General features: G+C 37.7%; 57 protein-coding genes and 3 tRNA genes (1 of these 60 running past the window's edge). 55 read left to right on the top strand and 5 right to left on the bottom strand.

All coding sequences use genetic code 11. The features are described from left to right. The 6 genes from secA2 to IEU65_RS09510 form a co-directional block, all read left to right on the top strand. On the top strand, positions 1-1415 hold the 3' portion of the coding sequence (secA2, locus tag IEU65_RS09535; protein ID WP_168441461.1) for an accessory Sec system translocase SecA2. 949 nt of this gene lie to the left of the window's left edge; the window shows 1415 of its 2364 coding nt (coding positions 950-2364); the start codon falls outside the window, past its left edge; its stop codon occupies positions 1413-1415. 33 nt (positions 1416-1448) lie between these two features. Continuing rightward, entirely contained in the window at positions 1449-2462 is a 1014-nt protein-coding gene (locus tag IEU65_RS09530) for a sugar transferase (RefSeq protein ID WP_010292183.1), read from the top strand. A gap of 17 nt (positions 2463-2479) precedes the next feature. After that, positions 2480-3988, top strand: a complete 1509-nt coding sequence (gene gtfA / locus IEU65_RS09525; RefSeq protein ID WP_010292180.1) for an accessory Sec system glycosyltransferase GtfA — start codon at positions 2480-2482, stop codon at positions 3986-3988. Beyond that, positions 3981-5315, top strand: a complete 1335-nt coding sequence (gene gtfB, locus IEU65_RS09520) for an accessory Sec system glycosylation chaperone GtfB (RefSeq protein ID WP_010292178.1) — start codon at positions 3981-3983, stop codon at positions 5313-5315. Before gtfA ends, gtfB begins: the two co-directional genes overlap by 8 nt. Before the next feature lie 16 nt (positions 5316-5331). Beyond that, entirely contained in the window at positions 5332-5514 is a 183-nt protein-coding gene (locus tag IEU65_RS09515) for a hypothetical protein (protein WP_031941291.1), read from the top strand. A gap of 115 nt (positions 5515-5629) precedes the next feature. Then, positions 5630-6451, top strand: a complete 822-nt coding sequence (locus IEU65_RS09510) for a helix-turn-helix transcriptional regulator (RefSeq protein ID WP_010292175.1) — start codon at positions 5630-5632, stop codon at positions 6449-6451. 49 nt (positions 6452-6500) lie between these two features. Here the strand turns inward: IEU65_RS09510 and IEU65_RS09505 are convergent, their stop codons facing one another. After that, positions 6501-7070, bottom strand: coding sequence for a recombinase family protein (locus IEU65_RS09505; RefSeq protein WP_010292173.1), 570 nt, complete (start codon positions 7068-7070; stop codon positions 6501-6503). Positions 7071-7367: 297 nt separating this feature from the next. Here IEU65_RS09505 and IEU65_RS09500 point away from each other — a divergent pair, with 297 nt between their 5' ends. From IEU65_RS09500 to IEU65_RS09405, 20 genes are all read left to right on the top strand, one after another. Continuing rightward, positions 7368-8138, top strand: a complete 771-nt coding sequence (locus IEU65_RS09500; RefSeq protein WP_010292170.1) for a tyrosine-protein phosphatase — start codon at positions 7368-7370, stop codon at positions 8136-8138. Between the two features lie 22 nt (positions 8139-8160). Beyond that, positions 8161-9060, top strand: a complete 900-nt coding sequence (locus IEU65_RS09495; protein ID WP_010292168.1) for a YveK family protein — start codon at positions 8161-8163, stop codon at positions 9058-9060. Between the two features lie 16 nt (positions 9061-9076). Then, a complete protein-coding gene (locus IEU65_RS09490; protein ID WP_010292166.1) occupies positions 9077-9847 on the top strand; it encodes a CpsD/CapB family tyrosine-protein kinase in 771 nt (256 codons plus the stop codon). 38 nt (positions 9848-9885) lie between these two features. Next, positions 9886-10491, top strand: coding sequence for a sugar transferase (locus tag IEU65_RS09485; RefSeq protein ID WP_031941289.1), 606 nt, complete (start codon positions 9886-9888; stop codon positions 10489-10491). Position 10492: 1 nt separating this feature from the next. Continuing rightward, the gene (gene cps2T / locus IEU65_RS09480) at positions 10493-11662 is read left to right on the top strand and encodes a beta 1-4 rhamnosyltransferase Cps2T (protein ID WP_010292161.1); all 1170 of its coding nucleotides are present in this window, start codon (positions 10493-10495) and stop codon (positions 11660-11662) included. A gap of 4 nt (positions 11663-11666) precedes the next feature. Next, complete coding sequence (locus IEU65_RS09475) at positions 11667-12950, top strand: glycosyltransferase (protein WP_031941288.1); 1284 nt, start codon at positions 11667-11669, stop codon at positions 12948-12950. Between the two features lie 110 nt (positions 12951-13060). Then, entirely contained in the window at positions 13061-14185 is a 1125-nt protein-coding gene (locus IEU65_RS09470; protein ID WP_010292157.1) for a glycosyltransferase, read from the top strand. Then, the gene (locus IEU65_RS09465; RefSeq protein WP_010292155.1) at positions 14172-15059 is read left to right on the top strand and encodes a glycosyltransferase; all 888 of its coding nucleotides are present in this window, start codon (positions 14172-14174) and stop codon (positions 15057-15059) included. The genes IEU65_RS09470 and IEU65_RS09465 overlap by 14 nt, the downstream gene beginning before the upstream one ends. Before the next feature lie 238 nt (positions 15060-15297). Continuing rightward, positions 15298-16248: a glycosyltransferase gene (locus tag IEU65_RS09460; protein ID WP_010292154.1), complete on the top strand. Its 951-nt coding sequence runs from the start codon at positions 15298-15300 to the stop codon at positions 16246-16248. Between the two features lie 31 nt (positions 16249-16279). After that, a complete protein-coding gene (locus IEU65_RS09455; RefSeq protein WP_168441462.1) occupies positions 16280-17068 on the top strand; it encodes a LicD family protein in 789 nt (262 codons plus the stop codon). Between the two features lie 2 nt (positions 17069-17070). Then, on the top strand, positions 17071-17793 hold the full coding sequence (locus tag IEU65_RS09450; RefSeq protein WP_031941286.1) for an IspD/TarI family cytidylyltransferase: 723 nt from the start codon (positions 17071-17073) through the stop codon (positions 17791-17793). Positions 17794-17818: 25 nt separating this feature from the next. Continuing rightward, complete coding sequence (locus IEU65_RS09445) at positions 17819-18871, top strand: NAD-dependent epimerase/dehydratase family protein (RefSeq protein ID WP_010292147.1); 1053 nt, start codon at positions 17819-17821, stop codon at positions 18869-18871. A 14-nt stretch (positions 18872-18885) separates the two neighbouring features. Continuing rightward, on the top strand, positions 18886-19971 hold the full coding sequence (locus IEU65_RS09440) for a glycosyltransferase family 4 protein (RefSeq protein ID WP_010292145.1): 1086 nt from the start codon (positions 18886-18888) through the stop codon (positions 19969-19971). Positions 19972-19978: 7 nt separating this feature from the next. After that, the gene (locus IEU65_RS09435) at positions 19979-21238 is read left to right on the top strand and encodes a hypothetical protein (RefSeq protein ID WP_168441463.1); all 1260 of its coding nucleotides are present in this window, start codon (positions 19979-19981) and stop codon (positions 21236-21238) included. Next, positions 21235-22782, top strand: coding sequence for a lipopolysaccharide biosynthesis protein (locus IEU65_RS09430; protein ID WP_010292142.1), 1548 nt, complete (start codon positions 21235-21237; stop codon positions 22780-22782). Before IEU65_RS09435 ends, IEU65_RS09430 begins: the two co-directional genes overlap by 4 nt. A 49-nt stretch (positions 22783-22831) precedes the next feature. After that, entirely contained in the window at positions 22832-23704 is an 873-nt protein-coding gene (gene rfbA / locus IEU65_RS09425) for a glucose-1-phosphate thymidylyltransferase RfbA (RefSeq protein ID WP_010292140.1), read from the top strand. A 5-nt stretch (positions 23705-23709) separates the two neighbouring features. Continuing rightward, positions 23710-24303 carry a dTDP-4-dehydrorhamnose 3,5-epimerase family protein gene (locus IEU65_RS09420; protein WP_142511634.1) on the top strand — a complete coding sequence of 198 codons (594 nt, stop codon included), beginning with the start codon at positions 23710-23712 and terminating at the stop codon, positions 24301-24303. A gap of 14 nt (positions 24304-24317) precedes the next feature. After that, entirely contained in the window at positions 24318-25355 is a 1038-nt protein-coding gene (gene rfbB, locus IEU65_RS09415; RefSeq protein ID WP_010291266.1) for a dTDP-glucose 4,6-dehydratase, read from the top strand. A gap of 39 nt (positions 25356-25394) precedes the next feature. After that, positions 25395-26228: a dTDP-4-dehydrorhamnose reductase gene (rfbD, locus tag IEU65_RS09410; RefSeq protein WP_010291268.1), complete on the top strand. Its 834-nt coding sequence runs from the start codon at positions 25395-25397 to the stop codon at positions 26226-26228. Between the two features lie 339 nt (positions 26229-26567). Next, positions 26568-27386, top strand: a complete 819-nt coding sequence (locus IEU65_RS09405) for an HAD-IIB family hydrolase (protein ID WP_010291270.1) — start codon at positions 26568-26570, stop codon at positions 27384-27386. Here IEU65_RS09405 and IEU65_RS09400 read toward each other — a convergent pair. Beyond that, positions 27383-27865: an FUSC family protein gene (locus tag IEU65_RS09400; RefSeq protein ID WP_010291273.1), complete on the bottom strand. Its 483-nt coding sequence runs from the start codon at positions 27863-27865 to the stop codon at positions 27383-27385. The genes IEU65_RS09405 and IEU65_RS09400 overlap by 4 nt on opposite strands. 102 nt (positions 27866-27967) lie before the next feature. On the opposite strand from IEU65_RS09400, the gene IEU65_RS09395 reads away from it, so the two are divergent. The 13 genes from IEU65_RS09395 to IEU65_RS09335 all read left to right on the top strand — a co-directional run bounded on the left by IEU65_RS09395 (position 27968) and on the right by IEU65_RS09335 (position 39781). Beyond that, positions 27968-28708 carry a nitroreductase family protein gene (locus tag IEU65_RS09395; RefSeq protein WP_010291275.1) on the top strand — a complete coding sequence of 247 codons (741 nt, stop codon included), beginning with the start codon at positions 27968-27970 and terminating at the stop codon, positions 28706-28708. A 35-nt stretch (positions 28709-28743) separates the two neighbouring features. Then, entirely contained in the window at positions 28744-29700 is a 957-nt protein-coding gene (locus tag IEU65_RS09390) for a type I phosphomannose isomerase catalytic subunit (protein WP_010291279.1), read from the top strand. Between the two features lie 200 nt (positions 29701-29900). Then, positions 29901-30848, top strand: coding sequence for a mannose/fructose/sorbose PTS transporter subunit IIA (locus tag IEU65_RS09385; RefSeq protein WP_010291280.1), 948 nt, complete (start codon positions 29901-29903; stop codon positions 30846-30848). A 34-nt stretch (positions 30849-30882) separates the two neighbouring features. After that, on the top strand, positions 30883-31695 hold the full coding sequence (locus IEU65_RS09380; protein ID WP_010291281.1) for a PTS mannose/fructose/sorbose transporter subunit IIC: 813 nt from the start codon (positions 30883-30885) through the stop codon (positions 31693-31695). 14 nt (positions 31696-31709) lie between these two features. Further along, on the top strand, positions 31710-32624 hold the full coding sequence (locus IEU65_RS09375; protein ID WP_010291284.1) for a PTS system mannose/fructose/sorbose family transporter subunit IID: 915 nt from the start codon (positions 31710-31712) through the stop codon (positions 32622-32624). Positions 32625-32695: 71 nt separating this feature from the next. Beyond that, complete coding sequence (locus tag IEU65_RS09370; protein ID WP_010291286.1) at positions 32696-33064, top strand: DUF956 family protein; 369 nt, start codon at positions 32696-32698, stop codon at positions 33062-33064. A 19-nt stretch (positions 33065-33083) separates the two neighbouring features. Further along, positions 33084-33917: a YitT family protein gene (locus IEU65_RS09365; RefSeq protein WP_010291288.1), complete on the top strand. Its 834-nt coding sequence runs from the start codon at positions 33084-33086 to the stop codon at positions 33915-33917. 75 nt (positions 33918-33992) lie between these two features. Continuing rightward, positions 33993-34448: a GNAT family N-acetyltransferase gene (locus tag IEU65_RS09360; protein WP_010291291.1), complete on the top strand. Its 456-nt coding sequence runs from the start codon at positions 33993-33995 to the stop codon at positions 34446-34448. A 110-nt stretch (positions 34449-34558) separates the two neighbouring features. After that, positions 34559-35476 (top strand): EamA family transporter, encoded by a 918-nt coding sequence (locus tag IEU65_RS09355; protein ID WP_010291293.1) that lies wholly within the window; start codon positions 34559-34561, stop codon positions 35474-35476. 162 nt (positions 35477-35638) lie between these two features. Beyond that, entirely contained in the window at positions 35639-35923 is a 285-nt protein-coding gene (gene groES, locus IEU65_RS09350) for a co-chaperone GroES (RefSeq protein ID WP_004914841.1), read from the top strand. Between the two features lie 28 nt (positions 35924-35951). Next, entirely contained in the window at positions 35952-37568 is a 1617-nt protein-coding gene (gene groL / locus IEU65_RS09345) for a chaperonin GroEL (protein WP_010291294.1), read from the top strand. Between the two features lie 123 nt (positions 37569-37691). Continuing rightward, on the top strand, positions 37692-38213 hold the full coding sequence (locus IEU65_RS09340) for a PadR family transcriptional regulator (protein ID WP_010291295.1): 522 nt from the start codon (positions 37692-37694) through the stop codon (positions 38211-38213). Beyond that, positions 38213-39781: an MFS transporter gene (locus tag IEU65_RS09335; RefSeq protein ID WP_010291296.1), complete on the top strand. Its 1569-nt coding sequence runs from the start codon at positions 38213-38215 to the stop codon at positions 39779-39781. Before IEU65_RS09340 ends, IEU65_RS09335 begins: the two co-directional genes overlap by 1 nt. 145 nt (positions 39782-39926) lie before the next feature. Here IEU65_RS09335 and IEU65_RS09330 read toward each other — a convergent pair whose 3' ends face one another. Further along, positions 39927-40730 (bottom strand): DUF2785 domain-containing protein, encoded by an 804-nt coding sequence (locus tag IEU65_RS09330; RefSeq protein WP_010291297.1) that lies wholly within the window; start codon positions 40728-40730, stop codon positions 39927-39929. Between the two features lie 28 nt (positions 40731-40758). Then, entirely contained in the window at positions 40759-42096 is a 1338-nt protein-coding gene (locus IEU65_RS09325; protein WP_010291300.1) for a C1 family peptidase, read from the bottom strand. A gap of 110 nt (positions 42097-42206) precedes the next feature. Between IEU65_RS09325 and IEU65_RS09320 the strand changes: the two genes are divergently transcribed. The 4 genes from IEU65_RS09320 to IEU65_RS09305 all read left to right on the top strand — a co-directional run bounded on the left by IEU65_RS09320 (position 42207) and on the right by IEU65_RS09305 (position 44677). Next, positions 42207-42650 carry a DUF3290 domain-containing protein gene (locus IEU65_RS09320; protein WP_010291302.1) on the top strand — a complete coding sequence of 148 codons (444 nt, stop codon included), beginning with the start codon at positions 42207-42209 and terminating at the stop codon, positions 42648-42650. Continuing rightward, positions 42647-43285, top strand: coding sequence for a DUF421 domain-containing protein (locus tag IEU65_RS09315; RefSeq protein WP_010291304.1), 639 nt, complete (start codon positions 42647-42649; stop codon positions 43283-43285). Before IEU65_RS09320 ends, IEU65_RS09315 begins: the two co-directional genes overlap by 4 nt. A 63-nt stretch (positions 43286-43348) precedes the next feature. Beyond that, entirely contained in the window at positions 43349-43735 is a 387-nt protein-coding gene (locus IEU65_RS09310; RefSeq protein WP_010291306.1) for a hypothetical protein, read from the top strand. Between the two features lie 54 nt (positions 43736-43789). Next, positions 43790-44677, top strand: a complete 888-nt coding sequence (locus IEU65_RS09305; protein ID WP_147652026.1) for a prenyltransferase — start codon at positions 43790-43792, stop codon at positions 44675-44677. Positions 44678-44753: 76 nt separating this feature from the next. On the opposite strand, the gene cbpA is transcribed toward IEU65_RS09305, so the two are convergent. Further along, a complete protein-coding gene (gene cbpA / locus IEU65_RS09300) occupies positions 44754-45398 on the bottom strand; it encodes a cyclic di-AMP binding protein CbpA (protein ID WP_010291311.1) in 645 nt (214 codons plus the stop codon). Between the two features lie 117 nt (positions 45399-45515). Here cbpA and pth point away from each other — a divergent pair, with 117 nt between their 5' ends. The 12 genes from pth to IEU65_RS09240 all read left to right on the top strand — a co-directional run bounded on the left by pth (position 45516) and on the right by IEU65_RS09240 (position 57296). Then, the gene (gene pth, locus IEU65_RS09295; protein ID WP_004915057.1) at positions 45516-46082 is read left to right on the top strand and encodes an aminoacyl-tRNA hydrolase; all 567 of its coding nucleotides are present in this window, start codon (positions 45516-45518) and stop codon (positions 46080-46082) included. Next, positions 46083-49610 (top strand): transcription-repair coupling factor, encoded by a 3528-nt coding sequence (gene mfd / locus IEU65_RS09290; RefSeq protein WP_010291314.1) that lies wholly within the window; start codon positions 46083-46085, stop codon positions 49608-49610. A 3-nt stretch (positions 49611-49613) separates the two neighbouring features. Further along, on the top strand, positions 49614-49898 hold the full coding sequence (locus IEU65_RS09285; protein WP_010291317.1) for an RNA-binding S4 domain-containing protein: 285 nt from the start codon (positions 49614-49616) through the stop codon (positions 49896-49898). 77 nt (positions 49899-49975) lie between these two features. Continuing rightward, positions 49976-50374: an FtsB family cell division protein gene (locus IEU65_RS09280; protein WP_031941245.1), complete on the top strand. Its 399-nt coding sequence runs from the start codon at positions 49976-49978 to the stop codon at positions 50372-50374. A 34-nt stretch (positions 50375-50408) separates the two neighbouring features. After that, positions 50409-51698, top strand: coding sequence for a tRNA lysidine(34) synthetase TilS (gene tilS / locus IEU65_RS09275; RefSeq protein WP_010291320.1), 1290 nt, complete (start codon positions 50409-50411; stop codon positions 51696-51698). Next, complete coding sequence (gene hpt, locus IEU65_RS09270) at positions 51699-52238, top strand: hypoxanthine phosphoribosyltransferase (protein WP_010291323.1); 540 nt, start codon at positions 51699-51701, stop codon at positions 52236-52238. A gap of 16 nt (positions 52239-52254) precedes the next feature. Then, positions 52255-54351, top strand: a complete 2097-nt coding sequence (gene ftsH, locus IEU65_RS09265; protein ID WP_010291325.1) for an ATP-dependent zinc metalloprotease FtsH — start codon at positions 52255-52257, stop codon at positions 54349-54351. 59 nt (positions 54352-54410) lie between these two features. Continuing rightward, positions 54411-55304: an Hsp33 family molecular chaperone HslO gene (hslO, locus tag IEU65_RS09260; RefSeq protein ID WP_010291327.1), complete on the top strand. Its 894-nt coding sequence runs from the start codon at positions 54411-54413 to the stop codon at positions 55302-55304. Between the two features lie 87 nt (positions 55305-55391). Continuing rightward, entirely contained in the window at positions 55392-56879 is a 1488-nt protein-coding gene (gene lysS, locus IEU65_RS09255) for a lysine--tRNA ligase (protein WP_010291328.1), read from the top strand. A gap of 83 nt (positions 56880-56962) precedes the next feature. Further along, positions 56963-57035: transfer RNA gene (locus IEU65_RS09250), tRNA-Asn, on the top strand. A gap of 111 nt (positions 57036-57146) precedes the next feature. Continuing rightward, positions 57147-57219 (top strand) — tRNA-Asn (locus tag IEU65_RS09245). A gap of 4 nt (positions 57220-57223) precedes the next feature. Then, positions 57224-57296, top strand: a tRNA-Thr gene (locus tag IEU65_RS09240). Positions 57297-57671 lie beyond the last annotated feature (375 nt).

The raw sequence follows: 57671 nt of genomic DNA, 5'->3' as shown, positions 1-57671 counted from the left end.
GTATTATGGTTGGAACAAAGTTACAATCAGGTCTGCATCAAGCGATAGAGGCCAAAGAGGGTTTGGAAATAACACAACAAATGAGGGCTGTGGCCTCTATAACCTATCAAAATCTATTTAGAATGTTTAAAAAATTATCTGGTATGACCGGAACTGGTCGATATGATGAAGAAGAGTTTATTCAGACCTACAATATGGCGGTTGTTGTTATTCCAACACACAAACCACTATTAAGAAAAGATTATCCAGATAAGGTATATACGACACTGCCAGAAAAATTATATGCTTCGATGGAATTAGTGATCAGATGCCATGAGCAAGGACAGCCTGTGTTGTTAACCACAGGTTCGGTGGAATTATCTGAAATATATTCTCAAATGCTATTAAAACAGGGGATAGCACATAATGTTTTGAACGCTAGAAATGTTGCCAAAGAAGCAGAGATTATTTCCGAAGCTGGCCAATTGGGAGCGGTCACTGTAGCAACTGTTATGGCTGGAAGAGGAACCGATATAAAGCTTGGCCGTGGTGTAGCTGAAAAGGGTGGATTAGCCGTTATTGGAACGGAGAGAATGACTAGCAAGCGTATTGATATGCAACTTAGAGGTCGAGCTGGACGACAGGGGGATCCTGGATTTAGTCAGTTTTTTGTGAGTTTAGAAGATGATATCGTTATTAATCGTGGATCTGAGAGGATGCACAAATATTATCAAGAACATATGAACGACTTCGACGTGCGAAACCCCAAGGAGCTCAAGAAAAGACGGTTCACTAGCGTTGTAAATAAAGCTCAAGCACGAGAAGAAAGTCAAGCACGTAGTGCTAGACAAAATGCATTAGAATTTGACGAAATATCGAGAATACAAAGAAACCTGATTTATGCTACTCGAAAACAATTATTGGAGGCGACCTCAGTATTTGACGACGAAATTATGAAAATTGCTGTACGAGTTGTTGATAATTTTTTAGACAGATCACATTTTATGACGCAGCAACATATAACACGGTTTATATTAGATAATCTTAACTACAATTTAAAGAAAAGTGAATTCATTGCGGGTTCTCGGAATAAAGAACAGATCAGAGATAAATTGATTGGTATGATAGTAAAATTACTGACAATTAAGTATCGAAATTTGAAATCCTATGAGGGAAGAAAAGTATTTCAACGAATTGCAATTTTGAAAGCTGTTGATACTTGTTGGATTGATCAGGTAGATCAATTGCAACAGCTAAAAAATATTGTTATTAATCGTCAATTTTCACAAAAGAATCCTATTTTTGAATATCAGAAAGAAGCAAGGAATTCATTTAAAGAAATGAAAAAGCAAGTAGACAAGGCTATTTTGAAAAACATCATGCTTAGTGATATTGACGTTTCGGATAATGGGAAAATGACTATTTCATTTCCATAATATGATAAGACACAAAGTATAAAGGGAGACATAATGAAAATACATATTACCAATCTTTATGGACAATCTAGCCGTAGCACAGCATTGATTGCTCAAAATATGGTAACAGATGTGGCAACTACTATGGGATTTAAAGAAATTGGCATTTATTCGTATCCGGTTCATACGGATAGTCCTAATGAATTAAACAAAAGAATCGATGGTATGTTTGCAGCTGTTGGATCTGATGACATTGTAATCGCTCAATTTCCAACATGGAATTCAATTGAATTTGATACAATGCTCATTGATAAACTATTATCATATAGGGATATTAAAGTTGCAATTTTTATTCACGATGTTGTACCGTTAATGTTTGAAAACAATTACTACTTAATGCCAAAATTTATTGAACTTTGTAATAAAGCTCAGGGACTAATTTTGCCAACGAGATCGATGTTTACACGTTTAGAAAAAGAGGGTCTTAAAACTAAAAAAATTGTTTTTCAGGGCCTTTGGGATCACTTATCAAAAGTTGACTACCATGAGCCAAACTATCAGAAAACCGTTAACTTTATTGGATCAGCGAGCCGATTTCCATTTGTGAAAGATTGGCATTTTGACACACGCTTGCAGTTTTTTGGTGATTTAGAAGAGTCTGATTCAATTAATAAAAGCAACATTGATTTGAAAGGCTGGATGTCAGATGACGAATTGATGTTGAATTTATCATCAGGATTTGGTCTGGTTTGGAGTGAAGAAATAGACAATCAGAAAGAAAGAACTTATTCTATGTATAATCTTTCTTATAAATTGAGTTCGTATCTTGCGGCTGGGTTGCCTATAATTGTGAACGAGGGGATTTCAACGCAAATGTTCTTGGAGAAAAATGGCATTGGGTTAGTTGCTAATTCTTTATCAGATGTGGATAGGATTGTTAAACAAACGTCAATTGAGGAGTATCAACAAATGGTTCGGAATGTGAAAAAAGTGAGTTATCTAATCAAAAATGGATATTTTACGAAAAAATTGTTAATCGATACTGTTTATAGGCTCTTAACTGAATAGAGGATGGGAGGCATATAATGACAATCTATAATTTCAATTTAGGAATCGGTTGGGCAAGTAGTGGCGTTGAATACGCACAGCTGTACCGTTCTCAGATATTTAGAAAAATTAATCAATCCGCCAAATTTATTTTTTTAGATTTTATTGGGGCGGATAATATCCAGCATTTGACAGAAAACATTGGATTTTATGATGAAGATGTTATTTGGATATATCAATATTTTACAGATATGCCCATTGAGCCAACAACATATGCTGCCCAACAGTTGGAGAGCACTTTTGATATGCCATATTCTCGTATAGAGGATCAAGATACATATCGTAGATACTTTTTTGATGACAATGATAGGATTGTTACTGCTTACAAAGCAAAAAAAAATCATAATGCCATCGAACGAGTAGAATTTGTTGCTGGTGGTAAATTAATTCGAAAAGATTTTTTTACTTCAAAACGTTTATTTTCTGAATATTATGCGCCACACGATAATCGTGCGTACTTATATGAACGGCACTTTTTTAATCGGGATGGATCACTAGCCTATGAAGAGATTGTTGATGGAGATCAAGATCTTTTCCGCATTAATGATCAGTTGATTTATGGGAAGTCAGAACTAGTAGCATATTTTATAAAGTGCTTAAAGTTACAAGAAGATGATATGGTGATTGTTGATAGGGCAACCGGTGTTGGGCAAGCTATTTTTGAAAATGTTGTTCCAGCAAAATTAGCTGTGGCTATTCATGCGGAACACTTTAACCCAGTTCATACAAATGATCATCATATATTGTGGAACAATTTTTACGAGTATCAGTTTGATGAAGCCCAGCATGTTGACCTATTTATCACAGCGACTCAAAAGCAAAAGAATGTTTTAGAGGGACACTTTCGTAAGTATACCAGTTTCCAACCTAAAATAGAGTCCATTCCGGTAGGTAACCTTGAACACTTGATTTATCCAGAAAAGCCGAGAGGGAATCACACACTCATTACAGCCTCTAGACTAGCAGCCGAGAAACATGTTGACTGGTTGGTAAAAGCTGTTGTGGTAGCTCGTCAAGAAATTCCAGATATAAAATTTGATATTTATGGAAGTGGAGGTGAAAAAAATAAAATCGAAAAAATAATTCAGGACAATTCAGCTGAAAAGTATATTGTATTAAGGGGCCATGCTAAGTTGGATAATATTTATAAGCAGTATTCGGCCTACGTGTCTGCCTCAACGAGTGAAGGATTTGGTTTAACACTTATGGAAGCAGTTGGTTCAGGATTATCTCTAGTAGGTTTTGATGTTCCTTATGGTAATCAAACCTTTATAAGTGAAGGAGAAAATGGTTATTTGGTACCATATCATAGTGAAGAGCCCGAACAAAAAATTATTAATGAATTATCGGAAAGAATAGTAAAACTTTTTATGAATGATGAAAACACAAAGTTTCATGCAGAATCCTACCTCAGGGCATCGAAATATCTTGTCAGTGAGGTAAGTTTATTGTGGGATCGAGTTATTAAGGAGGTTATCAATGATTAATTTGTTTGATAATTATGGACAGAAGACGAGAGACTTACATCATTCTTTAATGGCGTCAGGTTATAACAATAAGACCATTATCGTAAACGAGGATGGTTTTTTGCCTAAACGTGTTACTTCTCCTTACGCTTTTTATATTCATTTATACGAAGATGATTTTAACCCAACTTATTTTAACCAAATTGTCAAACCAGACTATTGGGAAATTCGTGGGACTAATTTAGAATCTGGAGTATATGACAAAAATATGAGGCGGGCCAATGTAATTTACACCTCGAACTTAAATAGTCAGCGTATAGTATCACGAGTTGAATGGTTAGATGGTAATAATGGCATTCGTAGTGTTGATCATTATGGAATTTCAGGCTGGCGTTTTGCTCAAACTAGTTATAATATCAAACATCAGAAAATCATGACTACGTACTACACCAAAGATAAAAAAGAAGTTATAGTTGAAAATTACCAAACCAAAAATATTATTCTTAATCAGGATGGGAAGGTGATTGTTTTTAAGTCCAAAAGTGATTTTGTAGCATTTTTTATTAAGAGTGTTGGCTATAACGATGACCATGTTTTATACAATTCGCTGTCTGTCCCTTTTCTAGTAACTTATGCTGGAGATATTTCGAAAAAGGATTGGTTATTTTGGCAAGAAGACATCGATAGTAATGGAGAATTACCTGGTAATATGGTTGCTTTGCTCACTGATATCAGAAAAGATAGTTTGGTAATATTCCAAGATAAGCGTCAGTACGATCAAGCCGTTAATCAGCATCCAGAATATAAGGAAAAAATTTTGCATATTGGTAACGTGTATCCAATTACCAAACATCATAGGGACAAAACATCTCGAGCTCTAATATTAACGAATTCTGATCATATAGAAAAATTAGATCAACTTGTAAGTGCGTTACCAGAAGTTGAATTTCATATCGCTGCACTAACAGAAATGTCCGATAAGTTAATGGATTTTGGAAAAATAAAAAATGTTGTACTTCACCCAAATGTTTCAAATGATTTAGTAGATAGGCTTAGAAAAATTTGCGCTATATATTTAGATATTAACCACGGGTCGGAGATAATGGCTGCCACTAGACAAGCATTTCTTAACAATCAATTAATTTTGTCGTTCACAGAAACCAGTCATGGCTTGTTCACGGTCGATAATAATAAGTTTAATAGTGAGGATGTGAGAAACATGATTAGTTTGATGAACGATGTATCAGAAAATATTACATCATATGAACAAAAAATTATTGAACAACACCAATATAATAATCAGACGGATATCAGTAGTTTTAGAAATGCAATCAATAGTAACTTGTGAAGGGGTTAAAGCGTATATGAATGAAAAAAAAGATAGTATGCAAGAAATTATAGATGGAAGGCTCAGTAATATTAGAAATGATGGGCGTCGGAACGATGAGAAAAGCAATAATTGGCTGCAATTTATTGTAGCGGTGATGATGAGTGTGGGAGTGATTGCTGGATTAATCGTAATATTGATACAACAATTTGATAAATAGTAAATGTCAAATGTCAAAAAATAATAAACAGACGTAATGATTAGTGGGAATAATGTACTAAGAAGTCAATAAAAATAGTCCAATTTATTGACTTATTAGCAACTAGGAGAAAATAATGCAAGATAAAAGTATATTTTTGGATGGGAAGAAAATAAAAGATAGACGGATACTGTTGAAAATGTCACAATCTGATCTTGCCAAAAATATAACAACGCAGGCAACAATTTCTTTAATGGAGAATCAAAATAGAGTTCCCAACATCGTTATCCTTTTGGAAATATTAAGTCGATTAAACTTGGAATTTACTGATATTGGTTCTAACAATTCAGATGAACAAGAAATCGAAACTTTATTTACAAGACATCTAATTCATGAGGAGATTAAAAATCCTGTTTCATTTCAATTTGAACAACAAAAAATAAAAAGTGGAAACAAAACTGATTTTTATGAACATATAATCCGTGCTCTTGATCACTTTTATAATAAAAATCCGGATTATTATAAGGCATTAGAAAACTTAAAATTAGCTGCACAAGAATCCCAATTTAAAAGTATAAGTAAATTAAATCAATATGTCATCTATCAATACTTGGCATTGTGCCAAAACGGTCTGGGATGCGTTAAGGCAGCTAGAAATTATTTCGACGAAATGCTTGCTAATGAACCTAACACAAGTGTCATTTCAGATGAACAGTGTAGATGTATTTTGAAAGTTAGAAGTAATTATATTGACTTTTTGGTTGAAAATGGTGAATATCAACTGAGTGAATACTATATTAAAGAATCTCTTGTTTTATGCAAACATAGATATACGATTTACTTAGTTTCTAATTTCTATCGTCAGTGGGCTAACATACAAAAGAATACTGGAAAAAATGATTTATTTCTAAAATATATGTTTCGTGCAGATAATGTGGATACATTTTTAGCACTGTAATTGTACTAGTTAATGCATGCAATTGGCCATATACATGATAAGTAATAGACTATGATTCTTTTTTCATGAACATACTTTTAATATAATTAACGGTTCTGGGAGATATATCAAAGGCGATTGCAGTATCTTTAATTGTGTGACGATTAGCATATTCAAAGATAGCCATATTACGGCTGTCTTTTTTTCGCTTTGGTCTACCTTCCCTATAATTAGGATTATGTTGTTTTGCAAAAACTTTACCGGCCTGAGTTCTTTCGATAATCATGTCACGCTCCATCTCAGCAACCGATAATAAGGTTCTGACAATCATACGACCCATTGGGGTATTATCAATGGTACCTAAGTTTAATACCTTAATTATAATTCTTTCTTTCAGGAGATCATCAATTAAATTTAATGCTTCACGTGTATTACGAGCAAAGCGATCTAACTTGGTGACGATCAATGTGTCATTGGGTTCAATTAGGTTGACGAGTTTTTCAAATTGTGGTCGTGATGTAGTGGTGCCCGAATATTTTTCACTGAAAATTATGTCAGCTCCTGATGTTTTTAGAGTCTCCTTTTGTTCATTCAGAGATTGTCCAGCAGTAGATACTCTAGCATATCCATATATCGTCATATTTCACCTCATAAAATTGCATAACTAAATTGCAGCGTGTAAATACAAGTATATCATGTCATAAAAAAAGCGCAAATTACTTAACATTTAATTGCATAAGAATTGAATAAAAATTTTTGTATCATACTAGAAGCAGTTTGTTAATTGAGTATCGTTGACAAATTATCTTTATATCATTAGTTACAATTTATTTTCATTAAGTAACAAAGATTACTATCTGTTTACATTACTCGAAAAAAAAAGCATTGTAAAAAAAAAGTGGTAATCTTATACAGACAAGTAAATGAGGATTTTTTCATGATTGTAGATTTGCACAGCCATCTATTGCCAAATATTGACGATGGATCGAAATCATATAGAGCTTCTATTCGTATGGCTAAAGAGGCGGTTGATGACGGTATTAGAGCTGCATTGATGACGCCTCATCATATGAATGGGCATTATGTGAATCATAAACCAGACGTTATTCGGTTAACTGAAGAATTTCAAAGTCACTTGGATAATAATCATATTCCATTGCAAGTTTTCCCCTCACAAGAAGTTAGGATAAACGGTGATTTACTTCACGCTTTAGATAATGATGACATTTTGTTCGCCGATGAGTCTAATCGTTACTTATTGTTAGAGTTTCCTGATGATGATGTGCCTACTTACAGCACAGATATGATTTTTCAAATCATGCAGCGTGGTATTACGGTCGAAATTGCTCATCCAGAAAGAAATACCAAAATTATGTCAACACCAAGGATTCTATTTGATTTAATCGAAGCGGGGGCGTTGGCTCAGGTAACTGCTAGTTCTTATGTAGGAACATTCGGTAAAAAAGTTGAGAAATTTGCTGAGCAAATTCTTAGTCATAATCTAGCGCATGTTTTTGTGTCTGACGCCCATGATTTGCCTAACCGTAGTTATGAATTAGCTGAAGCAATGGTTAAAGTTGAAAAGCAGTTAGGTAAAGAGTATCAGCAATTGTTGGAGAGCAATGCTGAAGCTATTTTAGATGGTAATGATGTCACAACACTTTTACCAGAGCCCATTGTGAAAAGAAAGTTTTTTAGTAAATTTTAGAGAAGAGAGAGATTGAAGAACCATGAATAACGTTCTTGAACTGCGCCAATTATGGCATATCATTCAAAAGCATTTTTTTGCGCTTATTTTTATGGCTATTATTGGCGCTTGTGCTGGCTATGGTGTGGCTAAATTTGTTATTGCGCCAACATATAGTGCATCAACTAGTATGCTAGTTAACCGATCAACTGATGATATGAGTACTGCCACAGCTAACTTGTCTGATCAACAGGCGGATGTCCAGCTGATCAATACATATAAGAATTTAATTATTTCAAGCAATGTATTAGGCGCTGTTTCTGATAAATTAGAAAATCCAGCACCAATTGTTGTCCAAAAGGCTAAAGATGCTGTCTATGACACACTTGCTGATGGCACACGACGCTTAGTCACACCGGCCCAAAAAGAAATCACCAAGCCTTCTAACAAAACAAAGTACCAGCTTTCAGTTGATGAATTGAAAAGTATGGTCACGATTTCTAGTCAACAAAATTCACAAGTATTTTCAATTAATGTTAAGTCAAAAGACCCCAAATTAGCCGCAGACGTAGCTAATGAAGTGGCTGATGTCTTTAAAGACAAAATCGGTGGCTTTATGAAAATTAATAACGTGTCAATTATAGATTCAGCCAAAGCCAACAAGAAGCCAGTCTCACCAAATACTAAGTTGTTCACATTGGCTGGATTAGTAGTTATTGGCGGATTAACTTTCCTTTATATGCTGATTAAAGAATTGGCAGACACGACGATTAAGTCTCCAGATGAAGTCTCACAATTATTTGGTATGACTAACTTAGGTGTTATCGGTCATGTTAAGCCAGTCAAAAACTTCAGTATGGCACCTTCAAGTAGTGCTGCAGTTAAGGTAAACCAGAGTAATGGGACACAACGATCACGTTTGAGTCGTTTAGATCGGGAATAAAGGGGAGGAGATAATTATGAGTTTTTTTAAGAAACAATCAAGTGTCGGTAAAGATGGTTTGTCTGTTGAAACAATGACTAAGGGCGCTAGATTGATTACAGCGGCTGAACCAAAGAACCCTGTATCAGAACAGTTTCGTACTTTGCGCACTAATATTGAGTTTGCTGCAGTATCTAGAGGCGAAATTAAAACATTATTAATCTCCTCGGCATTGCCATCTGAAGGCAAGTCCACAGTAACTTCAAACTTAGCGATTGTCTATGCACAGCAAGGAAAGAAAGTATTATTAGTTGACGCTGATTTGCGACGCCCTACTGTGGCAGTTTCCTTTGGCTTAAATCGTAATTCAGCTGGTTTAACGAATTACTTAGGCGATAATCATAAAGAAATCAGCGATGTTGTTCATCGTACGGCGATGGATAATTTGGATGTGGTAACATCAGGACCAATTCCACCTAACCCGGCTGAATTATTGGGTTCGGGTAGAATGACTGAATTGGTGACGCAGCTCAAGTCACAATATGATCTGATTATCTTTGATGTACCGCCATTTTTGATGGTAACAGATGCACAGGTTCTCATGTCTAAAGTTGATGGTGTAGCTATCGTGATTAATGGTGGTAAAACTAATAAAGGCGCCCTTCAACGAACGAACGAAATGTTGAAAATTGCTGAGGCGCCAGTATTAGGATTTATTTATAATGATCAAAGTCGTAGAAAGAAAGGGAGTTCAGGATACGGCTATGGTTATGGATACGGTTACGGTTATGGGGGAAACAAAAACTAAGTAGCATAAAGTAGTAAGAGATTTGAGGAGAGAATAAATTGAGAGTGCAAAATATATTCATTCGAATATTGGATTTGATTGGATCATTACTTGGCTTACTTGTTTCAGTAATTCCTGTTATTTTGATTGCCATTCAAGTTAAAAAGGATGGTGGCCCTATTTTCTTTAAGCAAGAGAGAATTGGTAAAGGTGGTGAGCCATTCATGATGTGGAAAATACGCTCAATGGTCACTAATGCGGAGGAAATTCGTCAAGATTTGTTAGAACAAAGTGACGTTGACGGTATGTTTAAAATGAAAGAAGACCCTCGGGTGACAAAAATAGGCAAATTTATCCGTAGACACTCGTTGGATGAATTACCTCAATTTTGGAATGTATTAAAAGGTGATATGTCTTTAGTCGGTACACGTCCAGCGCTTCGGGAAGAAGTCGAAAAATACCCAAAACGCGCAATGCTTAGGCTTAATGTTAAGCCTGGTATTACTGGGCTATGGCAGGTCAGTGGGAGAAGTAATGTTGATTTTGATACAATGATTGACTTGGATTTAAAGTATATTGCTAATCAAAGCCTTTGGGGAGATATTGTGATTCTGTGCAAAACAGTTCTATTGATGTTCCCAAGTGAAAAGACTGGAGCTTATTAAAATGAAGCATATTTATATTATTGGATCTAAAGGTATACCGGCCAGATATGGTGGCTATGAAACGTTTGTTGAGAAATTAACTGCGGGTCAAGAATCACCCGACATTACGTATCATGTAGCTTCTCGCCGAGATAATACCGAACTAAGCCAAGAAAATGATGTCTTTGAATACAATGGTGCGGAGATTTTTTCAATTGATGTTCCTAGTATTGGTCCAGCACAAGCGATAGCATACGATATAAAAGCACTCCAGTGGGCAATTCAAAATGCTAAAGACATTGAAGCAAAGGCGCCAATATTTTACATTTTAGCGGCACGCATCGGGCCTTTCATTGGAAGGTATGTCAAGCAAATTCATGCGCTTGGTGGTACATATTTAATTAATCCAGACGGACATGAGTGGAAACGCGCCAAATGGCCATTACCAGTTAGAAAGTACTGGAAAGTGTCTGAAAAAGGTATGATTAAACATGCTGATTTGGTGGTGTGTGATAACCGTAAAATAGAAGAATATATTCAAGAGGAGTATGGGGCATTTAAACCTGATACAACTTTTATAGCTTATGGCACAGATACTACGCCTTCGTCGTTGAATAAAAATGATGCCATTGTTGAAAACTGGTTTCATGAAAAAAACATACAACAAAATAATTATTATTTAATTGTTGGTCGTTTTGTACCTGAGAATAATTATGAAACAATGATTCGTGAATTTATGAAGTCTGATTCTCAAAAAGATTTGGTGATTGTCACTAACGTTGAAAAAAATAAGTTCTATCAGAAGTTACTACAAATAACTTCCTTTAATCAAGATAAGCGTATCAAGTTTGTTGGCACGGTGTATGACCAACCGTTACTTCGCTACATTCGAGAAAATGCATTTGCTTATATTCATGGACACGAAGTCGGCGGAACAAACCCTAGCCTTTTGGAATCATTGTCCAGTACACAGCTGAACTTGCTTGTTGATGTTGGTTTTAATCGAGATGTTGCCCATGATGCAGCTATTTATTGGACAAAGGAAGACGGTCATTTGGCACGTGCGATTGATGCAGCTGATCATTATACTGAAGAGCAATTATTTAATAATGGAAAGACGGCTAAGCAAATCATTGCTAGAGAATATACTTGGCAAAAAATAATTGCTAAATATGAAATGGTGTTCGAATAAATCAATGAAAATATTACATTATGCTTTAGGATTTCCGCCCGAAAGAACAGGTGGACTGGTAAAGTACTCGTTAGACTTAATGAATGAACAAATAAATCAGGGACATGAAGTAGTCATGGTTTTTCCTGGTCGAGTAAATTTTTTAAAACGAGAACCTTATTTTAAATTTGGTAAACGTCAAAATATTCCCTATGCGGAATTAGTTAATTCTTTGCCACTTCCGTTAATTGGTAATATAAAAAATCCGCAAGATTTTATGAAACATACAGATTCTAAAGTATTTATTAATCTTTTAGAGTCAGAGAAACCAGATGTTATACATATTCATACATTGATGGGTTTATATGGCGAGTTTTTAGAAGAGGCTAAGAAACATAATATCAAGATAGTTTTTACAACGCACGATTATTTTGGCATTTCGCCCCATCCCAAAATGTATTTAGATGGTCATGATTTTGTTGAAGACAAGAAGTATGATATATGGAATAATATACGTTCATATGGAAGTAGAACTATTAAACTAAGAATTAATCAGTTAAGCATATATCCAGCTCTACGTACCTTGATAAAAAAGTTGAAGAAATCATCTGCATTAGTGGATGATTTACCTGTACAAACTTGCTGGTCAACTGAAGTCGATTCAGGCTTTCAAGAGCTGAAAAAATATTATCTAAGTATGTTGAAATGTGTTAATATTGTTCATTTTAACAGTAGCGTTTCAAAAAAAGTTTATGAGCAGTTTCTACCAAATATGACGTGGAAAACTGTAACGCTTTCAATATCCAGTAATAATATTGAAAGATCAGGTGAGGTTTTACTATTAAACAAAAAAATTAATTCAATTGCATATATTGGTCCTTATACTGAAGAAAAAGGTTTTTTTAAATTTTTAGAATTTGTAAAAGTATTTGAATTAGAAAATCCTAATATGTCTTTTTTTGTGATGGGTGATAACTCTAGTGTAGATATTGGAAAAGTAACTGACTTAGGAAGATATGACCAGGTTTCTTTTAAAAAATATATGAATAAAATTGATTTAGTAATTTTACCTAGTCAATGGCATGAAACTTTTGGCTTGATAGCTATTGAGGCATTATCAACGGGAACTAAGGTGGCTGTTGCTAGTAAAATGGGAGCGTCGGATATTGTTCCTAATTGGTTGCAGTTTGATGATATGCGTAATATTAATTCTGAATGTATTGAAAACAAAGAAACATTAATAAATATATTATCACCAGAAGAACATTTCGAAAAAGTTAGTAAGTTATATGTTAGTTTATCTAGTTAATTACAGCTAAATATATTTATAGATTATTCAGATTGAAAAGCAATTTGGGTTTATAAATAATGGACTTAAATTAAAAATTAATAAAAACTTAGGAGAAATATGTATTGGCCATGAAAAAAATACTACTATTCGGCGCCACACCTTTTCAAGGTGGAATTGAAACATTTATAATGAATATTTGCAAGGTTATGAACTATGATAATGAAATTTATATCTATAATTTCAGTAATCAGAAAATTGCCTATCAAGATATATTGACTAAAAAATTTGGTGTGAAGGTTCTTCAGGTTGCAAATGTAGGAGGCAAATTGGGACATTTTTCACGGAAAATTCAATACAAGCAATTTTTCAAAAAATTTAAATTTGACATAGTGCATGTAAATGCCAATTCTCCGTCAAATTATGATTTTGCGTTAGCTGCACTTACAAGTGGCGCAAAAGTTATATATCATTCACATAATGACAGTGCAGAATCATTTGTTATGGATAAAAAATATAAAAATTTAATTTCACAAGTGCGTTCCTTTCAAAGGAAAAGATTGTCCAGCTTAGATGTTAAAAGGGTTGCCGTTAGTGATAACGCAGCAAAATGGATGTTTGACAATAATCAGGATGTTCAGATTATACCTAATGGTGTTGATTTTGACAAAGTAAAGTTTTCTAGTGAAAAAAGGGTAGATGGCAGATCGATGTTACATATTTTAACGAGCGATACCACATTACTGGTCGCTTCAAGATTAACAGCACAAAAAAATATTGGTAAGTCCCTTTCAATTGCAAAATTAGCGATTGAGAAGGATGTTGCTCAGCATTTAATTATTGTTGGAGACGGCGAAGAAATGCCATTGATCAAGGAAACTGTAAATTATTATCCTCAAGATATTAAACAGAAAATTCATGTTCTAGGTGCCCAAAGTGATATGCAACTTTGGTATAGTGTTGGTGATATCTTGTTAATGCCTTCAATCTATGAAGGATTACCCTATTCTGTTTTAGAAGCGCAAGCTAATGGCTTATCAATACTTGCTTCTAATGCTATTCCACAACAAGCAGTAATTACTGAAAACCTCATTAGTTTTATGGATGTACAGGAGAATGATGAGATGTGGGTTCAAAATATGCAATTATCCGTGGATAGACAGAAAAGAAAAGAGTATGTACAGGTAGCAAATCAAAGTAGATATTCTCTAAAAAATTTTGAAAGCATTATGGATAATCTTTATGAAACAGTATAAACAATTACATCAAGATGACACATATATGACGTGTCCGTCAATATATGTTATTGTCGTAACATTCAATCCAAGGGTTATGGATTTATTTAATAATTTAAGCAAATTTTGTGCAAGTGTTAATAAAGTTTTTCTAGTTGATAATTCCGATGATTCTTTAATTTGTGAACAGATTAAATCAAAGGCTAAAAATCATAGCAATATTTTTTATCGACGGTTAGAAAGTAATAATGGAATTGGATCTGCCCAAAATGAGGCCGTTCGTTATCTCATCGATAATAAATATGGTGATGATGATTTATTGTTGTTTTTTGATCAAGACAGTTATATAGAAAAAAAGCAACTGTTGAATCTAGCAAATCATTTAATTTTAGAAAAAAAGAAGAATAGGAAGGTTATTATGTTAGGAGCAACAACAAATTCTTCTGATTCTGAAATTGGAACGACGATTGCTTCTCATATAATTAGTTCAGGATCTATTGTCAGTTTGGGTGATTTTAAAAAAGTGGGTTACTTTGATGAAGAACTTTTTATTGACTTTATAGATTTTGCATGGTGCTGGAAAGCACAAACGCTCGGTTATCAGGTAATGATGGATCATGATGTGTTTCTACATCATCAAACTACTGGTCAATTAAGGACTATACTTGGTAAAGGAATTGATAATCCAGATCGTCTGTATTATGTGTATAGAAATTTAATTGTTTCACTTAAAAGGTATAGCCCATCCTTTTCGTTTAGTTTTGGTTGGTACCGCCATTTATTCATGAAGGCAGTTTTTCAAATAGTGGTTGCTGAAAGCAAGAAAAAACGCACTGTAATGATAGTAAAAGGTATCTGGCATGGTATGAATGATGTAACTGGAAAATATAAATAGTTTTTTAGTAGAATTACATGCACTGGTAATATGTTAACAAATATTCGTTGTGAAAGTGGCTTTATAAGTAGTAATTTTACTCGATAGACTACTCGGTTTGGAAGCGTAGAGTGTCGATTAATTCAACGTAGTATACTTAACTGTGGTCTGTTCATTATCAAATTTTTTTGATAACACAAATCTAATACTTGTTCCTCCCTAAAGTTTTTTGAGATTATTATTAGAAAGTGAGAAAAAAGTGAGTATTGTCAATGTTTTAATGTCAACATATAATGGAGAAAAATACGTTAAGCAACAGATAGATTCTATTCTAAACCAAAGAGATGTCAAAGTTTTCTTAACAGTTCGCGATGACGGCTCGACCGACAAGACGGTTTCAATTTTAACGGAATATAACCAATTGGCTAATGTTAGTGTAACAGTTGGTGAAAATGTGGGATTCAGAGAAAGCTTCATTTCTTTGTATTCTAACTTGCGTAAAGAAGATGCCGATTATTACGCTTTTTCTGATCAAGATGATGAATGGCTACCAGAAAAGTTAATGCAGGCGGTTGAAATGTTGAGTAACAAAAGTGCTAATCTTCCCACACTATACATAAGCGATAGATATATTGCTAATGAGGATTTGTCTAAAGTGACTGGAAAGGTTTATGATAATTATCCACCATATAATTGGAACGCTACTCCTATTTCAAGATTTGTTGACTCAAGGGGCGCTGGATGTGTACAGGTGTGGAATAAAGCAGGACAAAATTTATTAGAACAGTATATTCCGTATAATATAACTCATGATGAATGGGTTACAGCTGTATTTACTTTTATGGGAAAAGTAGTGTATGACAAACGCGCCTTTATAAATTATAGAAGGCATATTAATAATGTTTCTGGCACGACCAACACTGAAGGACCATTGAATTTTTTTCAAAAAGTAAAACTTTTAGTTAATAAATTAGCTAAAAAACAATTTTCTCAGAATATGGATTACAGAGCTCAGCTATTATTAAAAGGGTACCGGGAACAATTATCGGAGAATGACATAAAAAGTTTAACAGCATTTTCAGAATACAAACATAGTTTTTCCAAGAAATTATACATCTTGTTCTCAAAAAAAATAAAGGTTACTTCTTCAGAAGCACCTATCAACTATCAATTAATGAAGATTTTAATGCTATTTACTAATGGATTATAAGAGTAAGGATAACCTAAAATTGGAATATGTAATGAGCTTGAAAGAGATCAAGCAACGTGAACTAGATATCTTATTGTATGTAAAGAAAATTTGTGATGATAATGGTTTGAATTATTTTTTACATGGAGGAACATTAATTGGTGCATTACGACATCAAGGGTTTATTCCTTGGGATGATGACATCGATATATGTATGCCAAGAGAGGATTACGAGAGATTTTTAAACATAGACAAAAATATGTCCAATCAATATTCTTCACTAAGTATAGAAAATGATGAAAATTATTATTATGCGTTTTCTAAAGTGACCGATAGGCAAACAACTATTAAGGACAGCAATGAAAAAACACACTATGGTGTTTTTATTGATGTTTTTCCTATAGACAATGTTCCTCAAAGCTGTTTTAAGAAAAACATTTATTTCTTACGAGCTTATGTCTATAAACGTATATTAATGCATCTTAATGAAAAAGAAGTCAAGAAGGATGGCAACGTTTTAAAGATAGTTTTAAGGCAGTTTGTCAAGCTGTTTAATCATAAAAAAATTATCAAGAGTTTTAATGAGCATATTATTAAGGTACCAAGAGGATTACAAGTTTCTACTATTACAACAGGGTCACAGTGGGACATATCGTATCAAAGAGAATGGTTTGATGGCAAAGTTACTGTCACTTTTGAAGGGCATGATTTTCCAGCTCCAATAGGATATGATAGCTTATTACATAAATACTTTGGTGAATATATGGTTGTCCCACCGAAAGAAAAACAAGTGGCGCATGGGTACACTTATGTGGCGCTTAACAAAGAAAGTAAGGAGTAACGATGAAGTGTGATAACGTAGTACTAATATTTGCTGGCGGAGTGGGTTCAAGAATGAACAATGGTTCACTACCTAAGCAATTTTTAGAAGTGGAAAGTAAGCCTATAATTATACACACATTGGAAATATTTGAAAGAAGTCAAGATATTGACGGAATATTTATTTCAATTACTCCAGGATGGAAAAACTTTTTGGACAAATTGACTAAAAAGTATAATTTACAAAAAGTAGTTAAAATAGTTGAGGGAGGCGAAACAAGTCAAATTTCTCAATTCAACGCTTTAAAAGCAATGGCAGAATTTGTAAATGATCAAACCACTGTGCTGATACATGATGGCGTTCGCCCTTTAATTGATAATGAAGTCATAAAAAACAACATTAACAGTGTAAGAAAGCATGGTAACGCCATCACAGTCAAAAAAGCGATAGAAACAGTTATTACTGTAACTAATGATAATCAGGTCGACCAAGTGCTGAATCGTGATGATTATAGAATGGCCGTTGCGCCTCAAAGCTATCATTATAAAGATATTTTTTCTGCTCACAGTAAAGCTGCAGAATCAGGGAAAGTTGATTTTGTTGATTCTGCACAATTAATGCAGAGTTTTGGAACAAAACTTTTTTATGTTGACGGAACAACTAACAATATAAAAATAACAACTCCGATTGATTATTATATCTTCAAAGGTATTTTAGAAGCAAGAAGAGTGAATCAAATTTTTTAGACGACTGTTAGGAGTGAGAGAGATAATGCTAGAAAATTTAGAAATAAACTTGATTGTAAAAAAAGAGTTAAGTCAGTTAGTCAATAAACATAAAAAGTTATTCGATAAGTTTGACAATAAAACGGTTGCGATTTCTGGTGCCACTGGGCTAATTGGTGGACAAATGGTATTATCTTTTGCTTTATATAATCAATTGTATGGTAAGAATGTCAATATCATTGCTTTGATTAGAAACAATGAAAAAGCAAAGAATCTTTTCGGAAAGTTATATTCATCAATCAGTTTTATAGAAGCAGATGTTCGTGAAATCACTAAAATTGAACATTCCATTGACATTATATTTCACACAGCAGCTGTAACGCAATCTAGTTTTATGGTAGAGTATCCGGTTGATACACTGGATATTATGTACCAAGGCACAAAGCGGTTACTCGAAATTGCACGTCAGCATCGCAGTCAGTTTGTATACATCTCATCAATGGAAGCATTTGGAATAACTGATCCTAATAAATCAATCATAAAAGAAGAAGATATAGGATACATAGATTTAACTAGCATTAGAAGCACCTATTCTGAAGGGAAAAGGGTTTGTGAGCTTTTAACAACGGCATACGCAGCACAATATAATTTAAAAACTCATAATGTGAGGCTTGCGCAATCATTTGGTCCTGGTTCAGATAGAAATGATAATAGAGTTTTCTCGTATTTTGCAAATAGCGCATTGCAAAACAAGGATATTACTATTAAGTCTTCAGGGAAAAGTATGGGTAACTATGTTGATATAAGAGATGCAATTACGGCGATTTTGGTCGTAAGCCAGCAGGGCGAAGTAGGTAAAACATACACGGCTGTGAATGAGGATTCTACCATGTCAATAGATGAATTAGCTCTGTTAGTTTCTACACGTTTTTCAAGTAAAAAATCTAAAGTGATTATTGAAAATAATGAAATTGAAAAACAAAAATTTGCTCCAGATACAACAATGAAGTTAAGTAGTAAGAAGTTGAGGACAATTGGTTGGCATCCAGATTATACAATCACTAATATGTTTGATGATATGATTAGTAGTTGGAGATAAATAGCGAGGTTACTATGAAAATTAGTTTTGTATTACCTAATAATTCGGATCATCCTATTGGTGGATATAAAGTTATTTACGAGTATGCAAATATGTTTGCGTCTAATGGAGATGACGTAACAATAAATTTCACTCTATATGATAGGGTGCCAAATAAGTGTGTTGGTCTGCGAGGTGTGTTAGGCAAAATAAAACGCAATATTTTGTATCATGTTGGCATTCTTGTTGAATCAAAAGAAAAGGTAACATGGTTTAATTTGGATAGTCGTATTAAACTTAACTTCGTTTTACCCCAAGAAAAGTATTTTCCAGACAGTGATATTGTTATTGCTACAGCATGGACAACAGCCTATACAGTAAATAAATTATCCTCAAGAAAAGGAACAAAAGTTTATTTTATTCAACATGATGAGCGAATATTTGGACCAGCTGAATTTGTTAAGCCAACATGGTCATTTGACATGAAGCGCATAGTAGTAGCCAGTTGGTTAAAAGAAATGTTGCAAAATGAATTAGGTGTTAAGGCTGAGGTTGTTAAGAACTTTGTTAATAGTGAAGAGTTTGATATATCAAATAGTTTGACTAATAGAAAACATGTTGTAAGTATGCTAAATCACGATAATCCTTTCAAAGGAACAGCAGAAGGTATTGAAGTGTTAAAAAAGGTACATGATAAGATACCAGATTTAGAAGTAAAACTTTTTGGCACCCCACATGTGCCTGAAAATCTCCCAGAATATTTTTCTTACACCCAAAATGCGACATCAAAACAATTAAAGGATTTATATAATCAATCAGCGATATACTTGTTTCCTAGCCGTATAGAAGGATGGGGATTAACTGCTACTGAAGCTATGATGTGCGGCGCAGCACTTGTTAGTTCAAAGAATGGGGGAGTTAATGATTTTGGAATCAACCAACAAACAGCTCTTTTGTCTGAAGTTGGTGATAAGGAACAAATGTCTAAAGATATTATTAGCCTATTAGACGATAACTATAAAAGAATTACCATGGCTGAAAATGGTTACAATTTAGTTAAGAAACTTTCAAAGGAAGTATCTTTTTACAAATTAAACTCAATTTTTGAAGATTGGAAGTAATATAAATATGACGCAGAATCAGTGGATTGTAAAAGGTATTCAACCGTTTATTATTATTATTTTTTTTGTATTATCTTCACCAACAATAGTGCAACTTACGCAGTCTAACTTTCTTACCAAATTGCTGATTCCTATATTGTTTTTGCTTATTATTCTACTTTACATATTAACAACAAAAGCTTTTTTTTCAGTGAAGGGATTTGTATGTCTGGTATTATTTCTTCTGTTAGTTGGATTTTCTATAGCTTCTTCACCTAGTTATTCTGTTACATCTGAAATAAAGTCTACATTAGTTCGTTATCTACCTTTCTTGTTTATGTTTATAATATTGTGGTTGCGTCCAATTACAAAACACAAAATAGGTGATCGTCATTTTCTGTTAGTTGTATATTTTGGACTAATTGAATCAGTACTTGGTATATTTCAGTTTGTCTTAAAAAGCCCGCTTCTACCAACAAGTATTAATGGGCAACAAATTGTTAGTTCTATCTATTATATAGTCGGTCAAGGTGGAACTGGAGATTCGTCATTGCTGAATGCAAATTATTTAGTTCGTGCTTCAGGGACAATGGGCTCAGGACTTGGGTTAGGAATTTTGTGCCTTTGTTGTATAGCAATCATTGAAATGTGGCCACACACTAAATGGAGAAACATGATTCGAGGTGTATTTTACTTAACTTCCTTTTTGACTTTGACAAGTACTATTATTGTGGGTTTGAGTTTTTATATAATCACTAAGCGAGTGTATAAAGAAAAACAGTTCCTGTATAAATGGACATATTATAGTCTATGGTTTATAGGATTAGTAAGTCAGTGGATTATTTCAAAAATACCCGATAGTATTTTTGAAAAGTTGCCATCATTATTAAGTAGATTTGATGGTATTAAGTACTATGAGTCGGTGTTGAGTTTTGGTACGAAAAATATTCTTATAGGGCAAAATTTTTCTAATAGATGGCAAAATCTTGCTAATGCTACTATGAATATAAACGGACGATATGTTGTTGACAATTTTTTCATGTATATTTTTTTTGATTTAGGATTGTTAGGACTGTTAATAATATTTATAGCCCATCGACAGACATTTGTACAATCATTGAGAGAAGATCAGTATATACTAGCATCCTTAAGCTTGTCTATTCTAATAATAGGTTTTGCCAATAATATTAGTTATGCTGTGGGAATTGCTGGATTTATAACTTTATGTTCTTTGAATAAATCTCCTGACGCTTATGAAAACTTAAAAGAGAAAAACAATCTATTATGAATAAATTAACTCGAACAAAAGCAGCGACGATTAACTCTGTAGTTGCTAGTACAGCACAATTAGTACAATTAATTATGCAATTTATTTCCCGATCTGTTTTTATTAATGTATTGGGTGCCGAATTTTTGGGACTGAACGGACTGTTTCTTAATTTATTAGGATATCTAAACTTTGCTGAGCTCGGCTTAGGTGCTGCAATTACTTTTTCCTTATTTGATCCTCTGGTTAATGATGATAAACCGCAAATTGTAGCTATCATGAACCTTTTCAAAAAATGGTATCGTTATATTGCATTATTTGTATTGGTAGGAGGCTTGATTTTAACACCCTTTGTCCCCAAACTTATAAATGGAGGGGTCAGTCATTTAGATATTAATGTATATATCGCATTCTTACTGGCATTATCAAACACTGTCCTTTCTTATCTTCTGACTTACAAAAGAACACTCTTGCTTGCAGATCAAAAAGGATATATAAATACTTTAAATACAGTTGGCTATAATATTGCCGGTCAATTGCTTCAAATCGCTACTTTATATATATTTAAAAATTTCTATCTTTTTCTCGTGATTCAAGCCGTAATCATGTTTGTATCAAACTACCATGTATCACGAGTAGTCGATAAGTTGTATCCATACTTACAAGAATACCGTCAAGAAAAAGTAAGCGGTAAGGTCATTGGATATATGAAGAAAAACATCAGTGGGATGCTCTCAGCAAAAATGGGCGGAATCATTGTGAATGGTACCGATAACTTATTACTTTCTTACTATATTGGTCTGACATCTGTTGCCATGTATGCTAACTACACAATGATTATTACTGGTTTGACCCAAGTTATGGGGCAACTAATATCTGCTGTCACTTCTTCTATTGGCAATTTGGGAGCTTCTAAAGAGAGTCAAAAGAAGAAAGAGGAGGTCTTTTATAAATACTTTTATATCAGTAGTTTATTGTCTATTCTAGTAGCGGTTGGATTTAGTGCTTTTTCATCAACTTTTGTGACACTATGGTTAGGTAATAAAATGGTGTATTCATTCCTGCCACTTTTGATTATTTCTCTGAATTTTGTTTTTCAGAGTTTAAGGCAAAGTGTTATTAATTATACGAATGCTTATGGGCTTTATTGGTATGCACGATGGAAACCAATATTTGAATCATTAGTTAATCTAGTTGTGTCTTGGACTTTGGTTAAATATACTGATTTGGGTATTTCTGGTGTTTTAATTGGAACCATTACCAGTAATTTACTTGTTAATGTCTTTTGGGAATCATGGATTGTTCTTCGCTATGGTTTAAATACAAAAGTGCGGCGTTTTTTATGTCTTTATATATCTTATATAATTGGTAGTGCGATAGTTATTTTTGTAATAGTGTATACTGTGGAAAACTTTTCAGGTCAAAAATTTGTAAATGGTGTTCTAATTGCAATTCTAGCAGAGCTAGCGGCTTTCGTTATGTTTATGATTTTGAATAAGATTTTTTATCCAAAAGATTTAGAGGCTTTTAGTATCGTTGCTCTACTACAACACTTTAAGTCATAAATATTGGCTAAAAACTAAAAAATTAGTATACTCGATAAGGAGGGAAAAAATGAAAGGCATTATCCTAGCCGGAGGGTCCGGCACAAGACTTTATCCAATTACCAAAGCAACTAGTAAGCAATTGGTGCCAATTTATGACAAGCCAATGATTTATTATCCGTTGTCTGTTTTGATGTTAGCGGGTATTACGGATATTTTGTTAATTTCGACGCCAGAATATGTTGGACAATTTGAAGAATTATTCGGTAATGGTCATGATCTTGGGTTAAAGATTGACTATGCCATTCAAGAAGAACCTCGTGGCTTGGCCGATGCATTTATCGTTGGTGCTGACTTTATTGGCAATGATTCGGTAGCGTTGGTACTGGGCGATAACATTTTCTACGGTGCTGGGCTATCAGAGAAGTTACAAGCAGCCGCTTTGAAAACAACTGGTGCGACAGTGTTTGGTTATCAAGTGAAAGATCCAGAACGTTTTGGTGTGGTTGACTTTGATCAAGCTGGTAAGGCAATATCGATTGTCGAAAAGCCTGCACAGCCGCAATCAAATTATGCGGTGACTGGTCTTTATTTCTATGACAATGACGTGGTCGAGATAGCTGCCAATGTGAAACCATCAGCGCGTGGTGAAATTGAAATTTCTGATATTAACCAAGCTTACTTAGAGCGTGGTGATTTGGATGTTCAGGTCATGGGTCGTGGTTATGCTTGGCTAGATACTGGCACACATGATTCTTTGTTGGAAGCTTCCTCATTCATTGCCACAATCCAAAAGCAACAGAACTTAAAAGTGGCTTCCTTAGAAGAAATTGCTTACCGGATGGGGTATATCGACATCGCGCAATTAGAGAAGCTGGCGCAACCATTGAAAAAGAATGATTATGGCCAATATTTGTTAAGAATTGTGGCGGAAGAAGGATAAATTTGATGAGTGATAATTTTTTTGAAAAAGCGCTAGCCGGCCGAATGATTGACGCGATTCCCGGTATGATAGAATTTGACATTCCAGTTCATGGTGACAATCGTGGCTGGTTTAAGGAAAACTTCCAGAAAGAGAAAATGTTGCCTTTAGGCTTTCCGGAGTCTTTCTTTAAAGAGAATAAGTTACAAAACAATGTGTCCTTATCAAGAAAAGGTGTGCTACGTGGTCTACACGCCGAACCTTGGGATAAATATATTTCTGTCGCTGACAACGGTCGTGTTTTGGGGTCGTGGGTTGATTTACGCGAAGGCGCTTCCTTTGGTCACGTTTACCAAACTGTTATTGATGCTAGTAAAGGCATTTATGTCCCACGTGGTGTTGCTAATGGTTTCCAAGTATTGAGTGACACCGTGTCATACTCATACTTAGTTAATGACTACTGGGCACTAGATTTAAAGCCTAAGTATGCTTTTGTAAATTACGCCGATCCTGCTTTGGGTATTGAATGGGATGATGTTGAAAATGCTGAGGTGAGTGAAGCAGACAAAAATCATCCTTTGCTCAAAGATGTCGTGCCACTAACAAAAGCACAATTGTAATTGGGAGAAACAAAATGACTGAATACAAAAATATTTTAGTAACCGGTGGCGCCGGCTTCATTGGTGCTAACTTTGTGCGCTATATTGTAGCGGAACACCCAGACGTGTTTGTCACGGTGCTTGATAAGTTAACTTATGCCGGTAATAAAGAGAACTTGGCTGGATTACCAGCAGACCGTGTCAAGCTGGTGGTTGGCGACATCGCTGATGCGCCATTAGTTGATCAATTGGTCTCTGAAACCGATGCGGTGATCCATTATGCTGCCGAAAGTCATAACGATAATTCACTGAAAGATCCATCACCATTCGTGCAAACGAACATCATTGGAACTTATACATTAATTGAAGCAGCACGCAAGTACAACAAGCGCTTCCATCATGTTTCAACTGATGAAGTGTATGGTGACTTGCCCTTACGAGAAGATTTGCCCGGACATGGTGAAGGTGTCGGCGAAAAGTTTACGCCTGAATCACAGTATCGACCATCAAGTCCCTATTCATCAACCAAGGCTAGTTCTGATTTGTTAGTCCGTGCTTGGGTGCGTTCGTTTGGTTTGCAAGCCACGATTTCTAACACTTCTAACAATTATGGTCCTTACCAACATATTGAGAAGTTTATTCCGCGACAAGTTACCAATATTATTTCTGGCATTAAGCCTAAATTATATGGTTCTGGGAAGAACGTCCGCGATTGGATTCACACCTATGATCATGCCACAGCTGTTTGGGCAATTTTGACTAAGGGTACAATTGGCGAGACTTATTTGGTTGGCGCCGACGGTGAAAAGGATAATATCACGGTCCTCCATGCGATTTTGAAAGACATGGGTAAGGACGAAAATGACTTTGAGTTTGTTCAGGATCGCTCAGGTCATGACTTGCGTTACGCCATTGATGCTACAAAGATTCGTGAAGAATTAGGTTGGGAACCAAAGTATACGGACTTTGCGACTGGCTTAGCAGATACGATCAAGTGGTATGAAGACCATCAATCATGGTGGCAAGCGGAAAAAGCTGCAGTAGAAGCGAAATACGCGCAGAATAATCAGTAACCAAAGGTCAGCGGAAGCGGCCTTTTTTTCGGAGGGAATATGAAATACTTAATAACAGGCGCGCATGGACAGTTAGGTCAAGAATTGCAAAAGTTGTTACGCGAGCGTGGGTTAACATTTGTTGCCTATGATTCAAAGGCGTTAGATATTACAAATCGTGAAGCAGTGATGGCAACTTTTAAAGCAGAACAACCGGACGTTGTGCTCCATGCGGCTGCGTATACAAAAGTGGACTTGGCCGAAGATGAAGGACGCGCCATGAATTGGCAGGTTAACGTAACAGGCACCAAGAATATCGCCGACGCTACCAAACAATATGGCGCCAAACTAGTGGCAGTGTCGACAGACTATGTTTTTGATGGGCTGAATGTTGGAGAATATCGCGAGACAGATCCAGTTAATCCAAGAAACGCTTATGGGCGTGCCAAATTAGCTGGTGAATTAGCTGTCATAGAGAGTGGGGCAGCAGCGTATATTGTTAGAACGAGTTGGGTGTTTGGCGAATTTGGAAATAACTTTGTCTATACGATGCAACGATTGGCAGAAAGCCATCCTAAACTGACGGTAGTTAATGATCAATTGGGCCGACCAACGTGGACCAGAACATTAGCCGAGTTCATGTTGCATTTGATAGCGGTCGAGGCGACATACGGAATATATCATTTGTCGAATGATGAGACTGCGACATGGTTTGACTTTGCAAAAGAGATCTTAAAAGATACCACAGTGGTGGTCGAACCAGTGACTAGTGCAGAATTTCCGCAAAAAGCGTATCGACCAAAGCATTCAGTGATGAACTTAGAGAAGGCGAAGGAAACAGGATTTAAGATACCAAGTTGGCGTGAGGCATTAAAGCGATTTTTATATAGATAGGTGCTCTTTGATTTGCTCTTAACATTAAAAATCTACTCACATTAGAGGTGGAGATTGTCCTTGGCGGAGAAGTTCATCACCTTTTTTGATTTATTCTAAAATGTTTATTGAAACTTACGTGGTTTATCATTTTGACACCAGATGCCGTAGAAAAAACGGTTCCTTCACCGGATTTACCATATACTAGTATTAAGAACGGCTAGATTTATTTGTATATGTACACCTTGCTATCGGAAGTGATTGTTTGGTTGGGGAAAAGTCGGGGAAAGTTACTCGTTTTGCAGTAATACCAAGAGATGGTATAATAATAAAGTTATATTTACGACTAGGAGATGAACAATGCCGATTAAATTAATTGCTTCTGACATGGATGGTACATTCTTAACTGCTAATGATATGTATAATCAAGCACGCTTTGAGCGTGTATTGTCAGAGATGACCAAACGGGATATGAAGTTTGTGGCGGCGTCTGGACGTCAAGTCAAAAATTTGCAACAACTGTTTGCACCGACCATTGCCAAAGGGTATGCATTAGACTTTGTTGGCTCAAATGGTGCGGTTGTTGCGACGAGTGAACAACAACTTTATTCAGTTCATTTATCGGCGGAACAATTAGCCAAAGTCATTGATTGGAATGCAAAAAATCCAGAATCTGCTGAAAATATTATTATTATGACAGGCGATAATGCGACCTATGTTTCTAATCATGCCACTGGCCCTGTGGCTAAAATGGTGTTTCAATTCTATCCAAACGTCAAACAAGTTGAAAAATTAATGGCGGTTGATGACCACATCTTAGAAATTACTTTTGTATGGCCAAATGATGAAGTACAACAACATGTCGCTGCGCTACGTGAAGTTTTTGGAGATGAGCTACATGCTACGGGTTCTGGTTTTGGCTCAGTGGACGTTTTAGGGCGTGGTGTTGATAAGGCAACGGGACTGCAAGTGCTGCAAGACTACTATGATGTTTTGGATGATGAAGTGATGGTCTTTGGCGATAATGGTAACGATTTAGAGATGCTGACTAAATATGAAAATGGTTTTGTGATGCCTAACGCTGAAGCGTTTATGCAAGATGCTGTGACAAAAAAAGCCGCTGACGTGAATGTCAACGACGGTGTATTGAAAACAATCGAAAATTATTTAGGCATTTAATTAACATTTTTTGGTGATCCAAAGCGATTAATCAAGATGGCAACAGCAACACCAATGAAAGTATCCACAATTCGTTCAAAAACATAAACAATAGTGGCACCGGCTGGAATATTTAATGAAATCATTAGCAAAGCAGCCATGGCACCGATTACGCCACTATTGTAATCGAAGCCGTCAAGCAAAACAATTGCGACAATGACCAATAGTGGTAGTAGAATCATCGAAGTCCATGGGGCATGGTTAGTTTGTTCACGTACGATAAAGTAAATGAGCGCGAAACCACCACCAACCGTGTTTGATATTAGCCGTACTTTAGCAAAGTTAAGGGTTTTGTCCCAACTTTCTCGTAAAGCAAAAACTGCCGCTAAAGCAGCTACAAACGGTGGCCGATTAAAAAAGTAAAAAGATGTGATAATGATCATAACAGCGAAGGCTGTCTTTAGTGTTCTTAAACCTAACCGAAATTTTCCTATTTGCATAAATTTCTCCAATGAATATTTTGTTATTTTATCACAACTTTGTGATACTATCTAGGTAGGTTGTTTAGACAATCAAAACACGCTCTAGAAAGGAATGACAAAATGTCAAACCCAACCCTTGATTTATTGAACCAACATATGTCGATACGTGCCTTCACTGATGACCCCGTGACAGACGAACAGGTTCAAGAAATTTTTCATGCAGCTGTCGCTGGACCAAACATGAATAATTACCAACCGGTAACCTTCATTGAAATTACTTCACAGAAGCTGAAGGCGGAAATTACTGCTCAGGTGGGGATGAAATATATTGAAACCGCTACGCGTTACTTTGTTGTCGCAGTGGATTACAATAAAGACCTCATCGGATTGACGCCAGAAGAAAAAGCGTTAGCTGAGGAAAATATAAAGCGGTATAATGTGCTTGAAGGTGGCATCATTAGTGCTGGTATTGCGTTAGGACGTGCGCAAGTCGCTGCTGAATCACTTGGATTAGGAAGCGTGACCATGGCCGGCGCTTTAAAAGCTTTTGAGCTTTATGAATCAGAACTCAACCTACCTAAGTATGTGAAAGCAGTTATGGGATTCTCAATTGGTTATCCGGCCCAAGACCCTGGTATTAAACCAAAGCTTGATTTAGACGGTGTTTTGATGAAAGATGGTTATCATCAAGAACAAATGGTTGAGGCAGTGATGCGATATGATAAAATCATGACGGATTATTATGCGCAACGTGGTGTGACTCGTTCGTGGATTAGCAACAATGTTAGAATGCTAACAGCCAATCGTGACACATCTGAATTGACACAATACACTCAAAATAAAGGCTTTAATTTAAAATAAGTTTTTATTTAAATTAAAATGAAAGCGGTTACAAAATGACATTAGTAATATTAGAAGCAGCCTTACACGATAAAATTTGGGGTGGTACGGCCTTGAAAGATTTTCATTTTCCTATTAAAGGCGATCACGTTGGTGAAGCTTGGGCTATTGCCGCCCATAAAAATGGCGAATCAATCATCAAGGATGGCCCATTTGCTGGACAAACCTTAACACAATTATGGCAAGATAATCCCAATCTTTTTGGTGGTCATGAGGCCAATGAGGCCTTTCCGTTGTTAATTAAAATTCTTGACGCGCACCAAGATTTATCGATTCAAGTTCACCCAAACGATACACAATCACGTGAAAAATACGGCAAAACTGAATGCTGGTACATTTTAGATGCGACCCCAAATGCTAAAATTTATTATGGACATTATGCGCAAAGTCGTGATGAACTAAAGGCGATGGTTGAAAAAGAAGATTGGGATCATATGCTTCGAACTGTTCCTGTTAAAAAAGGGGACTTCTTCTATGTTCCCGCTGGCACTTTTCATGCGCTGGGAGCAGGAATTGTCGCTTTAGAAACGCAACAAAGCTCCGATACAACGTATCGCTTTTATGACTTTGACCGTGTTGATGCCACGACAGGACAAAAGCGTGATTTGCAGATTGCCGATGCACTCGATGTTACGACTGTGCCACATCATGATCCTGTTTTAAAGCAAACAACCACTATTGTTGATCAAACGATTGTGACGCGATTGGTAACCTCTGTGAAGTTTACTGTTGAGAAACTATCTGTTCGTGGTTTATCAATGTTTAATTTGGCACATCATTATGAATTATTCACGGTTATAGATGGTGCAGGCCGTGTTAACGAGACTGCTGTCAAAAAAGGTGACAGTTTTATTCTTTTTGACGATGAAGCAATATCTTACGCATTAGATGGCGACATGACAATCATTAAAAGTTTTGTCACGAAAGACGATAATCCAGATCAACGATTTTAAATGTAAACATGCTGAAAGGATTTTATGAAAGTTATTCTACTTTTTTGTAAACAAATATGAAAGCGTTTACTTTTTTGCTCTGATACATTATAATATGATTTGTAAACAATAACTAAATTGTTATTGTGTAAGCGTTTACAAAATGGTTTCATTTCGCTATAATCATTAAGTAAACAATTTATTGAGAAGGAGATTTCCTAATGGTTAATTTGATTATTGCCAGCCATGGGGACTTTGCAAAAGGCATTTTGATGTCAGGATCAATGATTTTCGGTGAGCAAGAAAACGTTGAAGTTGTGACATTCCTACCTAATGAAGGCCCTGATGATTTGGATCAGCACTATCAAGAAGCATTGTCGAAGTTTAACAATGATGATGAAGTGCTGTTCTTGGTTGATTTGTGGGGTGGTTCACCCTTTAATCGTGCCAGCCTGATTCAAAAGCAAAACCCAGATAAAATGGCTATTGTGTCAGGATTAAACCTGCCAATGCTAATTGAGGCCTACGGTGGGCGTTTGAGTCAAACAAAGGCTGCGGATTTGGCTAAGTATTTGGTGCCGGTAGCTCGTGAGGGTGTTAAGTCTGTACCTGAGTTCCAAGAAGCTGCACCAGCTGCAAGTAAAGAAAAGTCAACTGTTGGTCTTAAAGAGGGTCACATTAATATTAAGTTGGCTCGCTTGGATACACGTTTATTGCACGGTCAGGTTGCTACTGCTTGGACACCTGATTCAAAGGCAAACCGAATCATTGTTGTTTCTGATGCAGTTGCTAAGGACGAATTGCGCAAGAGTCTTATTCAACAAGCGGCGCCTAATGGTGTCAAAGCAAATATTGTGCCAATCAGTAAAATGATTGAAGTTGCCAAGGACGATCGATTTGGTGGTGTTGATGCTTTCCTTTTGTTTGAGACAGTTGAAGATGTCTTGAGAGCTGTTGAAGGCGGCGTACCATTGAAATCACTTAACGTCGGATCTATGGCCCATTCAGAAGGAAAAACAATGGTCAACAAGGTTTTGTCAATGGATAAGACTGACGTTGCTGCTTTCGAAAAGTTACGTGATCTAGGTGTTGAATTTGATGTCCGTAAGGTACCAAATGACAGCAAATCTAACTTGTTTGATTTAATCAAGAAAGCAAATGTTAAATAACATTAAAATGTTTAATTAAGAAAGGTGTCTAAATATGTCTACTATTGCGATAATTTTAGTCGTAATCATTGCCTTCTTTGCAGGGTTGGAAGGTATCTTGGATCAATTTCAGATTCATCAGCCGCTAGTATCAGCGACTTTGATTGGTTTGGTTACAGGTCATTTAACAGCCGGTATCATCTTAGGTGGAACCTTGCAGATGATCGCGCTTGGATGGGCTAACATCGGTGCCGCTGTTGCGCCCGATGTTGCCTTGGCCTCTGTTGCATCTTCGATCATAATGGTCAAAGGTGGCGACTTCTCTGGAACAGGAATATCAGTTGCCGTTGCGACAGCTATTCCATTGGCTGTTGCTGGATTGTTCCTAACAATGGTCGTGCGTACTATTGCCGTTGGATTAACTCATGGTGCCGATGCGGCTGCCAAAGAAGGTAAGTTCCGTACCATTGAAAGTCTTCACTTGTTTGGTTTGCTATTACAGGGATTGCGTATTGCTATTCCTGCCGCAATTTTGATCGCTGTGCCTGCCGCAGCCGTTAAGAGCGCTTTGACATCAATGCCCGAATGGCTAACTGGTGGTATGGCCATTGGTGGTGGTATGGTTGTTGCCGTTGGTTATGCTTTGGTAATCAACATGATGGCTACGCGTGAAGTTTGGCCATTCTTCGCTATTGGTTTCGCGTTGGCTGCGGTTAGTCAATTGACTTTGATTGCTCTTGGTGCCATTGGTGTTGCCATTGCTTTGATTTACATCAACCTATCAAAGATGGGTGGTAACGGTGGCGGTTCAAATGGCGGTGGTTCGAATGGCGGTGACCCAGTCGGCGACATCTTGAACGAGTACTAGAAGGGAGCAACATGATGGCTGCAGAAAAAATTGAATTAACGCAAAAAGATCGTTTGTCAGTTGCTTGGCGCTCACAGTTCTTGCAAGGTTCATGGAACTACGAACGTATGCAAAACGTTGGTTGGGCTTACGCCATGATTCCAGCGATTAAAAAATTATATAAGTCAAAAGAGGACCGTGCCAGCGCATTGAAGCGACACTTGGAATTCTTTAATACACATCCCTATGTTGCTTCACCAATCATTGGTGTGACATTGGCATTGGAAGAAGAACGTGCCAATGGTGCGCCAATTGATGATACTGCGATTCAAGGTGTTAAGGTTGGTATGATGGGACCTTTGGCCGGAATTGGTGATCCAGTCTTCTGGTTTACTGTACGACCAATCCTGGGTGCCTTAGGTGCTTCACTTGCCATGACTGGTAATATCCTTGGTCCCATCTTATTCTTCGTTTTGTGGAACGTTATTCGTATGGCATTCTTGTGGTATACACAAGAATTTGGTTACAAAGCTGGAAGTGCTATTACACAAGATTTGTCTGGTGGTTTGTTGAAAGACATCACTAAGGGTGCTTCGATTCTTGGTATGTTCATCTTGGCTGTTTTGGTTGAACGTTGGGTATCAATTAAGTTTATCCTAGAATTGCCTGCTAAGAAGTTAGCAAAAGGCGCTTATATCAACTTCCCTAACGGACCAGTCTCTGGTGAGCAGTTGCAAAAGATTTTAGGTGAACAAGCGTCAGGTTTGTCATTGACAAAGGTTGTCCCTAACACGTTGCAAGCCAATTTAGATAGTTTGATTCCTGGATTGATGGGATTGCTGTTGACATTCTTGGCAATGTGGTTGTTGAAGAAAAAGGTATCACCAATCGTGATGATCATTGGTATCTTTATCTTTGGTATCGCAATGCATGCCTTCCACATCATGTAAAAATTTTGACAAAAAGTGCTCGCCTTATTGACGAGCACTTTTGTCAGTACATACGTTTAATGGAGTAGATTATGGTACAATCTTTAAACAAGACAGCAGAATTAACAACTCAGGGTATTTCGTATCTAGGTATGGGTGCAAAGTACGGACACTTTTTAATTGGCGATCAAGCTTTCGAATTTTTTAATGAAAATAATGTCGCTGATTACATCCAAATTCCATGGGCCAATGTTAAGGCTGTTTATGCACAAGTCAGCAAGACACACATAGGGCGTCGTTTCAGGGTAACCACTGACAGTGGAAATTTTGATTTTTCCGCAAAAGAATCTGGCAAAGTACTTAAAATTATGCGAGAACATCTTGGAGATGAAAAAGTGTTGCGCCAGCCGACGCTGTGGCGCAGTGTGTTGGCGCGCTTTAAGAAACAAAAGGACGCTTAAGACGTCAGTAGGACACTAGATGAAGCAATTACAAAAAAGTCAAATTATACGATATTTTACGATTATTCTAGCCTTAGAAATTGTGGCTGTTAGCATTAACTTCTTCTACGCGCCGGCAAAGGTTGCTGCAGGTGGCGCCACAGGTTTTGCTATTTTGGTCAATGAATTAACCGGCGTCGATCGTGCCATTACGGTATTAGTAGTTAATATGATCATGATTGTTTTGGCGGCAATCTTTTTGGATCGTGGCACCACAGCCCGCATTGCGTTGGGCAGTTTTTTATTACCTGTTTTACTGAAAATTACACCTAGTTTTCAAATTCTAACAGATCGTACCTTAGCTGTTTTGGTTGGTGGCAGTATTTTTGCTGTTGGTGTCGCACTTTTGTATCGTATTGATGCTTCGAGTGGCGGTACAGCTGTTCCACCGATGATTCTAAAAAAATACTTTCGTATTACACCAGCCTTGTCTTTACTAGCAATTGATACAGTAGTGTCATTAGGTAATTTAGTGACGCAAGGGCTTGAAGCGCTTATTTTAGCATTGTTTTCATTGGTAATCACGGCGTTTGTGATGAATTATATTGAGACAGGTTTAGACCGACGCAAAATGGTTTATATTACGACTAATGAGCGAATTGACGAATTAAAACAGTATTTGCTAGATGGGGACAAGGGTTTTACGATTATGGATGTTAGAGGCGGTTACATGGGTGATGGCCGAGAAATGTTGATGGTTGTCTTGGACAATCAAGAATACAATCATTTTCTACGAGGCATTCACGAGGTTGATCCCGAGGCGTTCACAATTGCGTATGACATTAGTGAAGCGCATGGCGGTACATTTCTTTAAAGGTATGAATTAGCCATTCATGTCTTTTTTGTTTTTTTATGAATATGCTAAGATGTTTAATGAGGAAAAAACATTATGAAACCCGAAATTACATTTTTGACTACTGACGACATTGCACAAGCAACAACGTTATATATTGACGTATTTTCGAAGGCACCTTGGTGTGAGCAGAATGACTATGACGATATTTTTCGCTATATCACACGTCTTTTACAAATGAATACTAATCGCTGCTATGTTTATAAAAAATCTGACCATATCATAGCCATGGCACTAGGGTATGTGAAACCTTGGCATTTGGGTGTTGAATATCAGTTGGATAATTTTTTTGTTGATGCGAACTATCAAGGACAAGGCGTTGGAACTGAATTACTCGCTTCAATCAAAAATGATTTGATAAAAAATGATATTCCTGCCATTATTTTAGAGACAGAAAGTCATACGCCGGCTGAAAAATTTTATCGGCATAATGGTTTTGATATGTTATCGGCGCAACGGTCACTAACATTAACTTGTCAACTAATTTCATAACTGTTGACCATAAAATGACATTTTTATCATTGATACTGCAATCTTAATAAAAAATGTGATAATATAAAATCACGTGTGAATTTTTTAATTTGGGGATTGAGGGTCATGATATGTCATCTTTTAAATGTATAATTTGTGGTATTATCAGTGCAACTTTATTTGGTATTAGTGGCATACTGGCTAGTATTTTATTTCGACAAGCGACGGTGGCACCAGAATGGCTAGTGGGCGTTAGAATGTTGTGTGCAGGTGCGATTTTACTTTGTGTGCTGACTTTCTTTACTAAAGAGGCTGTTTTTTCGGTTTGGCGGCATAAAAACACAGCATTTTTGATCATTTTGTTTGGTCTTTTTGGTGTTTTGCTGGCGCAATCAAGTTTCTTTTTGTCGGTTTATTATGGGGATGCAGCCACAGCAACAGTGTTGCAATCACTCGGACCGGCGATCATTGTTGTGTTGATGAGTATATTTAGTAAACGGTGGCCATCGCGCGTTGAGTTTGTTGCGATTGTTTTGGCATTATTGGGTGTCTTCTTGTTAGTAACTAATGGTGACATTAACCATCTGAAAATCAATCCAAGAGCACTTTATTGGGGTATTATATCAGCGTTTGGTTTGGTAGGGTATACCTTGATCCCAAAACCGCTGTTACATCAAACCCCACCTTTAGTTATTGTGGGTTGGGGATTATTAATAGGTGGACTGGTCGCTAATTTCATACATCCAGTGTGGCATATTTCGAGGGCTGTTGACTGGCAAGATTTCTGGATTGTTCTCGCAATTGTTTTATTTGGAACGTTGATACCGTATGCACTGTACGTCATGAGCCTAGCAGGTCTAAAACCATCGTCTGCTAGTTTGCTGGGCACGATTGAACCGTTAGTAGCAACGACCTTGTCGGTGACATTACTAGGGACTCACTTGAGAAGCTTGCAGTTGATTGGCATTTTACTCATTTTGTCAACGATTTTGTTGATTAGTTTACCGCTCAAAAAAATATTTACCAATAGAATCATAACTCGTGGGTGATAAAAAGACCGACGAGTTTTTTATTTAAAAATAGACGTTGAATTTTGATATTTTCAATCAAAAAATGTTGACATTTGCAACCAGCGTGATATACTAATAGTTGTAGTTAGCACTCACATATATAGAGTGCTAAAGCGAAAAAAATCTCGGAGGTATGAATCCATGTTGAAGCCATTAGGTGATCGTGTGATTATTGAAGTAACGGAAGCTGCAGAACAAACTGTCGGTGGGATTGTGTTGGCAAGTAATGCTAAAGACAAGCCTGTTACTGGCAAAGTTGTAGCTGCGGGAACGGGTTATGTCTTGAATGATGGCACAATTCGCGATTTGACAGTTAAAGTAGGCGATGAAGTCTTGTTTGATAAGTATGCAGGGCAAGAAGTGTCATTTGAAGGACAAGATTACTTGTCACTTCATGAAAAAGACATTGTTGCAATCGTTGAATAATAATCAAATCAAAGGAGATAGTTAAATCATGGCTAAAGAATTAAAGTTTTCAGAAGACGCACGTTCTAAGATGAAGGCCGGCGTTGATAAGTTAGCTGATACAGTTAAAACAACAATTGGACCTAAAGGTCGTAATGTTGTCTTAGAGCAATCTTATGGTGCACCAACCATTACTAACGATGGTGTGACAATTGCTAAGGCAATCGAATTAGAAGATCACTTTGAAAATATGGGCGCTAAGTTAGTTGCTGAAGTTGCTTCAAAAACTAACGACATCGCCGGTGATGGTACAACAACAGCCACAGTTTTGACGCAAGCTATCGTTGGTGAAGGTCTGAAAAACGTGACGGCAGGTGCTAATCCTGTTGGTATTCGCACTGGTATTGAAAAAGCAACGGCGGCAGCAGTTGCCAAGTTGCACGAAATGTCACATACGGTCAACACTAAAGATGAAATTGCCCAAATTGCTTCAATTTCAGCTGCTAATGAAGAAGTTGGTCATTTGATTGCTGAAGCAATGGACAAAGTCGGCAACGACGGTGTCATTACAATTGAAGAATCAAAGGGTATTGAAACAACATTGGACGTTGTTGAAGGTATGCAATTTGATCGCGGTTATATGTCACAATACATGGTTACTGATAATGACAAGATGGAAGCCAACTTGGACAATCCATATATCTTGATCACTGACAAGAAGATTGGTAACATTCAAGACATTTTGCCAGTTTTGCAGAGTGTCGTTGAACAAGGTCGTGCTTTGTTGATCATTGCTGACGATATTACTGGTGAAGCATTGCCAACATTGGTTTTGAACAAGATGCGTGGTACATTCAACGTTGTAGCTGTAAAAGCACCTGGATTTGGTGACCGTCGTAAGGCGCAACTTGAAGATATTGCCATTTTGACTGGTGGTACAGTAATTACCGATGATCTTGGTCTAAACTTGAAAGATGTTACAATCGAACAACTCGGATCAGCTGCTAAGGTTAATGTTACTAAGGACAATACAACTATTGTTGAAGGTGCTGGTGATAAGCAAGCTACAGCAGAACGTGTGGTAACTTTGAAACAACAAATTTCAGAAACAACTTCTGACTTTGATCGTGAAAAGTTACAAGAACGTTTGGCAAAGTTAGCTGGTGGTGTTGCCGTCATTAATGTTGGTGCGGCCACAGAAACTGAATTGAAAGAACGTAAGTATCGTATTGAAGATGCTTTGAATGCGACACGTGCTGCCGTTGAAGAAGGATTCGTTGCTGGTGGTGGTACAGCCTTGGTTAACGCCATTTCAGCTGTTGAGGCATTGTCTGAAACTGGTGATGTGCAGACTGGTATTAACACAGTGATTAAGGCGCTTGAATCACCAGTTCGCCAAATTGCTGAAAACGCAGGCTTGGAAGGCTCAGTCATTGTCAACAAGCTCAAAGATCAAAAAGAAGGCTTTGGTTACAATGCTGCTACTGACGAGTGGGTTGATATGATTGCTGCTGGTATCGTTGATCCAACCAAGGTAACGCGTTCAGCTTTGCAAAATGCCGCCTCAGTGTCAGCTTTGTTGCTAACAACTGAAGCAGTTGTTGCAGAACAACCTAAAGAAGAAGCACCTGCAATGCCACAAGGTGGTATGCCAGGTATGATGTAAGGACATATTTAACAGCAACCCGTAATGGGGTTGTTTTTTTATTTGAAAAAAACTTGACAAGTGTATCTAATAGATATAATATATTGGAATGGATATATCTATTAGATACACAAGGGGTGCTTTATGTATGAACTATATATTTTAGGTCAGTTGCTATTCACGGACCGCTCAGCATATAAATTACGTTTTGTCTTGGAAAATATTTTGGGCGCTCATCGAAAAGTTAGTTTTGGTGTTTTGTATCCCTTGCTGGACAAGATGAAAGCTGCTGGAACAATTGTGATGACAGATGATCTTGATTGGCGTGGCAAGAAAAAAATACATGTCACGTCCGCTGGGAGAGCTCGTTTTGATGAATTAATGAAAGCGCCAGTACAACAAAATGCGCATTTAGACGATGTTTATTTATTTAAATTATCTGGCTTGGAATTGGTTGATGAACAATTGGCACATCAAATCATCAATGATTTTCGTTCGGAAAAATTAGCGCAACGTGATGGTTACAAGGATCATTTGGCTGATTTAGAAAGTCGACATGCAGGCGCCTCTTTTTTGCCCTCTGCGCGAAGATTGAATCAGTTGCAAATTGATTTAGCCAACACATATTTAGAATATGTCGACAAGATTGAAAGTGAGTTAGAATAATGCAAAATTCAGGACACGAAAAAACAAACCCTAAGCGCTGGTTAGCGTTAATTGCAATTTCACTTGGGGTGTTTATGGCTTTGATTGACACGACAGTTGTCAATGTTGCTTTACCTAGCATTCAAACGAGTTTGAATGCATCATATTCTGATTTACAATGGGTCATTTCCTCTTATACAATTGTTTTTTCAGTCTTGTTGTTAATTTGGGCAAAACTGGGTGATTTATACGGTCGCAAATTGATGTTTATGATTGGACTAGTTATCTTCACGATTGGTTCTGGGCTTGATGCTGCATCAACGACCATTGGCATGTTACATATTTTCCGTGCAATCCAAGCTATTGGTGGATCTGCACTCATGTCACTATCATTTGCTTTAATTGGCACAAGTTTTGATGGCAAAGAGCGTGGTATTGCTTTGGGCATTTTGAGCTCAATTATTGGTCTTTCAACTGCTTCGGGTCCACTGTTAGGTGGTTGGCTTGTTGATGCGTTTTCATGGCAATCTATTTTCACAATTAATTTGCCGGTTGGCGTCGTAACATTGATTTTGGCATGGCTTTTCATTTCTAACAAACAGGTCCATCATGCTAGTGGCCGAGTCGATTTTTTGGGTATGCTGTTATCTGCTGGGACAATTTTTTCTTTGGTTTTTGGCTTGGTTCAAAAGGAAATGCACACTAATTGGGGTTGGGGTGAGCTTCAAGTGGCTGGCTACTTGGCAGCAGCTGTTATCTTGTTTGCATTGTTCATTTGGCGACAAAAGACTGCTAAAAATCCCATGATGGATTTGAGCATGTTCAAATCATCTTCATTTACAGGTGCAGTTATTATTGCATTTTTCTTGGGTGCTGGTTTGTATGGCTTTTTTGCTTACCTTTCTACCTTTATGCAAAACTATGTCGGCTATACAGCTTGGCAAACTGGGTTGCGTCAAGCAACTATATCAGGTTTCTCACTGATTTTAGGACCAATCGCTGGTATGTTGACAAATCGTTTACGACATGGCTATATGCTGGCATTTTCAGCCTTCTTTATAGGAATTGGCTTGTTTACCTTGAGCGCATTGACGAGCGAGACAGCGACATTTGCTGATTTCTGGCCTGCATTTATTATTATTGGTATCGGAGGTGGCTCGATAAATCCGCCAATGACAACAGCGGCGATGTCGTCGGTCCAACCTTATCAAATGGGAATGGCTTCGGGCATGATTTCGACTTTCATGCAAGTTGGGGTTAGTTTTGGTGTGGTGTTCCAAGGATTGCGATTGGCCGATGGCTATCAAACAGGGTTGACACATCATTTTGTTACTTTAAGTCATGTACCGAATGCTATCATCACGGCATTACACAAAGTCTTGGTTGAGGCAGGACCGTTTTCTGGTCATGCAATTATTACTAGCAAGCGTGTTTTAGCTACACCTTATGCTCATGAGTTAGAATTAGCTGTTCGACAAGCATTTGATTATGGTTTCATCAATGTTACACGTTTGGATGCGATTCTGTTGATTATTGGTGGTGTTCTCGCTGCAATTCTGATCAAAACAGGTGGCAATAATCCTTCATAATGGTACAAAATAAAAACACGGCATACCGGATGATGAACACCCGATATGTCGCGTTTTTATTTATGTTAAAGATTGAAAAATTGTCATCAAAGTGACCCAAAACGGTTAGTTGAAAACAACAGTATGTTTCTGTTTAATATTGGCATTAAAGATATCCAAAACGTTGATAATTGTTTTTAATGATACAACTCACAGTTTCTGAAAGAGAGTGGTCAGGATTTTCCGTGATAAGCAATAAAGACTGTAATTTAACCATGAACAACGAAACATTACCATAAGCATCAAATTCATCTGCATTAATATGGTTTAGGTCTGTTAGCCATTCTGTCAACTCTTCATCAGTTATCAATTTGGTATGACTCAAATGCTGAACGGGTATGACCAAACGCCCAGGTTCATCGGCTGTGAGCAAAAATGGACGATGCAATACATTTTTAATTGCAGTCAAGAATGCAATAATATCTTGGTGATTTAATGATTGAAAATTAATGATTTCATCAATCAAATCAGCGCTGTGTGCAATACCATGAGCCCAGCCGTGTAAAGTTAAACCTCTGAAATCATGTTCTAATTGCAAATAAGAAATGGTTTGCTTAATAAGTTCTCGTTCTTGTTGTTGCGACAAAAATGGTGAGTTATTGTGGCGATAAGCTAACGCTGCCAAAAAGAGTGCCGTAAAACTTCTTTTGAAAATGGACTCATTGTCCTGAGAATTATCAATGTTGGTGAGTAAAAATCGATTACGCAACAAACGTTGTGTTACTTCTTGCTGTTGCTTTAATGTTAAGTTGCCAGCTGTCACTGCCTCTGCAAATAGGTTGTAATTTAACGTGTCCCGGAGTTCTGAATCTAGTGAGCCAATATTTGTAATCATCTGATCTAACAAATCGTCTGGAATAGATTGGCCTTCAGATTGACTTAGCCATTGCAATTTTTCTTTTAGCGACATGCCAAATGTTCACTCCTTAATCCAAATATTAAGCCAATGCACCCATTGGGTCCCAAGGGGCGAGCAATTTTGGCGTAGCGTTATCATAAATATCGACTAAGTCAGCGCCGAGGAATTCTTTTTTGACCACAACTTGGTAGGCATATTCACTCATCCATTCGTCAGACATTGTGAAATATCCTTTTTTACCGGCTTTTTCACCCCATGAATTTTCGACTTTCCACTTGGTTGGTTGACCATTTTCGTCAAAATCAACACCGGTCAATACCATAGCATGTGTCATTAAACTTTCGCCATAGTCAAGGCGTTGGGCCTTTGTCATTGTTGAATCAATGTCAAATAGTGAATCAGTTGCAAAGACGCCGTCCGCCATCAGACCATTGTCGCGATCTACTTGAGGTCCCATATCAACACCAAACCAGACGCTTTGACCTGCTTTCAATTGTGCAATAGCAAGTGATTTCATTTTATCAATAGTCACGTTGAGGTGCTTAACTTCTCGTCCACCGACAACGTTGCCAAGCATATCAACATTATAAGTGGCATTAAATGGCTTGTCATCAGTAGGCGCATTAATAATTGAAACGTAATTGCCCAAATCCCAACCAACAAATTTGTCGAAATAGGTTTGAGGTGTCAAATCACGCTCAATGTGGAAGTTCTGTGATTCATCACGATACTCAAAGTCAAATTTAACTGGTGGTTCACCAAATGTAATTGACAAGACGCGGTAGACATTAGCCAACATTTTCTGACGTGTATTTGCAATTTCTTGCTCACCGGCGTGATTAGCTACTAGTTCCCGCAAAATAACAGCATCGTGGCGCAAAAGTGTGTTGAATGTCGTGTTAAACTCTTTTGACGCAGAAGAGGCTTGGGACTCTGGATAAGCTGATTGTGGTACAACACCATACTTGTCGATGATGGCAACAATCATATCCCATTGACCGCCATCTTGTTGTGGCGTTGCTAATAAGAAAGCGACGCGACGTGAATCCAGTGGTTCATTGGCAGTGTTTAAAATATTTTCATAAAAGTAATTAGCTTTTTCAAATTTATCCCAGAAAAAAGTGTAACTTTGAGACAATTGGAACTCGTCGCTGAGATGAAACATATCTTTCATGTCATGACGCATGGTATTCAAAGCAGCAAACATCCAGCAACGACCAGATTGTTTTTGATTAGCGACTTTGCCTGTATCAAGGTCAATGGCGAAAGTTGGCACGTTGGCATTAACAACCTCTTGATTGTAACTTGCATTGTTAATACCATTTTTGGTGACGGCACGGCGAACAACTGCATTTTGTGACGTTGCTGTTGCTTCACGGAATTGTGCAATTGATTGTGTTGTAATTTCTGAAGACATAATGAACTCCTTTTTAATAATAAGTCCAATATAGCGCTTTTTAAGATGTGCTTCAAGGGACGGTGTCAGCAATTTGTTGTGTGGTATGATAATTACCGAGGTAATATACGATGACTTTTTATTCTGCCAAGTATTTGGTACAACAAACTAACATTAATGATACAATCGGCATTTATTTGATGGTGATTGCTTTTGTGTTCATGGCTGTTGGTGCAGTGGCGTTTTTGCGGAATCGTATGCAAACACGTTATCGTGACTTAAGTATTATTGCGTTGCTATTATTTCTTTTTTTGGCGGGTGCTCGATATACGGACTATCAGCAAGCCAAATCACGTGATGATCAACAAACCCAAATGGCTTCATTTGTCAGTGAATTTGCGACGACACAGGGTGTTGCGAAAGATAAGATATTTTTTAACACGCAAGCTGTCAGTGATGGCATGATTGTTAAAATGTCTAAAAAATATTATCGTGTCACTATTAGTGCAGATCAGCAATCCTATAGTTTAACGCGTGCTTATCTAGTTAATCCGGAAGTGAAGGTTGTCAAATGAGTATTTATTTACCAATTTTAACGAAGCTTGCCATTGGTCTATTTGCCTTAATCGTGCAAATCAATATTATGGGCAAAGGCAATTTGGCACCAACTAATGCACTGGATCAAGTGCAAAACTACGTTTTAGGTGGCATTATTGGTGCCGTCATTTACTCTGACACTATCACTGTGTTTCAATTCACCATTGTGCTGATCATTTGGACAATGTTGGTGATGACGGTCAAATTCATGAAAGAACATAATCACTTCGTCAAGCTCCTTATTGACGGACAGCCAAAAGTAGTGGTTGAGCGTGGTGAAGTAGCTATTAAAAATGTGTTGCGTGCCGGTCTATCTGCGAATGACTTGATGTTTAAATTACGTGCGCAAAGTGTTTACGATCTTTCCAAAGTTAAGCGTGCCGTTCTAGAGCAGAATGGTCAACTAACCGTGATTCTTGAAGGTGAAGAAAATATGAAGTATCCCATCATTTTTGATGGCCAAATTAACGCTGATTTACTTGATTTAATTGGTCGTGATTCAGAATGGTTGGCAGACGAGGTCAAGCGACAAGGATATGAGCAAGTCAGTGATATTTTTGTTGGCGAGTATCTTGACGGACAGGTGCGTTTAACACCATACGAACGTCATTAAAGTGTAAACGCTTGCATTTTAGGCTAAAAAGTATCATGATTAGCTTAGAAGAAGGTGCAACAAATGACAAAACAAGTAGGATTAACGGATAAGCAACAACTGGCGGCACTGACGCATGCTGCGGAAAGAGCCCAATTACCTTTTCTAGCTGAAAGCCAAGATGAGCTAAGAGTTTGGATTGACCATGACGAGAATATTTTTGTCGCTATCAAAGGCGGACCAACAGGTTTTCAGGCAGATCTTTTATTTGGTGATGTTGGTATTATGATTCTAAAGAAGAATCTAGAATTACCCACGGAAGCTGACTTGTTAGCCTTTATGTCACTGATTACTAATGACGATGTACAAGATTTTCTCTTAGGGTATGTTTTGGAAGCACCTAAAAAAGGACGAGACGCTTATTTTCAAGCTTTAGATCAGCAATTTGATGATTTTGTTGCGGCACTTTAATTGTGTCGCGTTTTTATTTTCTGATACAATGAATATCAGAGGATTTTTGAAATGATGACACCAAAACAATTTTTAGATTTAGTTGAAATTCGCGTGGTGATTCCTAGTGTTGCGCCTCTTTTGGTCGGATTGGTGTACAGTCAATGGCAGTATAGCAGATTAAATTGGTTAAACGCTGCATTATTGATTATTGCGACTGTCAGTGTGCATCTTGCGGTGAATACGTTCAATCGCTATGAAGATAATAAGCGACAAAAAGCAAACGATTTTTTGAGGGAACAAGCTGCTGGTGAGGTGATTACTGATAAACAAGTTTTACATGTTGCCATGTGGTTGGCGTTAATTGCTGTTTTAGCGGGCATTACAGTGGCGTTGTTGACTGACTATGTGACATGGATTATTGGTATTTTGAGTTTTGTGATTGGTTATTTGTACTCTGCCGGTCCAAAGCCAATTACCAATACGCCGTTTGGTGAAATTGTCTCAGGTATTACAATGGGATACTTTATATTTGTGGCACAAGTGTACGTCAACACGAGAATGACACCAACGGTGAGTGTCTTGTTTCAATGGTTTATTGTCAGTTTCCCGTTGGTGATATTTATTGCAGAAATTATGTTTGCGAATAATATTGCCGATCATGATGAGGATGAAAGCAATAATCGACATACATTGGTCCATTATATGGGGATTGCGTTGGCTAAGCGCATGTATGTTTTTTTTGCCATTTTGGCGTTTGTTGAATTGCTGATTGCTACAAGTGTGGGCTGGTTACCAATTACGACATACGCTATGATTGCACTGTTACCAATTGTCTTAAAAAATGCCAAGGGCTTTGTAGACCGCCCAATCAAAAGAGAGACATTTGTTTTGGCCATTAAAAATTTGGTTGTTGTGATGTTGGGGATGACCGTTGTGATTATGGCTGGTATATGGTTATAAAAAAATCTGTGATGTTTAACGTGGATTTAAAAAGTTAGCGTAACTTTTTAAATCCGCATTGTATGTCACAGATTTTTTATTTGAAGCGATTTAAATTTTCGACACTATCAACAGTGTATTGTTTTTTTTCTAAATGTTTGATAAGCTTGTCTAACTGTTCACTTTCTGCCTGTAGGGGTAATGTGAAAAGAACGGTCAACGGTTTACCTTCAGAGCGAATCGTTAATAAAGATTCGACGTTTGAGTAACGAGTGATAATCTTCGATATTTTACTTAGATCACCCTGCTTATTATGTGTTGCCACAGCGATAGCAACACCGCCAGAGCGAACGGACCAACTTTGAGATAATAAATCCATTAAAGCATCGTGTGTGAAAATGCCATAAAATTGATGATTTTCATCTAAAACAGCTATAAAAGGTAAATCGCGAATGGCAAAGAAAACCTCGTAGAATTTACTTGTGGTATAAATAAATTTAGTTGAGTTGCGCATAATAGCCGTTGCTGGCAAACTCATATCACCGCCTTTGGCAATGTGTTCAAAGACGTGTTGTTTATAAATGTTCCCACGAAAAAGGCGTCCAGACTCATCTAATATAGGCATGGTGCGAGTGTGAGCGTTGTCTGGATTATCGAAAATATCATAAACTTCTTGAATTGTCGTATTTTCGGTCACAGTGGTCAATTGTGATTTTGGGATAACTAAAGATTTTTGAAACATATTCGTGTCCTAATCTAATTTTTTTATCATGAAACCGCCATACAATATGATAACACAAAATCACGCTGCGCGCGTGGTATACTGGAAGAAGTGAAATTATAGAAAGAAATAGTCATTATGAAATTTATTTTTGGGTTAGGAAACATTGGTGAAAAGTACGATCAGACGCGTCATAACATTGGATTCATGGCAATTGATGCTTTTGCGGCTGCTCACAATGCAACTTTTTCACCAACAAAGCAGTTTGCATTAACCGCTAAAATTCAAGTTGATGGCGTACCAGTTATGCTGGTCAAGCCGACCACTTATATGAATGATTCAGGTAAAGCGGTTCGGGCAATTTTAGATTACTATGATGGTGATGTGACTGATATCATGGTGTTAGCTGATGACATGGATATGCCCTTTGGCAAATTACGTTTTCGTGCGAAAGGATCAGCCGGTGGACACAATGGACTCAAAAGTATTATGGCGCACACAGATTCACAAACATTTTTGCGCTTGAAGTTTGGACTGGGACACCCAGAGCATGAAAAACAAGTGGTGATTAACTATGTTTTGGGTCATTTTTCAAAAGCAGAGTCAGAAATCGTCGAGACAATGCTTGCACGCAGCACGCAGGCCATTTCTGATTGGATCAACGGGGCAACAATCGCCGAGTTAAGCAATCAATATAACGGGTAAATGAGTTTAGTTAAATATTTAAGTCAAACAGATACAATTCAAACAATTGTCAAACAAGCAACTGGTGCCGCAACACAGTTGCTTTTAGGCGTGAATGGCACAGTAAAGGCAGCAAGCATTGCCGCTATTTTTAATGCTAATCCCCGTCAAATTCTGGTCATTGCTGACACACAAACACACGCGGAACAACTTTATTTTGACGTTGCTGCATTAGTTGATGATGTATACCAATTTCCAGCAGAAGAATCAGTGGCAACGGAGATGGCGATTAGTTCATCAGAATTACGCTTGCAGCGTTTACAAACACTGATGGCACTCGTGACTGGTCAACCTATGATAGTTGTGACTAATTTAGCGGGTGCAGAACGTCTACTGCCTGATATGGCAACCGTGACGGCTGCTCGCTTGACGATTCGCGTTGGTGAGACCTATGAATTTTCAGAGATCAAGAACACGTTGATGATGATGGGGTACTCACCAGTAAAGCTCGTACAAACACCCGGTGAGTTCGCGCAACGTGGTTCAATCATTGACATTTATCCGCTAACAGCCAACGATCCGATTCGTTTGGATTTTTTTGACGATGAATTAGATCAATTAAAACAATTTGATGTTACAAGCCAAAAAAGCATCGCTAGTTTAGAAGCAGTAACAATTGATCCAGCAACTGACTTTGTTGTGTCAGAGTCACAATACGATCAGGCTAAATTAGCCATTGAAACCGCGTTTAGTGATAATCGTACCCGCCTAAATGGGGCTGCAAAAAAACATGCTACTGACGGTTTTGCTTTAACACAACATGTTCTAAATGCCCATGAACGTGGACCGGAATTGTTGCCTTATATGCAATATTTTTTCAATGGACAAACAACCTTACTCGATTATTTTCGTGATGACGCCTTGATAGTGATTGATGAGTACACGCGTCTCACCGAAACAAGATTACAGCAATTAACCCGTGACCAAGAATGGATTGACAAACAAATTGAAAGCTTTCAATTATTGCCACACCAAACGTGGCGTGTTGACATTGCTGATCAAATTGCGCATAATCAACGCACCAGTTTATATTTGGCCAACTTTCAACGTGGTTTGAATCGTATTAAATTTGATGCAATGGTTGAAATAACAACGCGACCAGCGAACCAATATTATGGCCAAATCAATGCCCTCAAGAATGATTTAACATACGCACAAGAAGCTGGGACGACAGTCATTTTGATGATTGATGATGCCAAGCAGCGCCATGATTTTGCGTCGTCACTTGTTGATTTTAAAATACCAATTACTGAAACAACCGAAGTTTTACCTAATCAAGTTCAGATTATGTCTGGCGCGTTGACAACGGGATTTGAGTGGCCACAGTTGCATTTGACAGTATTCACGCAACGAGAATTATTTGCACAAACGCACAAAACAGCACCACGTACGCGAAAGATTGCTAACGCAGAGCGTTTGAAATCGTATAATGAGTTGAACGTTGGTGATTATGTCGTTCACATTAATCATGGTATTGGACGTTACGAAGGCCTTCAAACCATTGAAGCAGATGGTGGCAAGCAAGATTATCTATCAATTGCTTATCAACAAAACGCTAAGATTTTCATTCCAGTGACGCAACTGAATTTAATTCAGAAATATATCGGTGCGTCAGATGCTGCTAAGGCACCAAAGCTGAATAAGTTAGGTGGCAGTGAATGGGCTAAAACCAAGCGACAAGTTGCCGCAAAAATAGAAGATATTGCGGATGATTTGCTTGAATTATATGCCAAGCGTGAAGCACAACAAGGATTTGCATTTCCACCGGACGATACGGCGCAATTGAAGTTTGATACAGCCTTTCGCTATCCTGAAACCCCAGACCAAATTCGCAGTATCGAAGAAATTAAAGTTGATATGCAAAAAATCAGACCAATGGATCGCTTATTGGTCGGGGATGTCGGCTTTGGTAAGACGGAAGTTGCCTTACGTGCAGTGTTTAAAGCGGCTCGTGCTGGGAAACAAGTTGCCTTTTTAGCACCAACAACGATTTTGGTACAACAACATTATGAAACAATGAAAGCGCGGTTTGACGATTTTCCAGAAATCAGAATTGGCGTATTGAGTCGCTTTCAGACGCCATCTCAAAACAAAGCAGTGATTAGCCAGCTCAAGGCACATGAATTAGATGTTGTGGTTGGTACGCATCGTTTGTTGAGTCAAGATGTTAACTTTGCTGACTTAGGGTTGTTGATTATTGATGAAGAACAACGTTTTGGCGTCAAACATAAAGAACGCCTCAAGCAGTTGCGCATTAGCGTTGATGTGTTGACATTGACAGCGACGCCAATTCCTAGAACATTGAATATGGCAATGGTCGGAGCACGTGATTTGTCAGTCATTGAGACACCACCAGCCAACCGTTATCCCATTCAGACTTATGTCATGGAAGCTGATTGGACTGTGGTACGTGATGCCATTGAAAAAGAAATTGCACGTGATGGCCAAGTCTTCTATTTACACAACCGTGTGATGGATTTAGATCGTGTTGTGAGTCAAATCGAAGATCTTGTGCCAAGTGCCAGAGTGGCAGCAATTCATGGCCAAATGTCTGAGACACAGTTAGAAAGTATTTTATATGATTTCTTGAATGGTGAATATGATGTTTTGGTGACAACAACAATTATCGAAACTGGTGTGGATATTCCTAACGCTAATACGTTAATTGTGGAAAATGCTGATCACATGGGATTGTCACAATTGTATCAATTGCGTGGTCGGGTTGGAAGATCAACACGACTAGCTTATGCATATTTCACTTATCCATTTACTAGAACACCTTCTGAAGAAGCTGAAAAACGATTGGAAGCAATTCGCGACTTTACTGAATTGGGCTCTGGTTTTAAAATTGCAATGCGTGATTTGAGTATTCGTGGTGCGGGTGATTTGTTAGGGAAGCAACAACATGGCTTTATTGACTCTGTGGGTTATGATATGTATACACAGATGTTGAAAGACACTGTTGCTCAAAAGCAAGGGCAGGCTGTTACTTCAGATCAACCAGAAACAGATGCTGAGCTGATTTTAGGAGTTCTAGCTTATTTACCAGACGATTATGTCAGTGATAATGCGCAAAAAATTGAACTTTATACACGGGTACGGCAAGCAAAGACAGACGATGTGTTTGAAGATATTGAAGCGGACATGTTGGATCGATTTGGCGAAATGCCGGATGAAGTGGCTCGCTTATTGTTGGTCGGTCGGATTAAACAATTAGCTGATCAAGCGCAAATTGTCAATATACGGCGTCAACGTAAGCAGTTAACCATTACATTTAATGCACAAGCCACGGCAAAGTTATCAGGTGAGACGATTTTTGAAGCGCTCATAGATGTGCCACTGAAAGCAGCAGTACGAACCGAATCAGGTGACTTGCAGGTAATATTGACCGTTAATGATGTTGCTGAAAGCAGTATATGGCTCAATATTTTGAGAGATTTCCTATTAGTCGTGATTGAAAAAGAACAAACTGAACTAGAAAAGGAGTAACTTATGCGTTTAGATAAATACCTTAAAATTTCTCGCTTAATTAAGCGGCGTACCGTTGCAAAGAAAATTGCCGATCAGGGACGTATTTCAATTAATGGTAAGGTGGCAAAGTCTTCAACAGATGTTGCTACAAACGATGAACTTGAAATTCGTTTTGGTAACAAAACGGTGACTGTTAAAGTGGTTAAGATTGTGGAAACGACCAAAAAAGAAGAATCTGCTGACATGTACGAAGTTTTGCGTGAAACGTATGCGCAAGACTTTCGAGAAGTCGGTGACGAAAAGTAAGCACAATTATTAAACAAATCTAAAGATTGTTGAAAAGTGTTAAAGAACGTGCGACACTTGTTATAGGTAAAATTCACATGGCGGTTTATAGACAAAAAAAACAATCAAATATTACGCCACTTAATCCAGCAATTGCACGTGAAATTCAAAATTCTGAATTAGCAAATGCACAGGCAGCGAAGCATTATCGTAGAGCCCATGCGCGTCGCGAGAAAAACATTTTATTGATTGGCGCGCTAGTGGCGACTATTTTTGCCGTGCAATTATTGATTGGTCAGGTAAAACTACATGCGGCTAATCAGCAGCTGACCAAAACTCAGGATCGCTTGGAACACGTTCAAAAAACAAATACGCAGTTAGCGACAAATGTTAAGCGTCTTAAAAATCCTACTTATTTGCAACAATTACTACGCGATAAATATGGTTACTCAAAACCCGGCGAAATCATTTATAACTTACCTGCAGATAATAACTAGGAGAAGCACCCGAAGGGGTGCCTTTTTCATAATAATGGAAAAAATTAAACAAGCAATTAAACAAAAGTCGTGGCCAGCAACGGTTATTGTGGCTGTTTCTGGTGGCGTGGACTCTGTTGTGTTACTCCACGCACTAGCGCAAATGCCAATCCGGATTGTCGTCGCGCACGTCAACTATCATTTACGTCCAGAAAGCGATGCAGATGCGTCTTTTGTGGCCAAACTAGCCCAAAAAATGAATGTCATTTTTGAACAGCGTGACTGGCAAAACAGACCTAATCATGCCGTTGAAAAAGAAGCTCGAATTTTTCGCTATGATTTTTTTAATGCGTTAGCAAATCGGTATCAAACGGACACCATCGTCGTGGCGCATCATGCTAATGACCAGGCAGAAACAGTTTTATTGAAAATGATTAGAGGTGGTCAATTACGTCAGATGGCGGGCATGATGACTAAAACGAACCGTATTATTCGTCCTTTTTTGACGTTGACTAAACAAGAATTAATTGCCTATGCTCATCGTAATCAGTTGAAATGGCGAGAAGATAGTACTAACTCGGATCCCGATTACACGCCGAGAAACTTATTGCGTAATGATGTGCTGCCAAAACTCACAACCATTAATGCGCAAGCTGTTCGACATATTAATGACATGGCGCAACAAATTCAAAATCAAGAACGTTTAATTGACGAACAAGCTGCCATTTATGCGCAAAATATCGCGTCTTGGCATACGATTCCACAGGCATGGCAGGCACCTACATTAAAATATTGGTTGCAAGCACAACAAATATTTAATATTAAAGAGAGCCAAATTTTGCAAGCGCTTCAACTTCTCAATAATGATTCAAAGCCAAATGGTCGTATTACTTTGAATCAAGGTGTGCAACTAGTCAAAAGCTATAATCAACTTGGACTACAAAAAGAGCAAAATAGGAACCAAGTTTTGTCGCCACTTATGTTAAAATTGAATCAACGGTATTTTTTGGCAAATAAGTCATGGTTATGGACTGATCACGAGCCAATTCTTGACGATTCTGCTGTTGCATTTTCAATCGGTTCCGAAAAGGCAGTGCTTTGCTTGCGTTTGGCTAACGCTAGTGATAAAATTGCTCTCATAAACGGCCATAAAAAGTTGAGACGACTAGCAATTGATGAAAAACTAACGTTACAAGAACGTGAAGCAATGTTAGTGCTTACAACGGCGGATGATCGTATTGTCGCAGTGCAGGTACGCAACGATGAATGGCGTGTCAGTGCAGAATATACTGTTAAACAAAATACGCAGCCAAATTGGCTTGTATGGCGAATTGAGGAAACATAAGTGGATAACGATATAGAAGAAGTCTTGTACGATCAGGCAAGCATTCAGCAAGCTGCCCAGCGTTTAGGTAAGCAAATTACTGAAGATTACGCAGGCGAGCGTCCCTTGTTCTTGTCAGTGTTGAAAGGTGCTTACCTTTGGACGGCTGATTTGATCCGTGAGGTTGATTTATACGCAGAATTAGAATTTATTAAAATTTCTAGTTATCACGGCGGCGTTGCAAGTACTGATGAAATCACATTGGTGACAGACATTCGGTCAGATGTTCAGAATCGTGATGTGATTATTTTAGAAGATATTGTCGATACTGGTCAATCCTTGCTGTTTATGAAAGAATTACTGGCTAAACGGGGTGCGCGATCAATTAAAGTTGCGACTTTATTGGACAAAAAAGAGGGACGTAAGGTTGAAGTAACTGCTGACTATATTGGCTTTGATGTCCGTAATCAATTTGTGGTCGGATATGGTCTAGATTACAAAGACTTTTATCGGAACTTACCGTACGTTGGTATTTTGAAAAAAGAAGTGTACACCAAATAGAAATTGAGGAATTACGATGAAAAATAACAAAGGCGGTTTCTTTCGAAATAGTATTTTCTACGTCTTTATCTTTCTTGTTGTTGTTGGCATGTTTTATGGCTTGTTCGGTAACGATAAGTCAACGACTAAAACCTTAACATCAAGTGAATTTATTAAGGCGCTGAATGACAAAGAAATCAAGTCAATTACAGTGCAACCTGGTAACAGTATTTATAATATTACTGGTACTTATAAAAAAGCACAAACTGCTTCTAAAGATAGCGGTATTAGTTTCTTACAGCCAACTCAAAAGGTGACAAAATTCACGTCAACTTTGCTACCTAACGATGCCTCATTGAAGGAAGTTACGCAAGCTGCAAGCAAGACGAAGACTGAATTAGTTACAAAACAGGCTGAAAATTCTGGTTTTTGGCTAAACTTGTTGGTATCACTCATTCCAGTGTTGCTAATCGTGGCTGTCTTCTATGTCATGATGAATCAAGCTGGTGGTGGTAAAGGCGGTCAAGGCGGTATGATGAGCTTTGGCAAGTCAAAGGCTAAGCCATCAGATCCCAAAGACAATAAAGTTCGGTTCGCCGATGTCGCTGGTGCAGAAGAAGAAAAACAAGAACTGGTTGAAGTTGTTGAATTCTTAAAATCACCAAAGAAATTTGTGAGTTTAGGGGCTCGTATACCAAAGGGGGTTCTTTTGGAAGGACCTCCGGGAACTGGTAAGACATTACTGGCAAAGGCTGTCGCTGGTGAAGCCAGTGTACCATTCTTCTCAATGTCTGGTTCGGACTTCGTGGAAATGTTTGTTGGTGTTGGTGCTTCACGTGTTCGTGACTTGTTTGAAAACGCTAAGAAGTCTGCCCCAGCAATTATTTTCATTGATGAAATTGATGCTGTTGGTCGTCGCCGTGGTACCGGAATGGGTGGCGGTAACGATGAACGTGAACAAACTCTGAACCAAATTTTGATTGAAATGGATGGTTTTGAAGGTTCAGAGGGTGTAATTATTTTGGCTTCTACCAACCGTTCAGATGTATTGGATCCGGCTTTGCTTCGTTCTGGTCGATTTGATCGTAAGATTTTGGTTGGTGCACCAGATGTTAAAGGACGTGAAGCAATTTTGAATGTTCACGCCAAAAATAAGCCATTAGCTGACAACGTTGATTTGAAAGCAATTGCGCAACAGACACCAGGATATGTCGGTGCCGACTTAGAAAACTTGTTGAACGAAGCAGCGTTGTTAGCAGCTCGTCGCAATAAGAAAAAGGTTGATGCTGCTGATATTGATGAAGCGGAAGATCGTATTTTCCAAGGTCCTGCGAAAACAAATCGTGGTATGTCAGAATCAGAACGACGTACAACCGCTTATCACGAAGCGGGGCATGCGTTGGTTGGGTTGGTCCGTTCAGAAGCTTCAGTTGTTCGTAAGGTAACAATCGTCCCACGTGGTCGCATTGGTGGTTATGCCCTAATGACGCCCAAAAACGATCGTTACAACTTGAAGTATTCTGAAGCTAAGGAACAATTAGCTGGTTTGATGGGTGGTCGTGCCGCCGAAATCTTCATGTTTAATGAAGCAAGTTCTGGTGCTTCCAACGATTTCCAGCAAGCAACAGGATTGGCACGTCAAATGGTAACTGCTTTTGGTATGTCAGATAAGTTAGGTATGGTACAACTTGAAGGTAATGCCAGTGTTGGTTATGCTGATCAAGGTGGCAATCGCGCATATTCTGAAGAAACTGCACGTCTGATTGATGAAGAAGTTCGTCGTTTGGCACAAGAGGCTTTCAACGATGCGTTAACGATTTTGCAAGAGCACAAAGATAAGTTGACAGCTATTGCTGAAGCTTTGCTTGAAGTTGAAACGTTGGACGAAAGACAAATTAAAGACATTTATGAAACGGGTGAATTTACACGTAAAGATGTCCAAGATGATGATCAATTGGCAACTGCCAAGTCGTTTGAAGAAGCTAAGGCAGCAGCCGATGCAAAAGATTCTCAAGCTGAAGAAAAATATGAACATCCAGATAGTGAGTCAAAAGATGATGATACAACTTCCGATTCAGAAGTTGTTGAAGCACCTGATGATGCACCAACTGATGACAATCATGATAAAAATTAGTAAAATAGAAGTTGACCGTCAGGTCGACTTTTTTATTTGAAGTTAAGGAAAATAATTAAATGGCTGATCAGTTTATTAAGGCAATTACAAAAAATAATGACTTTCGTGCATTTGCTGTGAATGGGACAAATTTAGTTCGAGAAGCAGCACAAACTCATGATACATCGCGTATCGCTTCGGTTGTTTTGGGTCGTGGTTTATTAGCATCAACGTTAATGGCACAGGCTGTTTTAAAAGGGGAAGAACGTCTCTCAATTCAGCTCAATGGCCGTGGACCAATTGGCAACGTTGTGGTAGAAGCAGACGCTAAAGGCAGTGTACGCGGGTATGTGACCAATCCGCAACTAGATGTGATATTGAATGATGCCGGACAATTGGATGTTGCGCAAGCAGTCGGGCACAATGGGGTTTTGCAAGTAACCAAATTTGCACCATACGCCAATCCCTATATTGGACAAAGTCAATTGGTGAGCGGTGAAATTGGTGATGATTTTACTTACTATTTGGCACAGTCTGAACAAATTCCATCGGCAATTGGTGTTTCGGTTTATATGAACGAAGATGATACAGTTGGTGTGGCAGGTGGATTCTTAGTACAAGCATTACCAGGCGCCAGCGATGCATCAATTGATCAACTTGAGAAAGCACTGGCTAACATGCGACCGCTATCTGATATGCTGTCAGATGGGTACACACCGCTAGACATCTTAGAAGAAATATTTGGAAAAGGTGAAGTTAATATTTTGCAAACAGCCGGTGTCGGTTTAGCAGCCGAACCACCAAAATCTGCTTATGCTAAGATGTTAGCGACGTTACCGGCAGAAGAAATAAAAGCCATGATTGATGAAGATGATGGTGCAGAAGTTGTGGGTAAGTTTTCAGGCAAACGTTACTTTTTCACAGCAACAGAATTGCGAGAAATTTTGAAACAAATTGAAGAAAACAACGCATAATTTTGAGATTATGCTGTTTTTTTGGTATGATATTTAATTAGTGGGAGTGCGTTCAAAAAGCGCTCATCAGGGAAGGATTTTATACGAATGGCTGAAGAAAAAGCCCTTAATGATCAAATGTTAGCCCGTCGTCAGAAGTTAGCGACTCTTGTTGATGATTTACATTTAGATCCATTTGGCAAACGATTCGAACGCTCAGCTAAAGCGCAAGAATTACATGATTTGTACGATAATAGTACTTTAGAAGAACTTGAAGCAGGACAACATGAGGTGACGATTGCTGGCCGTATGGTGGCTAAGCGTGGTGCCGGTAAAGTTATTTTTGCGGACTTTCGCGACGTGTCAGGCAAAATCCAAGTTTATGCTAAGCGTGATGACTTAGGCGAAAATTACCCAATTATTAAGCGCGCTGACTTGGGTGATTTTCTTGGTATTAAGGGTATCATGATGAAGACGGAAGCCGGCGAATTAACAGTTTTGGCAACGCATTTGACACACTTGTCAAAAGCACTTCGCCCAATGCCTGATAAGTTCCATGGTATTTCAGATGTCGAAACACGCTACCGTAAGCGTTATTTGGATTTGATTGCTAATGAGGAATCATTCAAAAAGTTCCAACAACGGTCACACATTATATCAGCCATTCGCGCTTACATGGACAAAAATGAGTTCTTAGAAGTGGAGACACCCATTCTACAAACAGAAGCTGGTGGCGCTGCCGCTCGTCCATTCATCACACATCACAATGCTTTGAACATTGATATGTATATGCGTATTGCCACAGAACTTTATTTGAAGCGCTTGGTTGTTGGTGGCATGGAACGTGTTTATGAAATCGGACGTATTTTCCGAAATGAAGGGATGGATCCCAAGCATAATCCTGAATTTACGACGATGGAATCGTATGCGTCTTATTGGGACTTCACTGATGTCATGAACGAAACCGAAGGTATTTTTAAGGCAGCGGCAGGCGTTGTTTCTGATGACCTAAAAATTACTTATCAAGGCACTGAAATTGATCTATCAAAGAATTTTGCACGTGCACACATGATTGACTTGATTAAGGATCGCACTGGTGTTGATTTTTGGCAAGATATGTCAGTTGAAGCGGCTCAAAAGTTAGCAGATGAGCATCATGTCAAATACGAAAAGTATTGGGCAGTTGGTCACATCATCAATGCATTCTTTGAGGAATTTGTTGAAGATACTTTGGTTCAACCTACATTTGTCTATGGTCATCCTGTTGAAGTCTCACCTTTAGCAAAACGTAACGCTGACGATTCACGTTTCACGGATCGTTTTGAGTTGTTTATCATGGGTGGTGAATATGCCAATGCCTTCACTGAATTAAATGATCCTATCGACCAGCGGGCACGCTTTGAAGCACAGGCTGCCGAACGTGAAAATGGTAATGATGAGGCTGAGGGTATTGATGAAGACTTTATTGAGGCTTTGGAATACGGTATGCCACCAACGGGTGGATTAGGTGTTGGTATTGACCGTTTGATTATGTTACTGACTGATTCTGACACAATTCGTGATGTGGTTTTGTTCCCAACGATGCGTCCAGAATAAATGAATCATTCGATTTATTAGAAAACTATTGACAAATTGCTGCACAATTAGTTATAATTATTAAGTTGTGTCAGCAATGTTATTCCGACTTAGCTCAGTTGGTAGAGCACCTGACTGTTAATCAGGTTGTCGCCGGTTCGAGCCCGGCAGTCGGAGTTTTATGAGAAGCAAACCAGTTGGTTTGCTTCTTTTTTCAACTAATAAATGGTTGACATGACGGGTTGTTCATGGCATAATAAAATAGTTGTGTTAAGCAACAAATGTCATTCCGACTTAGCTCAGTTGGTAGAGCACCTGACTGTTAATCAGGTTGTCGCCGGTTCGAGCCCGGCAGTCGGAGTCATGCCGACGTAGCTCAGTTGGTAGAGCACGGGTATCGTAAACCTGGGGTCGGAGGTTCGAATCCTCTCGTCGGCATATCTACTTATCAATTTATAATCATATAAATGCTTAACTTCTTCCAAACAGAGAAGTTGAGCATTTTTTATATTTATCTAAATCAACAACGAAAACACCGTTAAGAAATGTTGGTATGTGATTGTTCATGACATTGCTTTTTTCTGAATATTAACTGCAAAATTGATCTACCATTTTTTACTACGATATTTATTTGTAATGAAAAACAGTGGTCATTTAAGTTGTTGGTTGACATTAGTTTGAATGGGATGTAATATTATCTATAACGATTTTTAGAATGAAACGAATTGAACAGGAAAGTAACAGTTTATCAAAGCCAAGAAAGCTAACGGGTGATGTAAGTTAGCGTGCGTGCGATTGTGAAAATGACCTGTG

The organism is Leuconostoc pseudomesenteroides KCTC 3652, from assembly GCF_014634745.1.
GTDB classification, from domain to species: Bacteria; Bacillota; Bacilli; order Lactobacillales; family Lactobacillaceae; genus Leuconostoc; species Leuconostoc pseudomesenteroides.
The sequence above is the reverse complement of the archived record's forward strand: the minus strand, read 5'-3'. Positions and strand labels throughout refer to the sequence as shown.

What these genes read in the sequence shown, in the direction of transcription:
- IEU65_RS09365 (WP_010291288.1), top strand. Translation starts at nt 33,084, where the DNA reads ATGAAGCAATTACAAAAAAGTCAAATTATACGATATTTTACGATTATT.
- IEU65_RS09510 (WP_010292175.1), top strand. Translation starts at nt 5,630, where the DNA reads ATGCAAGATAAAAGTATATTTTTGGATGGGAAGAAAATAAAAGATAGA.
- IEU65_RS09310 (WP_010291306.1), top strand. Translation starts at nt 43,349, where the DNA reads ATGACAAAACAAGTAGGATTAACGGATAAGCAACAACTGGCGGCACTG.
- IEU65_RS09530 (WP_010292183.1), top strand. Translation starts at nt 1,449, where the DNA reads ATGAAAATACATATTACCAATCTTTATGGACAATCTAGCCGTAGCACA.
- IEU65_RS09455 (WP_168441462.1), top strand. Translation starts at nt 16,280, where the DNA reads ATGAGCTTGAAAGAGATCAAGCAACGTGAACTAGATATCTTATTGTAT.
- IEU65_RS09445 (WP_010292147.1), top strand. Translation starts at nt 17,819, where the DNA reads ATGCTAGAAAATTTAGAAATAAACTTGATTGTAAAAAAAGAGTTAAGT.
- IEU65_RS09435 (WP_168441463.1), top strand. Translation starts at nt 19,979, where the DNA reads ATGACGCAGAATCAGTGGATTGTAAAAGGTATTCAACCGTTTATTATT.
- rfbB (WP_010291266.1), top strand. Translation starts at nt 24,318, where the DNA reads ATGACTGAATACAAAAATATTTTAGTAACCGGTGGCGCCGGCTTCATT.
- IEU65_RS09355 (WP_010291293.1), top strand. Translation starts at nt 34,559, where the DNA reads ATGTCATCTTTTAAATGTATAATTTGTGGTATTATCAGTGCAACTTTA.
- IEU65_RS09420 (WP_142511634.1), top strand. Translation starts at nt 23,710, where the DNA reads ATGAGTGATAATTTTTTTGAAAAAGCGCTAGCCGGCCGAATGATTGAC.
- IEU65_RS09500 (WP_010292170.1), top strand. Translation starts at nt 7,368, where the DNA reads ATGATTGTAGATTTGCACAGCCATCTATTGCCAAATATTGACGATGGA.
- rfbA (WP_010292140.1), top strand. Translation starts at nt 22,832, where the DNA reads ATGAAAGGCATTATCCTAGCCGGAGGGTCCGGCACAAGACTTTATCCA.
- IEU65_RS09390 (WP_010291279.1), top strand. Translation starts at nt 28,744, where the DNA reads ATGACATTAGTAATATTAGAAGCAGCCTTACACGATAAAATTTGGGGT.
- IEU65_RS09340 (WP_010291295.1), top strand. Translation starts at nt 37,692, where the DNA reads ATGTATGAACTATATATTTTAGGTCAGTTGCTATTCACGGACCGCTCA.
- groES (WP_004914841.1), top strand. Translation starts at nt 35,639, where the DNA reads ATGTTGAAGCCATTAGGTGATCGTGTGATTATTGAAGTAACGGAAGCT.
- ftsH (WP_010291325.1), top strand. Translation starts at nt 52,255, where the DNA reads ATGAAAAATAACAAAGGCGGTTTCTTTCGAAATAGTATTTTCTACGTC.
- hslO (WP_010291327.1), top strand. Translation starts at nt 54,411, where the DNA reads ATGGCTGATCAGTTTATTAAGGCAATTACAAAAAATAATGACTTTCGT.
- IEU65_RS09360 (WP_010291291.1), top strand. Translation starts at nt 33,993, where the DNA reads ATGAAACCCGAAATTACATTTTTGACTACTGACGACATTGCACAAGCA.
- gtfB (WP_010292178.1), top strand. Translation starts at nt 3,981, where the DNA reads ATGATTAATTTGTTTGATAATTATGGACAGAAGACGAGAGACTTACAT.
- IEU65_RS09495 (WP_010292168.1), top strand. Translation starts at nt 8,161, where the DNA reads ATGAATAACGTTCTTGAACTGCGCCAATTATGGCATATCATTCAAAAG.
- IEU65_RS09330 (WP_010291297.1), bottom strand. Translation starts at nt 40,730, where the DNA reads ATGTCGCTAAAAGAAAAATTGCAATGGCTAAGTCAATCTGAAGGCCAA.
- IEU65_RS09395 (WP_010291275.1), top strand. Translation starts at nt 27,968, where the DNA reads ATGTCAAACCCAACCCTTGATTTATTGAACCAACATATGTCGATACGT.
- IEU65_RS09405 (WP_010291270.1), top strand. Translation starts at nt 26,568, where the DNA reads ATGCCGATTAAATTAATTGCTTCTGACATGGATGGTACATTCTTAACT.
- IEU65_RS09305 (WP_147652026.1), top strand. Translation starts at nt 43,790, where the DNA reads ATGACACCAAAACAATTTTTAGATTTAGTTGAAATTCGCGTGGTGATT.
- gtfA (WP_010292180.1), top strand. Translation starts at nt 2,480, where the DNA reads ATGACAATCTATAATTTCAATTTAGGAATCGGTTGGGCAAGTAGTGGC.
- IEU65_RS09320 (WP_010291302.1), top strand. Translation starts at nt 42,207, where the DNA reads ATGACTTTTTATTCTGCCAAGTATTTGGTACAACAAACTAACATTAAT.
- IEU65_RS09440 (WP_010292145.1), top strand. Translation starts at nt 18,886, where the DNA reads ATGAAAATTAGTTTTGTATTACCTAATAATTCGGATCATCCTATTGGT.
- IEU65_RS09400 (WP_010291273.1), bottom strand. Translation starts at nt 27,865, where the DNA reads ATGCAAATAGGAAAATTTCGGTTAGGTTTAAGAACACTAAAGACAGCC.
- IEU65_RS09285 (WP_010291317.1), top strand. Translation starts at nt 49,614, where the DNA reads ATGCGTTTAGATAAATACCTTAAAATTTCTCGCTTAATTAAGCGGCGT.
- IEU65_RS09370 (WP_010291286.1), top strand. Translation starts at nt 32,696, where the DNA reads ATGGTACAATCTTTAAACAAGACAGCAGAATTAACAACTCAGGGTATT.
- rfbD (WP_010291268.1), top strand. Translation starts at nt 25,395, where the DNA reads ATGAAATACTTAATAACAGGCGCGCATGGACAGTTAGGTCAAGAATTG.
- IEU65_RS09475 (WP_031941288.1), top strand. Translation starts at nt 11,667, where the DNA reads ATGAAAATATTACATTATGCTTTAGGATTTCCGCCCGAAAGAACAGGT.
- tilS (WP_010291320.1), top strand. Translation starts at nt 50,409, where the DNA reads ATGGAAAAAATTAAACAAGCAATTAAACAAAAGTCGTGGCCAGCAACG.
- IEU65_RS09465 (WP_010292155.1), top strand. Translation starts at nt 14,172, where the DNA reads ATGAAACAGTATAAACAATTACATCAAGATGACACATATATGACGTGT.
- IEU65_RS09385 (WP_010291280.1), top strand. Translation starts at nt 29,901, where the DNA reads ATGGTTAATTTGATTATTGCCAGCCATGGGGACTTTGCAAAAGGCATT.
- mfd (WP_010291314.1), top strand. Translation starts at nt 46,083, where the DNA reads ATGAGTTTAGTTAAATATTTAAGTCAAACAGATACAATTCAAACAATT.
- IEU65_RS09280 (WP_031941245.1), top strand. Translation starts at nt 49,976, where the DNA reads ATGGCGGTTTATAGACAAAAAAAACAATCAAATATTACGCCACTTAAT.
- groL (WP_010291294.1), top strand. Translation starts at nt 35,952, where the DNA reads ATGGCTAAAGAATTAAAGTTTTCAGAAGACGCACGTTCTAAGATGAAG.
- IEU65_RS09380 (WP_010291281.1), top strand. Translation starts at nt 30,883, where the DNA reads ATGTCTACTATTGCGATAATTTTAGTCGTAATCATTGCCTTCTTTGCA.
- IEU65_RS09450 (WP_031941286.1), top strand. Translation starts at nt 17,071, where the DNA reads ATGAAGTGTGATAACGTAGTACTAATATTTGCTGGCGGAGTGGGTTCA.
- IEU65_RS09505 (WP_010292173.1), bottom strand. Translation starts at nt 7,070, where the DNA reads ATGACGATATATGGATATGCTAGAGTATCTACTGCTGGACAATCTCTG.
- pth (WP_004915057.1), top strand. Translation starts at nt 45,516, where the DNA reads ATGAAATTTATTTTTGGGTTAGGAAACATTGGTGAAAAGTACGATCAG.
- lysS (WP_010291328.1), top strand. Translation starts at nt 55,392, where the DNA reads ATGGCTGAAGAAAAAGCCCTTAATGATCAAATGTTAGCCCGTCGTCAG.
- IEU65_RS09470 (WP_010292157.1), top strand. Translation starts at nt 13,061, where the DNA reads ATGAAAAAAATACTACTATTCGGCGCCACACCTTTTCAAGGTGGAATT.
- cps2T (WP_010292161.1), top strand. Translation starts at nt 10,493, where the DNA reads ATGAAGCATATTTATATTATTGGATCTAAAGGTATACCGGCCAGATAT.
- IEU65_RS09490 (WP_010292166.1), top strand. Translation starts at nt 9,077, where the DNA reads ATGAGTTTTTTTAAGAAACAATCAAGTGTCGGTAAAGATGGTTTGTCT.
- IEU65_RS09325 (WP_010291300.1), bottom strand. Translation starts at nt 42,096, where the DNA reads ATGTCTTCAGAAATTACAACACAATCAATTGCACAATTCCGTGAAGCA.
- cbpA (WP_010291311.1), bottom strand. Translation starts at nt 45,398, where the DNA reads ATGTTTCAAAAATCTTTAGTTATCCCAAAATCACAATTGACCACTGTG.
- IEU65_RS09335 (WP_010291296.1), top strand. Translation starts at nt 38,213, where the DNA reads ATGCAAAATTCAGGACACGAAAAAACAAACCCTAAGCGCTGGTTAGCG.
- IEU65_RS09375 (WP_010291284.1), top strand. Translation starts at nt 31,710, where the DNA reads ATGGCTGCAGAAAAAATTGAATTAACGCAAAAAGATCGTTTGTCAGTT.
- IEU65_RS09315 (WP_010291304.1), top strand. Translation starts at nt 42,647, where the DNA reads ATGAGTATTTATTTACCAATTTTAACGAAGCTTGCCATTGGTCTATTT.
- IEU65_RS09430 (WP_010292142.1), top strand. Translation starts at nt 21,235, where the DNA reads ATGAATAAATTAACTCGAACAAAAGCAGCGACGATTAACTCTGTAGTT.
- IEU65_RS09515 (WP_031941291.1), top strand. Translation starts at nt 5,332, where the DNA reads ATGAATGAAAAAAAAGATAGTATGCAAGAAATTATAGATGGAAGGCTC.